This window comes from Mesorhizobium sp. WSM4823, from assembly GCF_055811195.1.
In genome coordinates, this window is sequence record NZ_JBVVQL010000010.1 from 1 (window position 1) to 57,199 (window position 57,199).

At 63.0% G+C, this 57,199-nt stretch carries 53 protein-coding genes, 1 tRNA gene and 2 pseudogenes (1 of these 56 cut by a window edge); 29 read left to right on the top strand and 27 right to left on the bottom strand.

The window, feature by feature from the left end:
• Window positions 1–119: 119 nt before the first annotated feature.
• Window positions 120–196 (top strand) — tRNA-Met (locus AC0L26_RS22310).
• A 150-nt stretch (window positions 197–346) separates the two neighbouring features.
• On the opposite strand, the gene ftsZ is transcribed toward AC0L26_RS22310, so the two are convergent.
• The 3 genes from ftsZ to AC0L26_RS22325 all read right to left on the bottom strand — a co-directional run bounded on the left by ftsZ (window position 347) and on the right by AC0L26_RS22325 (window position 3,131).
• A complete protein-coding gene (gene ftsZ, locus AC0L26_RS22315; protein ID WP_352939532.1) occupies window positions 347–1,354 on the bottom strand; it encodes a cell division protein FtsZ in 1,008 nt (335 codons plus the stop codon).
• Between the two features lie 244 nt (window positions 1,355–1,598).
• Window positions 1,599–2,384, bottom strand: a complete 786-nt coding sequence (locus AC0L26_RS22320) for an SDR family NAD(P)-dependent oxidoreductase (RefSeq protein ID WP_473634532.1) — start codon at window positions 2,382–2,384, stop codon at window positions 1,599–1,601.
• A gap of 12 nt (window positions 2,385–2,396) precedes the next feature.
• Complete coding sequence (locus AC0L26_RS22325) at window positions 2,397–3,131, bottom strand: FadR/GntR family transcriptional regulator (RefSeq protein WP_473634533.1); 735 nt, start codon at window positions 3,129–3,131, stop codon at window positions 2,397–2,399.
• Between the two features lie 190 nt (window positions 3,132–3,321).
• On the opposite strand from AC0L26_RS22325, the gene uxuA reads away from it, so the two are divergent.
• From uxuA to AC0L26_RS22385, 12 genes are all read left to right on the top strand, one after another.
• Entirely contained in the window at window positions 3,322–4,506 is a 1,185-nt protein-coding gene (uxuA, locus tag AC0L26_RS22330) for a mannonate dehydratase (protein WP_473634534.1), read from the top strand.
• A 117-nt stretch (window positions 4,507–4,623) separates the two neighbouring features.
• Window positions 4,624–5,772, top strand: coding sequence for an extracellular solute-binding protein (locus AC0L26_RS22335; RefSeq protein WP_473634535.1), 1,149 nt, complete (start codon window positions 4,624–4,626; stop codon window positions 5,770–5,772).
• Window positions 5,773–6,624, top strand: a complete 852-nt coding sequence (locus AC0L26_RS22340) for an IclR family transcriptional regulator (RefSeq protein WP_473634536.1) — start codon at window positions 5,773–5,775, stop codon at window positions 6,622–6,624. It abuts the gene before it with no gap.
• Window positions 6,625–6,648: 24 nt separating this feature from the next.
• A complete protein-coding gene (locus AC0L26_RS22345; protein WP_473634537.1) occupies window positions 6,649–7,680 on the top strand; it encodes a sugar ABC transporter substrate-binding protein in 1,032 nt (343 codons plus the stop codon).
• Window positions 7,681–7,774: 94 nt separating this feature from the next.
• The gene (locus AC0L26_RS22350) at window positions 7,775–8,758 is read left to right on the top strand and encodes an ABC transporter permease (protein ID WP_473634538.1); all 984 of its coding nucleotides are present in this window, start codon (window positions 7,775–7,777) and stop codon (window positions 8,756–8,758) included.
• Complete coding sequence (locus tag AC0L26_RS22355) at window positions 8,748–10,280, top strand: sugar ABC transporter ATP-binding protein (protein ID WP_473634539.1); 1,533 nt, start codon at window positions 8,748–8,750, stop codon at window positions 10,278–10,280. The genes AC0L26_RS22350 and AC0L26_RS22355 overlap by 11 nt, the downstream gene beginning before the upstream one ends.
• Before the next feature lie 63 nt (window positions 10,281–10,343).
• The gene (locus tag AC0L26_RS22360; protein WP_473634540.1) at window positions 10,344–11,339 is read left to right on the top strand and encodes an ABC transporter permease; all 996 of its coding nucleotides are present in this window, start codon (window positions 10,344–10,346) and stop codon (window positions 11,337–11,339) included.
• A 1-nt stretch (window position 11,340) separates the two neighbouring features.
• The gene (locus AC0L26_RS22365) at window positions 11,341–12,126 is read left to right on the top strand and encodes an SDR family NAD(P)-dependent oxidoreductase (RefSeq protein WP_473634541.1); all 786 of its coding nucleotides are present in this window, start codon (window positions 11,341–11,343) and stop codon (window positions 12,124–12,126) included.
• A gap of 21 nt (window positions 12,127–12,147) precedes the next feature.
• Window positions 12,148–13,353: a CaiB/BaiF CoA transferase family protein gene (locus AC0L26_RS22370; protein ID WP_473634542.1), complete on the top strand. Its 1,206-nt coding sequence runs from the start codon at window positions 12,148–12,150 to the stop codon at window positions 13,351–13,353.
• A 26-nt stretch (window positions 13,354–13,379) separates the two neighbouring features.
• Complete coding sequence (locus AC0L26_RS22375) at window positions 13,380–14,141, top strand: enoyl-CoA hydratase/isomerase family protein (RefSeq protein ID WP_473634543.1); 762 nt, start codon at window positions 13,380–13,382, stop codon at window positions 14,139–14,141.
• Window positions 14,138–15,904 carry a CoA-transferase gene (locus AC0L26_RS22380; protein WP_473634544.1) on the top strand — a complete coding sequence of 589 codons (1,767 nt, stop codon included), beginning with the start codon at window positions 14,138–14,140 and terminating at the stop codon, window positions 15,902–15,904. Before AC0L26_RS22375 ends, AC0L26_RS22380 begins: the two co-directional genes overlap by 4 nt.
• 1 nt (window position 15,905) lies before the next feature.
• Complete coding sequence (locus AC0L26_RS22385) at window positions 15,906–16,742, top strand: SMP-30/gluconolactonase/LRE family protein (RefSeq protein WP_473634545.1); 837 nt, start codon at window positions 15,906–15,908, stop codon at window positions 16,740–16,742.
• A 90-nt stretch (window positions 16,743–16,832) separates the two neighbouring features.
• Here AC0L26_RS22385 and AC0L26_RS22390 read toward each other — a convergent pair whose 3' ends face one another.
• The 6 genes from AC0L26_RS22390 to AC0L26_RS22415 form a co-directional block, all read right to left on the bottom strand.
• Entirely contained in the window at window positions 16,833–17,726 is an 894-nt protein-coding gene (locus tag AC0L26_RS22390; RefSeq protein WP_473634546.1) for a sugar phosphate isomerase/epimerase family protein, read from the bottom strand.
• A 105-nt stretch (window positions 17,727–17,831) separates the two neighbouring features.
• On the bottom strand, window positions 17,832–18,770 hold the full coding sequence (locus AC0L26_RS22395; protein ID WP_473634547.1) for an ABC transporter substrate-binding protein: 939 nt from the start codon (window positions 18,768–18,770) through the stop codon (window positions 17,832–17,834).
• 78 nt (window positions 18,771–18,848) lie between these two features.
• Complete coding sequence (locus AC0L26_RS22400; RefSeq protein ID WP_473634695.1) at window positions 18,849–19,847, bottom strand: ABC transporter permease subunit; 999 nt, start codon at window positions 19,845–19,847, stop codon at window positions 18,849–18,851.
• Between the two features lie 20 nt (window positions 19,848–19,867).
• Entirely contained in the window at window positions 19,868–21,412 is a 1,545-nt protein-coding gene (locus AC0L26_RS22405; protein WP_473634548.1) for a sugar ABC transporter ATP-binding protein, read from the bottom strand.
• Complete coding sequence (locus AC0L26_RS22410) at window positions 21,409–22,788, bottom strand: FGGY-family carbohydrate kinase (RefSeq protein ID WP_473634549.1); 1,380 nt, start codon at window positions 22,786–22,788, stop codon at window positions 21,409–21,411. Before AC0L26_RS22410 ends, AC0L26_RS22405 begins: the two co-directional genes overlap by 4 nt.
• Window positions 22,785–23,567: a DeoR/GlpR family DNA-binding transcription regulator gene (locus AC0L26_RS22415; protein ID WP_473634550.1), complete on the bottom strand. Its 783-nt coding sequence runs from the start codon at window positions 23,565–23,567 to the stop codon at window positions 22,785–22,787. The genes AC0L26_RS22410 and AC0L26_RS22415 overlap by 4 nt, the downstream gene beginning before the upstream one ends.
• A gap of 180 nt (window positions 23,568–23,747) precedes the next feature.
• On the opposite strand from AC0L26_RS22415, the gene AC0L26_RS22420 reads away from it, so the two are divergent.
• The 4 genes from AC0L26_RS22420 (at window position 23,748) to ggt (ending at window position 28,616) form a co-directional block, all read left to right on the top strand.
• Window positions 23,748–24,791: a class II aldolase/adducin family protein gene (locus AC0L26_RS22420; RefSeq protein WP_473634551.1), complete on the top strand. Its 1,044-nt coding sequence runs from the start codon at window positions 23,748–23,750 to the stop codon at window positions 24,789–24,791.
• Window position 24,792: 1 nt separating this feature from the next.
• Entirely contained in the window at window positions 24,793–26,079 is a 1,287-nt protein-coding gene (locus AC0L26_RS22425; protein ID WP_473634552.1) for an FGGY-family carbohydrate kinase, read from the top strand.
• Complete coding sequence (locus AC0L26_RS22430) at window positions 26,076–26,930, top strand: TIGR01459 family HAD-type hydrolase (RefSeq protein ID WP_473634554.1); 855 nt, start codon at window positions 26,076–26,078, stop codon at window positions 26,928–26,930. Before AC0L26_RS22425 ends, AC0L26_RS22430 begins: the two co-directional genes overlap by 4 nt.
• Window positions 26,931–27,029: 99 nt before the next feature.
• Complete coding sequence (gene ggt, locus AC0L26_RS22435) at window positions 27,030–28,616, top strand: gamma-glutamyltransferase (RefSeq protein WP_473634555.1); 1,587 nt, start codon at window positions 27,030–27,032, stop codon at window positions 28,614–28,616.
• Here the strand turns inward: ggt and AC0L26_RS22440 are convergent.
• From AC0L26_RS22440 to AC0L26_RS22465, 6 genes and pseudogenes are all read right to left on the bottom strand, one after another.
• Complete coding sequence (locus tag AC0L26_RS22440; RefSeq protein WP_473634556.1) at window positions 28,610–29,413, bottom strand: ABC transporter ATP-binding protein; 804 nt, start codon at window positions 29,411–29,413, stop codon at window positions 28,610–28,612. The two genes, ggt and AC0L26_RS22440, sit on opposite strands and share 7 nt — an antisense overlap.
• Window positions 29,410–29,970 (bottom strand): annotated as a pseudogene (locus AC0L26_RS22445) (ATP-binding cassette domain-containing protein); the annotation flags it as partial. The pseudogene AC0L26_RS22445 and the gene AC0L26_RS22440, both read right to left, overlap by 4 nt.
• 315 nt (window positions 29,971–30,285) lie before the next feature.
• Window positions 30,286–30,429: pseudogene (locus AC0L26_RS22450) on the bottom strand (ATP-binding cassette domain-containing protein); the annotation flags it as partial.
• Complete coding sequence (locus AC0L26_RS22455) at window positions 30,426–31,256, bottom strand: ABC transporter permease (protein WP_473634557.1); 831 nt, start codon at window positions 31,254–31,256, stop codon at window positions 30,426–30,428. The pseudogene AC0L26_RS22450 and the gene AC0L26_RS22455, both read right to left, overlap by 4 nt.
• The gene (locus tag AC0L26_RS22460) at window positions 31,253–32,239 is read right to left on the bottom strand and encodes an ABC transporter permease (RefSeq protein ID WP_473634558.1); all 987 of its coding nucleotides are present in this window, start codon (window positions 32,237–32,239) and stop codon (window positions 31,253–31,255) included. The genes AC0L26_RS22455 and AC0L26_RS22460 overlap by 4 nt, the downstream gene beginning before the upstream one ends.
• Window positions 32,240–32,521: 282 nt before the next feature.
• Window positions 32,522–34,132: an ABC transporter substrate-binding protein gene (locus tag AC0L26_RS22465; protein ID WP_473634559.1), complete on the bottom strand. Its 1,611-nt coding sequence runs from the start codon at window positions 34,130–34,132 to the stop codon at window positions 32,522–32,524.
• A gap of 377 nt (window positions 34,133–34,509) precedes the next feature.
• Here AC0L26_RS22465 and AC0L26_RS22470 point away from each other — a divergent pair, with 377 nt between their 5' ends.
• A complete protein-coding gene (locus AC0L26_RS22470; RefSeq protein WP_473634560.1) occupies window positions 34,510–35,700 on the top strand; it encodes a M24 family metallopeptidase in 1,191 nt (396 codons plus the stop codon).
• Between the two features lie 352 nt (window positions 35,701–36,052).
• Here the strand turns inward: AC0L26_RS22470 and AC0L26_RS22475 are convergent, their stop codons facing one another.
• The 5 genes from AC0L26_RS22475 to AC0L26_RS22495 form a co-directional block, all read right to left on the bottom strand.
• Window positions 36,053–36,298: a hypothetical protein gene (locus tag AC0L26_RS22475; protein WP_473634561.1), complete on the bottom strand. Its 246-nt coding sequence runs from the start codon at window positions 36,296–36,298 to the stop codon at window positions 36,053–36,055.
• Window positions 36,299–36,384: 86 nt separating this feature from the next.
• Window positions 36,385–37,281 carry a Crp/Fnr family transcriptional regulator gene (locus AC0L26_RS22480; RefSeq protein ID WP_473634562.1) on the bottom strand — a complete coding sequence of 299 codons (897 nt, stop codon included), beginning with the start codon at window positions 37,279–37,281 and terminating at the stop codon, window positions 36,385–36,387.
• Entirely contained in the window at window positions 37,278–37,700 is a 423-nt protein-coding gene (locus AC0L26_RS22485) for a cupin domain-containing protein (protein WP_352935663.1), read from the bottom strand. Before AC0L26_RS22485 ends, AC0L26_RS22480 begins: the two co-directional genes overlap by 4 nt.
• A 4-nt stretch (window positions 37,701–37,704) precedes the next feature.
• Entirely contained in the window at window positions 37,705–38,568 is an 864-nt protein-coding gene (locus AC0L26_RS22490) for a phosphoenolpyruvate hydrolase family protein (RefSeq protein WP_473634563.1), read from the bottom strand.
• An 11-nt stretch (window positions 38,569–38,579) separates the two neighbouring features.
• On the bottom strand, window positions 38,580–39,776 hold the full coding sequence (locus AC0L26_RS22495; RefSeq protein ID WP_473634564.1) for a Tm-1-like ATP-binding domain-containing protein: 1,197 nt from the start codon (window positions 39,774–39,776) through the stop codon (window positions 38,580–38,582).
• Window positions 39,777–39,890: 114 nt separating this feature from the next.
• Here AC0L26_RS22495 and AC0L26_RS22500 point away from each other — a divergent pair, with 114 nt between their 5' ends.
• The 7 genes from AC0L26_RS22500 to AC0L26_RS22530 all read left to right on the top strand — a co-directional run bounded on the left by AC0L26_RS22500 (window position 39,891) and on the right by AC0L26_RS22530 (window position 46,570).
• A complete protein-coding gene (locus AC0L26_RS22500; protein WP_473634565.1) occupies window positions 39,891–40,574 on the top strand; it encodes a TetR/AcrR family transcriptional regulator in 684 nt (227 codons plus the stop codon).
• Between the two features lie 348 nt (window positions 40,575–40,922).
• Window positions 40,923–42,239, top strand: coding sequence for an ABC transporter substrate-binding protein (locus AC0L26_RS22505; protein ID WP_352935651.1), 1,317 nt, complete (start codon window positions 40,923–40,925; stop codon window positions 42,237–42,239).
• A gap of 73 nt (window positions 42,240–42,312) precedes the next feature.
• Window positions 42,313–43,218: a carbohydrate ABC transporter permease gene (locus AC0L26_RS22510; RefSeq protein WP_029348308.1), complete on the top strand. Its 906-nt coding sequence runs from the start codon at window positions 42,313–42,315 to the stop codon at window positions 43,216–43,218.
• 1 nt (window position 43,219) lies between these two features.
• Entirely contained in the window at window positions 43,220–44,179 is a 960-nt protein-coding gene (locus AC0L26_RS22515) for a carbohydrate ABC transporter permease (protein ID WP_352935648.1), read from the top strand.
• The gene (locus tag AC0L26_RS22520; RefSeq protein ID WP_354494008.1) at window positions 44,176–44,385 is read left to right on the top strand and encodes a hypothetical protein; all 210 of its coding nucleotides are present in this window, start codon (window positions 44,176–44,178) and stop codon (window positions 44,383–44,385) included. The genes AC0L26_RS22515 and AC0L26_RS22520 overlap by 4 nt, the downstream gene beginning before the upstream one ends.
• Window positions 44,382–45,485, top strand: coding sequence for an ABC transporter ATP-binding protein (locus AC0L26_RS22525; RefSeq protein ID WP_473634566.1), 1,104 nt, complete (start codon window positions 44,382–44,384; stop codon window positions 45,483–45,485). Before AC0L26_RS22520 ends, AC0L26_RS22525 begins: the two co-directional genes overlap by 4 nt.
• On the top strand, window positions 45,485–46,570 hold the full coding sequence (locus AC0L26_RS22530) for an ABC transporter ATP-binding protein (RefSeq protein ID WP_473634567.1): 1,086 nt from the start codon (window positions 45,485–45,487) through the stop codon (window positions 46,568–46,570). The genes AC0L26_RS22525 and AC0L26_RS22530 overlap by 1 nt, the downstream gene beginning before the upstream one ends.
• Before the next feature lie 211 nt (window positions 46,571–46,781).
• Here AC0L26_RS22530 and AC0L26_RS22535 read toward each other — a convergent pair whose 3' ends face one another.
• On the bottom strand, window positions 46,782–47,753 hold the full coding sequence (locus tag AC0L26_RS22535) for an AraC family transcriptional regulator (protein WP_354494011.1): 972 nt from the start codon (window positions 47,751–47,753) through the stop codon (window positions 46,782–46,784).
• Window positions 47,754–47,844: 91 nt separating this feature from the next.
• Here AC0L26_RS22535 and AC0L26_RS22540 point away from each other — a divergent pair, with 91 nt between their 5' ends.
• Window positions 47,845–49,059 (top strand): MFS transporter, encoded by a 1,215-nt coding sequence (locus AC0L26_RS22540; RefSeq protein ID WP_473634568.1) that lies wholly within the window; start codon window positions 47,845–47,847, stop codon window positions 49,057–49,059.
• Between the two features lie 44 nt (window positions 49,060–49,103).
• On the opposite strand, the gene AC0L26_RS22545 is transcribed toward AC0L26_RS22540, so the two are convergent.
• The gene (locus AC0L26_RS22545) at window positions 49,104–49,673 is read right to left on the bottom strand and encodes a TetR/AcrR family transcriptional regulator (RefSeq protein ID WP_473634569.1); all 570 of its coding nucleotides are present in this window, start codon (window positions 49,671–49,673) and stop codon (window positions 49,104–49,106) included.
• Window positions 49,674–49,767: 94 nt separating this feature from the next.
• On the opposite strand from AC0L26_RS22545, the gene AC0L26_RS22550 reads away from it, so the two are divergent.
• Window positions 49,768–50,556, top strand: a complete 789-nt coding sequence (locus tag AC0L26_RS22550) for an SDR family oxidoreductase (protein ID WP_473634570.1) — start codon at window positions 49,768–49,770, stop codon at window positions 50,554–50,556.
• 36 nt (window positions 50,557–50,592) lie between these two features.
• Here the strand turns inward: AC0L26_RS22550 and AC0L26_RS22555 are convergent, their stop codons facing one another.
• Entirely contained in the window at window positions 50,593–50,940 is a 348-nt protein-coding gene (locus tag AC0L26_RS22555) for a GFA family protein (protein WP_473634571.1), read from the bottom strand.
• Between the two features lie 119 nt (window positions 50,941–51,059).
• Between AC0L26_RS22555 and AC0L26_RS22560 the strand changes: the two genes are divergently transcribed.
• A complete protein-coding gene (locus AC0L26_RS22560) occupies window positions 51,060–52,355 on the top strand; it encodes an amidase (protein ID WP_473634573.1) in 1,296 nt (431 codons plus the stop codon).
• Between the two features lie 7 nt (window positions 52,356–52,362).
• Here the strand turns inward: AC0L26_RS22560 and AC0L26_RS22565 are convergent, their stop codons facing one another.
• From AC0L26_RS22565 to AC0L26_RS22580, 4 genes are read right to left on the bottom strand one after another with little or no spacing between them, the layout of a single operon-like run.
• Window positions 52,363–53,343 (bottom strand): hydroxyacid dehydrogenase, encoded by a 981-nt coding sequence (locus AC0L26_RS22565; protein WP_473634574.1) that lies wholly within the window; start codon window positions 53,341–53,343, stop codon window positions 52,363–52,365.
• 1 nt (window position 53,344) lies between these two features.
• A complete protein-coding gene (locus tag AC0L26_RS22570) occupies window positions 53,345–54,061 on the bottom strand; it encodes a FadR/GntR family transcriptional regulator (protein WP_352935616.1) in 717 nt (238 codons plus the stop codon).
• A 2-nt stretch (window positions 54,062–54,063) separates the two neighbouring features.
• The gene (locus tag AC0L26_RS22575) at window positions 54,064–55,233 is read right to left on the bottom strand and encodes a mandelate racemase/muconate lactonizing enzyme family protein (protein ID WP_473634575.1); all 1,170 of its coding nucleotides are present in this window, start codon (window positions 55,231–55,233) and stop codon (window positions 54,064–54,066) included.
• 58 nt (window positions 55,234–55,291) lie between these two features.
• Window positions 55,292–56,179 (bottom strand): sugar phosphate isomerase/epimerase family protein, encoded by an 888-nt coding sequence (locus tag AC0L26_RS22580; protein WP_473634576.1) that lies wholly within the window; start codon window positions 56,177–56,179, stop codon window positions 55,292–55,294.
• 394 nt (window positions 56,180–56,573) lie between these two features.
• Here AC0L26_RS22580 and AC0L26_RS22585 point away from each other — a divergent pair, with 394 nt between their 5' ends.
• Window positions 56,574–57,199 carry the 5' portion of a sugar phosphate isomerase/epimerase family protein gene (locus AC0L26_RS22585; protein ID WP_473634577.1) on the top strand. The gene runs 430 nt beyond the window's last position, so the window shows 626 of its 1,056 coding nt (coding positions 1–626); it begins with the start codon at window positions 56,574–56,576; its stop codon lies beyond the right edge, outside the window.

Sequence of the window (57,199 nt, forward strand, 5' to 3'; positions counted from 1 at the left end):
ATCCAAATCTTCTCTCTACAAACAGGCCCGCCAATCGGGAGAACGGGCCGCGTAAGCGGCCCTTTCAATTGGCGGAAGGCATCAAGAAGGACATTTTGCCTCCGGCAAAAGTCCGGTGACGCGGGGTGGAGCAGCCCGGTAGCTCGTCAGGCTCATAACCTGAAGGTCACAGGTTCAAATCCTGTCCCCGCAACCAAACACAAAAACGGCCCGCTTCAAGCGGGCCGTTTTGCGTTTGAAACCGGGCGGTGGGAGCGGACAGAGAAGTCAAAATCCTGTCCCGGCAACCAGCTTCGACAAACCCAGCATCCACAAGACGGTTGCTGGGGTTTTGCTTTGGTGCCGATCAATTCACACGGTTTTCTGACACCGCCGTCAGCGGTATCTCAAGCCCTCGCCGCAATCCCGTCGCAACCACCGACACCCTGAATTTTCCGGCGAGTGCCTTGTCGAAAATGGCGCCGACGATGATATCGGCGTCGGCGTCGACCTCCTCGCGTATGCGGGTGGCGGCTTCATCGACCTCGAACAGCGTCATGTCGGTGCCGCCCGATATCGAGACAAGGACGCCCTTGGCGCCCATCATGGACGCTTCGTCGAGAAGCGGGTTTGCGATCGCCGCTTCGGCCGCCTTCCTGGCGCGGTCCTCCCCGGTGGCTTCGCCGGTTCCCATCATCGCGCGGCCCATATCGCGCATCACCGACTTCACATCGGCAAAGTCGAGATTGATCAGCCCTTCCTTGACGATGAGGTCGGTGATGCAGCCAACGCCGGCGTAGAGGACGCGATCCGCCATGGCGAACGCGTCCGCGAACGTCGTCTTGGCATCGGCGATCCTGAAGAGGTTCTGGTTCGGGATGACGATGACCGTATCGGCGCTTTCGCGAAGCCGCTCGATGCCCTCATCGGCCGCACGCATTCGACGGGTCCCTTCGAACACGAACGGCTTGGTGACGACGGCCACCGTCAGTATTCCCGCATTGCGCGCGGCCTGCGCTATGACCGGCGCCGCACCGGTTCCAGTCCCGCCTCCCATCCCTGCGGTCACGAAACACATATGCGTTCCCGCAAGATGGTCCATGATTTCATCAATCGATTCCACAGCTGCGGCATGGCCAACCTCGGGCAGCGATCCTGCACCCAGGCCTTCGGTAACGTGAGCTCCTAGTTGGATCAGCCGCGTTGCCTTCGACATGGTGAGCGCCTGGGCATCGGTATTGGCAACGATAAATTCAGTGCCCTGCAAGCCTTCGGCGATCATGTTGTTGATGGCATTGCCGCCACCGCCGCCTACACCGACGACGGATATTTTGGGCCTCATTTCCGAGATTTCCGGCCTCGTTGCGGTGTTCATTTGCCGTCTCTCCCGTTGAATGCGCAAGCGCAGCGGTCGGTGGAAGGCTTGTTCCCGGCGCACTGCAGACTTTGGACAGTGAGCGAATCAGGACAGCCCAGCGTGCCTAAGGGAATCAGACGGTTGACTCGGCTGCAAGTGCACTATGCAAACTCGCGCATGTTACGCGCTACTGGTTCGCCTTTGGGGCTTCGAAAATCGTCAGACGTCAGCGTCTCAAGGCAGGCCGATGGCGATTCCTGTTCTACTTCACGCCGATGCCGGCAGTCAGGCCGCCATCGATCCGGTAGTCCGCACCAGTGCAGAATCCGGCTTTCGACGAACATAGAAAGGCGATGAGTTCCGCCACTTCCTCCGGCTCGCCGATGCGTCCGATGGGGTGGGCTTCGCCGAAGCGCTTATAGCCCGCCTCGACATCGGCGTCGGTGCCATTCTCGCCGCGCGCCGCCTTTTCCAGAATAGGGGAGCGGATCGAGCCCGGGCTGACGGAATTGACGCGAATGCCGGAGCGCGCGTAGTCGAGCGCCAGAGAGCGCGTCAGCGTGTGGATGGCGCCCTTGGTCGTGGCATAGGCGGCGACGTTCTGCTGACAGGCAAAGCCCTGCACCGAAGCCACGTTGACGATGGCACCGCCGCCTCTCTTCATCATCTCGGGAATGCCGAAATGCGCGGTCAGATAGATCGAGCCGACATTGACGGACATCGCCTTGTTCCAGGTGTCGAAGTCGGTGCTGACAACGGTTCCGTACGGATGGACCGCTGCGGAATTGACGATGATATCGAGGCCGCCGAACCGCTCGACGCCGGCGGTGACCGCGTCGCGAACCTGATCCGGCACGGACACGTCGACGGCCATGACCAGCGCCCCGGCGCCGGATCTGTCCAGTTCCGCCGTCATCGCCGCGTTGGCCGCACGGTCGATGCCGCAGGCGATGATCGCAGCACCCCCTACCGCAAGACGTCGGGCGGTTGCCAGGCCGATCCCGGTCGTCCCCGTCACCAGAGCGATCTTGCCGTCGAAATCCTTCATTGTGGAAATTCCTTATTGGCCGTCGGAAACCTGCTCTTCCGGCAGGAATCGCAGGGCGAAATCGAGATGGCGGCTCATCAAATAGGCATAGGCCACCCTGTCGCGCGAGCGCAGCGCCGCGACGATCTCGCCATGGGCGCGTCTTGTGTCGGCCAGCATCGGGCGCATTTCCTTTCCTATCCTCATGATCCGCAGGATCACGGGAGAAAGGAAGGAATACATGTCCGCCAGCATGCGATTATCCGACAACCCGATCAGCGCCATGTGGAAATCGAAATCGTTCGCGGCCGCCTCCTCGATCGAGCGGCTCGCAACGATCTGGCCGTTGATCTCGTCAAGTGCTTCGATCTGTTCGTTCGAGGCATGCAGGACGATATGGTCGCCGATGCCGACCTCGATGATGCGCCTGAACCCCTGTATGTCGGCGAAGGATGAGCGTGAGATATCCATATGCGCCGCGAAAAAATTCTGGATAGCCATGCTCTGCCCGTTGGCCAGGACGGCGCCGACGCGAGGTTTTGGTTCGATAAGCCCGTAGGTGCGGATTGTGCGCAATGCCTCGCGTACGGTATTGCGGCTGGCGCCGGTAAGCTCGCTGAGCTCACGCTCGGTCGGCAGCACGTCGCCGACATTCAGCTGCCGCACGCGGATGAGATCAAGAATCCGCCCGGCCGTCGTGTCGACCGCGGACCCGCCGTTGCTGCGCCGCGCCGCGGCGTTCTCGCGCGCGGCTTGAGAATTTTCCAAGGTCGAGCCTTCCTTAATTGTTGGACCAACATAACGCAGCCGTTAGGGAAAACAATCGGCTTTGGCCCGACCTTCGGGCGCTTTCGATCAAACTTGGGGACGGCTATCTCGGAAATAAGCTCAAACTTGAGTTTGACACTTGTTGTGGTCCAACAATAAGTTGCCGTGCTCTCACAAAAGGAAAAATGCAATGGAACAGTGCTGGCGCTGGTATGGACCGGACGATCCGGTGACGCTCGAACATGTCAAGCAGGCCGGAGCCACGGGCGTCGTATCCGCCCTGCATAATATCTATGACGGCCGCGCTTGGCCACTCGAGAGCATTCTGGAGCGCAAGCGGACCATCGAGGCGGCAGGGCTGAGCTGGTCGGTCGTCGAGAGCATTCCCGTTCACAACTCGATCAAGATCGGCTCGGCTGAAAGGCTCCGCTATGTCGGCTTGTACAAGGACACGATCCGTGCGCTCGCCAAGGCCGGCATTGCGACGATCTGCTACAATTTCATGCCCGTGGTCGACTGGACCCGCACGGATCTTGCCTATCGGCTTCCAACAACGGGTTATGCGCTGCGTTTCGATGCGATCGATTTCGCGGCCTACGACCTATTTGTGCTGAAGCGCAGGAATGCCGAGGCCGGTTACAGTGCCACCCGTATCGCCGAGGCGGAATCGCGACTGAAGGAACTGAGCGACGAGCAGATCGACAGGATCGAGCGCAATCTCATTGCCGGCCTGCCGGCGACCGAGCGGAGCTATAATCGCGAGAGTTTTCGCGAGGCATTGGCGGAATATGATGCGATCGGGCCGAAGGAGTTGCGCGACAATCTTGCCTGGTTCTTGCGCGAGATCGTTCCGGTCGCCGAAGAAGTCGGTGCGCGCATGTGCATCCATCCCGACGATCCGCCCTTCTCGCTCTATGGCTTGCCGCGGATCGTCTCGACCGCCGAGGACGCGCGTTTCATCCTCGACGCCGTCGACAGCCCGGCCAACGGCCTGACATTCTGCACCGGCTCCTACGGCACGCGCGCAGACAACGACATCGTCGGCATGATCAAGGAATTTGCCGACCGGATCCATTTCGTCCATCTGCGCAATGTAACCATCGAGGATGACGGCTCGTTCTATGAAGCCGAGCATCTGGAGGGCGGCACCGACATGGCGCATGTCATCCTCGCTTTGATGCAGGAAGAAACACGCCGCCGAAAGGAAGGCCGCGCCGACTGGCGGATTCCGATGCGTCCCGATCACGGCCATCTGCTCGCCGACGATATCGGCAAGACCAGGATCAACCCCGGCTACTCGTTGATCGGCCGCCTGAAAGGCCTTGCCGAGTTGCGCGGCATCATGCGCGCCGTGGAGCGTTTTGGACTTGCTTGACGTCGTCGGAAAGGAACGGGCACAGTTTGCATATATAAAAACGACTTGTTCAGGTGAAAATACCTGCTACTAATCGACGGACCGGGCGCACGCTCGGTTCAGGGAGGAATTTCAGGGATGACAAGACTGCGCGGTCTTGCGTGGGATCATCGACGCTGCTGGGGTCCGCTAGACGCCAGCGCCGAGACGTATTGCGCAACCAATCCCGGCCTGGAGATCGAATGGGACCGCCGCAGCCTCTACGAGTTCGGCGAGGGCGCGCTCGGTCCAGTGCTCGGCACCTACGATCTGGTCGTGTTCGATCATCCGTTTATCGGCGACATCGCCGACGGCGAGCTGATGGTGCCGTTCGACGGCTATCTGCCGGCGGAGCAGCGCCGCTTTTCCGAGCACGACTCGGTCGGCGCGTCTTGGCGGTCCTATGCAAGGAGCGGCCGCCAGTGGGCGCTGCCGATCGATGCCGCCTGCCAGGTCGCATCCTATCGCCCGGATCTGCTGGAGCGCTACGCTGCGGTGCCCACCACTCATGAAGAGGTGCTGGAGCTTGGCCGGCGCGCGCGCAAGGACGGCAAGTGGCTTGGCCTGCCGTTCGTGCCGACGGACGCCATGTGCCTGCTCTTGACGCTCGGCCATCCGCAGGAAAACGGCGAGGAGTTCATTGCAAGGGACAAGGTCGAGCAGGCTGTCGGGCAGCTGCGCCAGCTTGCCGAGCTGTCGCATCCGAATTCGTCGAAATGGAACCCGATCCGCTGCTATGACCACATGATCGCGCATGACGATGTCGTCTATGTGCCGTTCGCCTTCGGCTATGTGAACTATGCCTCGAAGGCCGACAGGCCGTATCTGCGTTTCGCCGATGTGCCGACCCCGCGATCCGCCGGCGCCTTGCTCGGTGGCGCCGGCATCGGGGTCAGCGCCCAATCGAAACACAGGCAGGCCGCCATCGACTACGCGCTTTTCCTATGCTCGCCCGGTTACCAGCGTGGCGACTACGTGAAGTCAGGCGGACAGCCGGGGTCGCTGGCGGCGTGGAAGGACGCCGAAGTCAACGATCTTTCCGGCAATTTCTTCAGCTCGACGCTTGCGACGATCGAGGCGTCATACCTGCGCCCGACGCATCCGGGCTTCATCACCTTTTTCCGCGAATGCGCGCCATATGCGGCCGCTGCCATCGCCGGCGACATGCCCGCGACCGAACTCGCGGACCGGCTGAACCGCCTTTACCGCGAAACCAGGCAAGGCCAACCGGAACGGAGCGTCGCATAAATGGCCGCCGACATAGCCCAGATCGTCGATGAAGGCGAAAGCGGCCGCAACGGCTATCGTGTGCCGGCAGTGGAAAAGGCGCTCGACGTCTTGGAGTTCATGGCTTCCAGCGCCGAGCCGCTGACCCAGACCGAGATCGCCGCCGGCCTGGGACGCTCCATTCACGAAATCTACCGCATCCTGCTTCTGCTGGAGAAGCGCGGCTACATCTTCAGGACGCAATCCGACCGCTTCCGTCTTTCGCTAAAACTGTTCGAGTTGGCGCATATGCATCCGCCGGTAAACCGGTTGGTCGAATGCGCGCTGCCGGTAATGCGCGAGCTCTCAGCCAACACCGATCAAAGCTGCCATCTGGTCGTCCGCGAAGGCGAGAGCGCGCTGGTGGTGCTGCAGATCGATTCGCCTTTGCCGATGCGCTACTCGGTCGCGCTCGGCTCGCATTTCCCGATCCTCGAAACGAGTTCCGGCGCGGTGCTGCTCGCACATTCGAACCAGGCAGAGCGCGACCGCATCGTCGAGCGGATCGTGGCCGCCGGCGAAGGACAGGGCACGCGGGCCGAAATCGAAGCGCGGCTGAACGAGGTCGCCAGGCTCGGCTACGAGATGCGCGCCTCGCTGGCCGTTGCGGCCTGCACCAACATCTCGATGCCGGTGCGCGATCACACCGGTGCGGTCATTGCCGCGCTCACCGTCCCTTTCCTGCCGCAGAAGGCCGCACGGTTCGATCGCGAAACCGTCTTCGAACGGGCAAAAGCGGCCGCCGAGACAATATCGGCGGCGCTAGGCGCGGGTGAAATCATCGCTTCGTCACGTACCGACCCGGAACGGCGGGACTATCCGTTCAGCAACTAACAAGATGATATCTGGGAGAAGAAGATGAACTGGTCCAAATCAATCCTGTTTGCCTCGGCGGCCGCTCTGGCCCTGAGCGCCGCAGCCGCGCAGGCCGAAAATATGCCGAAGCGCATCGGCTACGTCACCAACTACGCCACCCATGAGTGGTATCAGAATGTCATCAAGGGCATGCAGGCCCGGGCCAAGGAACTCGGCATCGAGCTCGAGGTGCAGGACGCCAATCTCGATATCGCCAAGCAGGTTTCTGCCGCGGAAGACTTCATGGCCAAGGGCGTCGACGTGCTGATTGTCACGCCTGTCAACGAAGAGGGCGTCGTGCCGCTGCTGCGCCAGGCGAAATCCAACGACGTCCCCGTCGTCCTGGAGGGCAACCCGGTCAAGGGCATGACGACCATGGTCGCGATCTGTGACTATGATACCGGCTACACGGCCGGCGTCGAAGCCGGCAAATACGCCAAGGAAAAGCTTAGCGGCAAGGCTCAGGTGATGAATGTCGGCCTGCCGCTCCTGTCCGCCACCGTCCTGCGTTCGCAAGGCTTCATGGACGGCCTGAAGACCATCATCCCCGACGCTGTCATGGTTCACGATCTCGACGGCGGCGGCAATCCCGACCGCGCGCTCGAAGTGTCTTCGGCGGCATTGGCCAAGAACGCCGACATCAACATCATCTACGGTATCAACGATTCCTCGTCGCTGGGCGGCCTGCAGGCCTGGAAAGCGGCCGGCAAGTCGCAGGATAATTTGTTGACGGTCGGTACCGGCGGCGAAGGCCTTGCCTTCATCAATGCAATACAGAACGAACCGTCCTACCGCATCGAAGCCGCGATGTTCCCGGAAAAGGAAGGCTACACCGCTATCGATGCCGCGGTGAAGCTGTTCAACGGCGAAGAGGTGCCCGAGCACATCGTCAGCCCGACCGCGCCGATGAACGGCGACGACTGGAAGAAGTTCTACGATTACGACGGCACTATCCGGACGATCAAATGGGACGCCGTCAACGCGCTCCAGCCGCCGGAAAAGTGCATGAAAACCTCCGCCGACCTGAAGAAATAGGGATTCCGGATCGCCCTTCCCGCTCGGCGGGAAGGGCGGCCGATCGGATGTCGACGGCAAAACAGGTCAACCGCCCGCCGGAAATGAAATGGAAATGAGCGAGCTTACGCAATCTCCCGCGCCAAGGCGTTTCATCGGCGGCCAGCTGCTGGGCAGCAGCCAGCTCGTGCTGGGGATCATCCTGGCCGTGCTCTGCATCGCCATCTCGATCGCGGCGCCACAGTTCTATTCAGAGGCCAATGTCATCGCCATCCTGCGCCAATGCGCGCTAGTGCTGATCGTCGCCTCGGGCATGACCATGCTGATCATCACCGCTGAGGTCGATCTGTCGGTCGGAGCGTCTCTCGCTTTTACCGGCTGTATCGGCATGGCCGTGCTCAACTCGACGCACAGCCTCGCGCTCGGCATGCTGGCGGCGCTCGCCTTTGCCGGCGGGGTCGGCCTGTTCAACGGTCTGGTCGTCACCAGGCTGAAGGTGAACTCGCTGATCGCCACCATCGGCACGATGATGATGCTGCAGGGCGGCGTCTACCTGTTCACCCGCGAGGCCGTGCAGAACCACCACCGGCTGATCAGCTTCACCGATCTGGGTGCCGGCTATATCGGCGCCATCCCGCTGCCCGTTGTCATCGCGGTGGTCATCTTCGCCATCGCAGCCGTGACGCTGCGCTTCACCACGCTTGGCCGTTACCTCTATGCGGTCGGTGCCAATGAGCGAGCGGTTCGTCTTTCGGGTGTGCGTTCGGAACGCCTGAAACTGTTCGCCTTCGTTGTCACCGGCCTATGCGTCGGGGTCGCCGGCATGATCCTGGCGTCGCTGATGAATGCGGGCCAGCCGACCGCCGGACGCGGCTTCGAGCTGACGGTGATCGCCGCCGTCATCCTCGGCGGCACCAGCCTGCTCGGCGGGCGCGGCTCGCTGTTCGGCACGCTGCTTGGCGTGCTGGTGCTAAAAGTGATCGACAACGGCATCATCATCTTGGGCTGGAACCAGGACCTGCAGATGGTGGTGCCCGGCATCGTCATCATTCTGGCAACCTATCTCGACATCATCCGGAACAGAGCCAATGTCGGTTGATTTTCTTCACCCCGGCGAAGGCGCGGCCGTCGACACAGGCGTGCCGGCGCTCGAGATGCGCGGCATCGACAAGCGCTTTCCGGGCGTGGTGGCGCTGGACAATGTCGATCTCACCCTAGAGCCGGGCAAGATCCACGCCTTGATGGGCGAGAACGGCGCCGGCAAGTCGACGCTGATCAAGATCATGGCCGGGGTCTACGGCAAGGATGCCGGCACCATCCGCATGCACGGTCGCGAGCTCGACATCAAGTCGCCGCGCGACAGCCTGAAAGAAGGCATCAAGGTCGTGTTCCAGGAGATCGCGCTGATCTCCGAATTCACCGTCGCCGAGAACATCTTCCTCGAGGGCTATCCGACCGGCAAAGGCGGATCGATCGACTGGAGGAAGATCCGCGCGGATTCGGCCGCGCTGTTCAATCGCATCGGCTTCGACGTCGATCCGGCGGCGCGAACGGGATCGCTGCCGGTCAGCCAGCAGCAGATGGTCGAGATCGCTCGCGCGCTCGCCCACGAAGCCCGCGTCGTGGTCATGGACGAGCCGACATCCTCGCTGACGCCAAACGAGATTTCGCTGCTGTTCACCGTCATCCGCCGGCTGGCCGCGCTCGGCATCGCGGTGCTCTATGTCAGCCATAAGCTCGATGAGGTTTTCGAGATCGCCGACACGGTCAGTGTTCTGCGCGACGGCCGGCATGTCTCGACCCGACCGATCGGCGATCACACCAATGATACGCTGATCCAGGACATGATCGGCCGTCGCATCGAAAGCCTGTTTCCGCGCAAGCGCGGCGCGCCGGGCAGCAAGGTCGCCTTATCCGTGCAAGGGCTCAGCACGGCGAAGAAGCTGAAGGACGTATCGTTCGAAGCGCATGCCGGCGAAGTCCTCGGCTTCTTCGGCTTGATGGGGGCCGGCCGAACCGAACTTGCCAAGGCGGTTGTCGGCTTCGATCCGATCACCTCCGGCACGATTTCCGTCGACGGTCACCGCCTGATGCCGCACGACACGCATACGGGTGTCCGGCTCGGCATCGGCCTGCTTACCGAAGACCGCAAGAGCGAAGGGCTGATGGGCGAATTGCCGGTTTACCAGAATGCCAGCCTCGCCTCGCTCGGCGCCTTCGCCCGTATGGGCTTTATCGACAAGGCCGGGGAACGCAAGGCGGTGCAGGACTATGTCGACCGCTTCCGCATCAAGACGCCCAGCCTGTTCCAGGAGATCAAGAACCTGTCCGGCGGCAATCAGCAGAAGGTGCTGATCTCGCGCTGGCTGATGCGGGGCCTCAAGGTGATCGTCGTCGACGAGCCGACCCGCGGCATCGATGTCGGCGCCAAGTCGGAGATCTTCGCGCTCATCGACCGGCTCGCCGGCGAGGGCCTTGCGGTCGTCATGATGACATCGGAAATGCCCGAGCTGCTGGGCCTTTCCGACCGTATCGCGGTGATGTGCGAAGGCCGGCTCACCGCGATCATGTCGCGCGACGACGCCACGCAGGAGAAAATCCTCAATGCAGCGATCGGATAAGATGATGACGCTTTGCGGCAGCACTCCCTGTCATTCGGCCGACGCCTTCGAAGGGAGCAAGCGATGAGCCTGGCAAGCACAGGGACGATGAGAGCCGGGCCGTCCATGCTGGCGCGGCTCTTCGCGCGGCAGGAATTGGCGCTGCTCCTCTGCCTTATCCTGGTGATCGCGTTCTTTTCCTTTACCGCCGAGAATTTCTTCTCCGTGCGCAACATGACCAACGTGCTTGGGCAGGCTTCACTCGCGCTGACCGCCGGCATCGGCTGCGCTATCGTCTTCATGTCCGGCGAGGTCGACATTTCGATCGGATCGCTGCTGGCGACCATAGCGCTGCCGCTGATCATCATCATGAACGACACCAACTCGCTGCTGCTCGGCGTGAGTGGCGCCCTGCTGTTCGGGCTGATCATCGGCATGGTGAATGGCTATCTCACCGCCTATGCCGGGATCAACTCGCTAATCGTGACGCTCGGCACGATGTTCATCATGCGCGGCGGCGTCTATCTCTATACCGGCCAGCGGGCGATCCCCGACGATGCCGCTCTGGACAGTTTCATTGCGCTGTCGGATGGCCGCCTGTTCAATGTCGTTCCCTATTCGGCGGTGATTGCGCTCGTCCTGCTTGCCGCCTTCGCCTACATGATGCGGCACCGGCCGTTCGGACGGCAGATCTATGCCGTCGGCGGCAATCCGGAAGTGGCGCGGCTTGCCGGCTATGACGTGCGCCGCGTCAAGTTCATCTGCTTCATCATCAGCGCGCTGCTGGCAACGGTTGCCGGCATTATTCTCGCGGCTCGCGTCGGCTCGGCGCAGCATACGGCCGGACTGAATTTCGAGTTCCAGGTCGTTGCCGCCACAGTGCTCGGCGGGGTCAGCCTTGCCGGCGGCATCGGCAGCCTGACCGGCATGGCGCTCGGGGTGCTGATCCTGCAGTTCCTGTCCAACGGACTGCGCGGGCTCGGCCTGCCGACCGAGTGGCAGCTCGTCATCACCGGCATGATCATCATAGCCGCGGTCGCCCTTGACGAGGCGAAGCGGCGGCGTGCGAATGGAGGCTGACATGGCTCGCTTGCAGGGAAAGACCGCCGTTGTCACCGGTGCCGCCGACGGCATCGGCCATGCGATTTCGGAGGCGATGGCGAGAGAGGGGGCGCATGTCTTCCTGAGCGATATCGCCGACGAACAGGGCGAAAGCTTCGCTGCGGATTTGCGCACCGCCGGCCACCGTGCCGACTACCTGCATTGCGACGTGTCGAAGGAGGCCGACATCGCCAACCTCATCGACACGGCCGTCAAGAAGGCCGGACGTCTCGACGTGCTGGTCAACAACGCCGCCATCGCCATCGGCGGCATGCCGGTGCACGAGATGACCGACGAGCAATGGCATCGGCTGATCGCGGTCAACCTGACCAGCGTCTTTCGCGGCTGCAAATACGCTCTGCCGCATATGATCGCGCAGAAATCGGGCTCGATCATCAACATGGCCTCGGCGCAGGGGCATATCGGGCTCGACGGCTGGACCGCCTATGCCGGCGCCAAGGGCGCGGTGATGGCGATGACACGCCAGATGGCGGTCGAGTTCGGCCCGCTCAACATCCGCGTCAACTCGATCTCGCCGGGCACCATCAACACGCCGATGAACGACAAGCTGATCAAGGAGATCGGCGGCAATCTCGCCAAGGCCTGGGTCAAAATGCATCCGCTCGGCCGCATCGGCAAGCCCTCCGAAGTGGCCGAAGCCGCTGTCTATCTGGCTTCGGATGCCGCCGGCTTCACCACCGGAACCGACCTGCGCGTCGATGGCGGGCTCACCGCCGCGCCGCGCTACGTTCCCGATCTGCTTTGACAACACGAAACGAGACATGAAATGAACAAGGCCCTCGAAGGCGTCCGCATCCTCGATTTCAGCCATCTGCTGCAGGGGCCATTCGCCACGCAGCTGCTCGGCGATATGGGCGCCGATGTCATCAAGATCGAGCGTGCCGGCGCCGGCGACATGTTCCGCAGCATGACCTTCTTTGCCAAATGGGTCGGCGGCTCCGAGAGCCCGAACTTCCTCGCCTGGAACCGCAACAAGCGCTCGATCGCGCTCAATCTGAAGAGCCGCAAGGTGCACGCCATCGTCATGGACATGGCCAAGACGGCCGACGTCGTCGTGCAGAATTTTCGTCCCGGCGTACTGGCCAAGCTTGGTTATGGCTACGAGGACTTCAAGGCAGTCAATCCCGGCATCATCTATTGTTCGGGCTCCGGCTATGGCGAGGAAGGCCCTTATGTCGAGCGCCCGGGCCAGGACATGCTGATCCAGGGGCTGTCCGGGCTGATCTCCAACACCGGCCGCGGCGACCAGGCTCCTGTTCCGGCCGGCGCCGGCCTCGCCGACCAGATCGGCGCGATGAACATGGTCTACGGCATATTGTCGGCGCTCTACTATCGCGAGAAAACCGGCAAGGGCCAGAAGATCGAGGTCAATCTGCTGGCCGGCCTGCTGGCGCATCTCAACCAGGAATATGTCGCCGTGCTCAATCTCGGTGAGGATTTCGTGCGCCCGAATTCCGGTATCGGCCATCCCGGAATGCAGGCGCCGTTCGGCATCTATGAAACCAAGGACGGCGGCTATGTGTCGATAGCCATGAGCCCGTTCAAGACGCTTTACGAGGTGCTGGAGGCGCCGCAGCTTGCCGTCTACGACGATCTGAAGACGCTGTTCGACAAGCGCGACGAGGTGTTCGAGAAGGTCAATGCCGAGACCAGGAAGTTTGCGACGCAAGACCTGCTGGCGCGGCTGCTTGCAGTCGATATCTGGTGCGCCGAGGTGAAGGATATCCGCCGCGCTGCCGAGGACCCGCAGGTCAAGCACATGGGCATGATCACCAGCTACGATCATCCGCGCGGCGGCAAGGTGAGGGTGGTCGCGCCGGCCGTCAAGATGAGCGAGACGCCCGCAAGCATCGAACGGCCCGCCCCGCTGGTCGGCCAGCATGGCCGCGAGATTCTGGCCGAGTTCGGCCTCTCCAAAGACGAGATTGCAGCACTTGAGGCGTCCGGCGACATGACCGTGGACGCGGCCTGACGATGAGCGTTTACCGGACACTCACCTTGGACATATCCGGGCGCGTCGCGGTCGTCACCTTTCGGCGCGCCGACCAGCTCAATGCCATGAACCGGCTGATGCAAGGCGAGATCACCGATGTTTTCGAGGCGCTGTCCGGGGATGACGGCGTCGGTGCAATTGTGGTGACCGGCGAGGGGCGCGGCTTCATGGCCGGCGCCGACATCAAGGAATATGCCGGCCAGACGGCTGCCGAATTCGACGCCTTCCAGGCTGCAGGCACCCGCATGTATGCGGCGATCGAGAACAACCGCAAGCCGGTGATCGCTGCGGTGAACGGCTTTGCGCTGGGTGGCGGCATGGAACTGGTGCTGTGCTGCGACATCGTCATCGCCAACCAGTTCGCGAAACTCGGCCTGCCGGAGATCAAGCTCGGGCTGACCCCCGGCGGCGGCGGCACGCAACGCGGCGTCCAAAAACTCGGCCACAACCGTGCCAATCTCCTGCTGATGACCGGCGCCATCGTGCCGGCTTCCGAATTCATCGGCGCCGGACTGGTCAACGAGGTCGTCGACGTGGAAAGGCTGATGCCGCGGGCGCTGGAACTCGCCGAGATGATCGCCGCCGAACCGGCTGCCGCCATCGAAGGACTGAAAGCGCTGACGGCGCATGCCGTATCGGGTGACCTTGCCCAAGGCCTTGCCATGGAACGCGATATTCTGGGCGGGCTTTATCGCAGCGAGATCGGCCAGCAGCGAGTGAAGGCGTTCGCCGAGAAAAGCGCCGCGCGGGCGAAGGCTGCGCAATGACCTCCTTGGTCAAGCCGAACCGGCCGCGCTTCACCGATGTCGAAGGGCTGGCCGCTTTGGTTGGAAGTGGCGACGTCTTCGGCGTCGGCGGCCATCATTTCGCCCGGCTGCCGATCGCTTTGCTGCGTACACTAGCAGGGTCCGGCATAAAGGATTTGCGCTACGTCTGCTGGGCCGGTGGGCTGCCGCTCGAACTGCTTCTCGAAGCGGATGCGGTAGCGGAAATCGACCTCTGCTTTTCCAGCCTGGACATTTTCGGCCTTCCGCCGCGTTTCCGCGCGGTTGCCGAGACAAATGCCGTTCCCGTCCGCGATTGGACGGCGCTGGCGATGATTCAGGCCTTGCGGGCGGCGCAGCAGAACCTGCCGTCGATGCCGTTCCAGCTCCCGTTGGGCTCGGACATGCTGGCGCGTGTGCCCGGCGCGATCTCCGCGCCCGATCCCGTTGCCGGGACCGAGACCGGGTTCATCCCGCCGCTGCGGCTCGATACGTTCGTCGTCCACGCCCAGCGCGCCGACGAGAGCGGCAATGTCCAGATCATTGGGCCGCGGGCGCTGGATTTCGCCATGGCCGGCGCGGCGCGCCAGGTGCTGGTCACGGTCGAGGAAATTGTCCCGGTCGGGGCGTTGCGCCATGAGGGCCGCCAAAGCATTCTCACCCGCAATCAGGTGTCGGCCATAGCGCTGGCGCCGGGCGGCGCCTATCCGGCCTCCTGCCTGCCATTCTATGTGACGGATTATCAAAAATTGTCGGAGGCGTTCGCGACCAAGGAAACGCCCTTGGCGGACAGCTTGCGCCTGCCGTCCGAGGGCATGCCCGAGCTGCTGCAAGAAGCCGCGAAAGTTCGCGTTGAAACGGCCCTCGCCATGCCGGCGATCGCGCATGGCGAAAAGAAAGCGTCCGTCGACGAGATCATCGCCGCCCGTATCGCCGCTGAGCTCGACAACGACAGCTTTGCCAGTGCCGGTGCGGTGTCGCCGCTGGCCAACGTCGCCTACCGGCTGGCCAAGGCGACGCACGCGCCTGACATGATTATCGCCACGATGAGCTGTGGGCACCTCGACATCGCGCCGAGCCCGATGATCCTGTCGCTGATCGAAAACTTGGATTGCGAGACGGCGGTGGCGCATGCCGGTGGCGACGACACCTACTCGACCTATTACCAGGCTGGTGCGGTGACCCATGAGATCGTCGGCGCCGCACAGGTCGATCGACGCGGCCGCGTCAACACCATCGCACTACGCAAGCGCGACGGCGGCCTTATCCGGCTGCCCGGGCAGGGCGGCATGGCCGATGTCGCCAACATGCATCGCGACTATCTGCTCTACGTTCCCCGCCATTCCGTGCAGTCGCTGGTCGCGACGGTCGAGATCGCCAGTTCGGCGCGCGGCTTGCTCACCCAGAATGAACGCGAGCCGATGGGCTATCGGACCGGCGAGGCGCTGGTGTTCACCGATCTTTGTGTGTTCCGGCTCGACCGCTCGAGCCGGGAGTTGGTTGTCATCGAAACCATGCCTGAGATCACACAGCAGCAGATCCGCGATGCCACCGGCTTTGCAGTGACTTTCGATGCCGACTGTCGGGAAATTCCGCTCCCCTCGAGCGACACGCTTGATGTCCTGCGAAACGGAATCGATCCCCTCGGTCTGCGCCGCCTGGAATTCGTCAGCGCCAAGGAGCGTGGCGCACTGATCGCCGAGATCCTCGCCGCCGACCGCATCATGGTCGAGCGTTGCATTGCCGCACAGATAGCAGGAGGCTGAGGTGGCAAAGCCGTTGCTTGAAATGGCCGCCGCCCGGGTTTTCTTCGACGGTATCTTCACCAGTCCGCGCGTGGCCCATCCGGAGGGGGTGGCCATCCACCGCGACGGTTCGATCTGGTGCGGCACCGAAACCGGCGATCTCTTGCGGCTTTCCGCCGATGGTGGCTCGGTCGAACGCATGGGTGGCACGGAAGGTTTTCTGCTCGGCATCGCTTTCGACAGCGCAGGAAACTGTTTTGCCTGCGATCTGAAGTATTCGGCGATCTTTCGCTGGAGTGCCGGGACGGCTCTTATGGAGCGCTTCGCCTCGGCCGGCATCCGCGTGCCGAACTATCCGGTCATCGACGAGACACGAGACTGGCTCTACGTGTCGGACAGCGTTGGCGAAGACAACCGCTCCGGCATCTTCCGCTACGATTTAAAGACCGGTGAAGGCGGCCTGTGGTGCCGCGAGGCCATAGCCTTTGCCAACGGCATGGCGATGGCACCGGACGGCAGCGGGCTTTATGTGGTGGAAAGCAATGCCGCGTGCATCAGCTATGTGCCGATCCTGCCGGACGGCGCGGCTGGGGCTAGGCATGTCGTCGTCGAAGGCGTGGCCAATGTCCCGGACGGATTGGCTTTTGCGCCGGACGGCTCATTATTCATTTCATGCTACGAGCCAAGCCGGATCTATCGCTGGCGCCAGGACAGAGGTCTCGAAGTGCTGATCGAGGACCCGGCCGCGACCACACTGGCGCATCCCACCAACATCGCCTTCAAGGGCGACAAACTCTACACGGCCAATTTGGGTCGCTGGCATATTACCGAGATCGACTTGGCCACAGTTCCAAACTAAATCTTGTTTGAGCATCGGATTTTCCCAAAACCGGTACCCACTTTTGGGTCCGATGCTCGAGCCACACCTGATGGATGATGCCGGGTGGCGCTAAGGTCGATGGCTCGAGGCAACAAGCTCGGCCTTGCGCCGCGCCGTTTCCAGCCCGATGGCGATGAAGCGGCGGGCATGCCGGGCCAGCTCCATATTGTCAGTCCATAGATTGCGCCAGATGGCGGTTTTCTTCGACAGGTTCTCGTCGACGATCTCCGACGAGAAGGATTCGAAGCTGAGGTCGTCGCTATAGCCGACCGCGGTCAGCGCATTGAAGATCGCGGCAAAGTCGATGTTGCCGGTGCCGAGGAAGCCGCGATGGCTCTCGCCGATATGGACATAGCCGATCTTTTTCGCAGCGTGGCGGATGGCCAGCCCGACATCGGCCTCCTCGATGTTCATGTGGAACGTGTCGAGATGCAGGAAGATGTTATCTGAGCCGGTGTCCTCGATGAAGGCTAACCCTTGCGCGGCGGTGTTGAGCAGATTGCTTTCGAAGCGGTTGACGATCTCGAGGTTGAGCGTGACGCCGGCTGCCTTGGCGGTCTCCGCGACCTTGGCCAGCGTTCCGGCGCTGCGATTCCATTGGTCGCGCGTCGGCGCCTCAGTTTGCAATCCGTGGCCGGTCGAGAGGATGCCGGCGACCTTCTGGCCGCCGAGGTCCCGGGTCAGCGAAATGGTGTCATTGAGGATTTCGACGCCGCGCGCGGCAATTGTCTTGTCGGGGCTCGAAATGTCGCCGTCGGTCGGCAGTCCGATGCTGATCGCCACGCCGAGATCGAGGTCGGCGATGCGCTTGGCCAGCCCGCCAATGTCGACATTGGCAGGGTCGAGATAGGAGAATTCGATCAGGTCGAAGCCGGCCTCTTTGGTGTTGGCCAGCGTCCGTTCGAGGTCGCCTTGCGCCGAGCTTGCCGACCAGACGAAAGAATGGATTCCAATGCGCGACATGATCGTCTCCACCTGTAGCAGTGAGAGCATCGGACGCGACCGGTTCCGATGCTCAAACGAAAATAGGTGCGGCCGGTCATCCCGGCCGCACCGGCCTTGGGAGGCTTAGCGGGCTGCGGTCCAGCCCTTGTAGTCCTTCAGGTTCTCGGCGGTGATCAGCTTTGGGTCGAGCAGCACCGTCGCCTCGGCCGGCTTTTTGCCGGCGAGAACTTCAGCCGCCATCTGCAGCGACTGGCCTGCCATCACATAGGGGTCCTGCGAGGCCGAAGCCTTGATCATCGACGTGCCGGAAGAGAGTTCCTTCTCGATATCGGGCGCGCCGTCGACCGCGGTGAAGATGAACTCCGAGCGGTTGAGCTGCTTGGCCGCAAGCTGGGCGCCGATTGCCGTCGGATCGTTGATGGCGAACACTGCGTCGATCTTGTCGAAACGGGTCAGCAGTGACTGGAACACCTTCAGGCCGCCGTCGCGCGAGCCCTCGGCATTCTGGTCGTCGGAGAGGATCTTGATATCCGGGTGCTTCGCAAGCACGTCCTTGCAACCCTTCACCCGCTCCAGGATCGACGACGATGCCGGGCCGTTCAGGATGACATAGTCGCCCTTGCCGCCGGTATGATCGATCAGATACTGGCAGGCCGCTTCGCCGGCTTTGACGTTGTTGGTCATCACGGTGACGTCGGCGCCCGGCGCCGAAACGTCGAACGCGGCGACCACGATGCCCGCGGCCTGTGCCTTCTTGACCGCCGGTGCGATCGCCTTGGCATCGACGGCGTTGAGCATGATCACGTCGACGCCGGCAGCGATGAACGAGTCGACCTGCGAGACCTGCTTGTTGAGGTCGTAGTCGGCCGACACCGACGTCACCTCGACATTCGGGTTGATCTTCTTGGCCGCGTCTTCGATGCCCTTGATGGTGGCGACGAAGAACGGGTTGCCGAGCAGGCCGACCGAGATGCCGACCTTGTTCAGGTCCTTGGCCGAAGCCGGTGCTATGGCGACGGCCGCAAGGGCGACGCCGCAGAGCAGTTTACCGATGGTCTTCATTCTTTTCCTCCTGATGCCCCGCGCCTCTCACGGTGCGTTACATGAAACCGGGTCGTTGACGCCGGCGACTAAGGTCAATCACGTTCTTGCTCCTGCCTGGAGCCTGTAGCGGTCGAGGGCGACCGCCACGATGATGACCAATCCCTTGATGATGTACTGCCAGATGTCCGAAACACCGGCCAATATGAGCCCGTTGGAGAGCACCGCGATGATCAGGCCGCCGATCAGCGTGCCCCAGATCGAGCCGACGCCGCCGACGAAGCTGGTGCCGCCGAGAATGACCGCGGCGATGGCGTCGAGTTCGTAGGACTGCCCAAGCTGCAGCCCATTGGCCGCGTAGAGCCGGGCCGCCGACATGGCGCCCCCAAGGCCGGCCAGAAGGCCGGAAACGCCATAGACGAAGAGCAGCACCAGCGGCACCTTGATGCCAGTGAGACGGGCGGCCTCGGCATTGCCGCCGACCGCATAGATCCAGGTGCCGAGCACGGTGCGTTTGAGCACCAGCCACGACAGCACCACGACCGACAGAGCGATGATGACCAGCCAGGGGATGCCGAACAGCGAACCGTTGCCGATGAAGTCGAACGGCAGGTCCGAGTTGAACACAGTGGTATCCTGGCCGAGCAGGCGGGCGACGCCGCGCACGGCTGTCAGCGAACCCAGCGTGACGATAAAGGGCGGCAGCTTGATATAGGCGACGAGCAGCCCGTTGATGACGCCGAAGCCGAGGCCGACCAGAATGGCCGCCGGCACGCCGAGCATGCCCCACTCCGGCACCAGCGACACCATCACCGCCACCATCGCCGAGGCGGCAAGGATGGAGCCGACGGATAGGTCGATGCCGCCGGTCAGGATGACGAAGGTCATGCCGGCCGCAAGCACGATGTTGATCGACGACTGCTGGGTGACGATCAAAAGGTTGGTCTCGGTGAGGAAGCGCGGGTTCATGAGCTGGAAGCCGGCCGCCAAAAGGATCAGCACCGGCAGCATGCCCAGCGCGGCGAAGGCGGTGCGCAGCCGCCGGTTCTTGCCGACAGCCTGGTCGCCCGCGCTTATCTCGGTTGCCTTGTCGGTCATCCCCTGGCCGCTCTTGTCGGTCATCCCTTGGCCGCTCCCGTTGCAAGTTCCATGATTGCTTCCTGACTGAGCGGCTGGCCTTCGGATGCCGTCACCTCGCCTGATATGGTGCCGTCGCGCATCACCAGCACGCGGTCGGCGACGCCGATCACCTCCGGCAGTTCGCTGGAGATCATCAGGATGGCGATGCCCTTCTTGGCGAGATCGTCGATCAGACGATAGATTTCCGACTTCGCTCCGACGTCGACGCCGCGGGTCGGCTCGTCGAGGATGAGAACCCGAGGCTCGGTCTCAAGCAGGCGGGCGAGCAGCACCTTCTGCTGGTTGCCGCCGGACAGCGAGCCGGCATTGGCCTGCACCGACCTGGTGCGGATGGACAGGTCGGAAACGGCCTTGGCGGCGCGCCTTTCGGCGGTCGCGAAGTCGCGCAAGCCTCCAACCTGCGCGTCCCTTGCGAGCACGCCCATGCTGATATTGTCGGAGATCGACATGTCGAGGAACAGGCCGAGTTCCTTACGGTCCTCGGTGAGGTAGGCGATGCCGGCATCCAGCGCCTCGCGCGGCGAGCCGATAGCTATCGGCTTGCCGTCGAGTTCCAGCGTGCCCGATGTGTGCCTGTCGGCGCCGAAGATCAACCGTGCGAGCTCGGTGCGGCCCGAGCCGACCAGGCCCGCCAGCGCCAGCACTTCGCCCTTGTGCAGGTCGAAGGAACAGTCCTTCAAAAGATGGCCGTCCGACATGCCCTTTACCGATAGCGCGATTGCGCGCTTTGCGTCCGGCGGGCGGTGATCCTTCTTGTAGAAGGCGGACAGGTCACGGCCGACCATCATCGAGACGAGGCGCGAGGCATTCAGATCGGCGCGTTCGAGGGTGCCGACATAGCCGCTGTCGCGCAGCACGCTGACGCGGTCGGCAAGCTGGTAGACCTCTTCCATGCGGTGACTGATGTAGATGATGGCGATGCCTTGCGACTTCAGCGTCGCAATAACTTCGAACAGCCTGTCGGTCTCGCGCGAGGTCAGCGATGTGGTCGGCTCGTCCATGACGATGATGCGCGCGCTGGTCGACAGCGCGCGGGCGATTTCGACCATCTGGCGTTCGCCAAGCGACAGGCTGGAGACGGAGGCGCGCGCCGAGAAGGAGACACCGAGCCGCGCGATGATTTCCTTGGCGCGCCGGTTGCACTGGTCGCGGTCAACGATGCCGAACCGTCTCGGCTCGTTGCCGAGGAAGATGTTCTGCGCCACCGTCAGGTTGGGCGCCAGCGACAGCTCCTGATAGATGACGGCAATGCCGTTGGCGCGTGCCTTGATCGGATCGCCGGTCGCAACCGGTGTGCCGTCGATCAGGATATCGCCACCTGGATCCGGCCGATAGGCGCCGGACAGCACCTTCATCAGCGTCGACTTGCCGGCGCCGTTTTCGCCCATCAGCGCGTGCAGTTCACCGGCGTGAACGGTCAGCGACACATCCTGCAAGGCGCGGATCGGGCCGAACGTCTTCGAAATGTGCCGCATCTCCAGCACCGGCTGGCGCGCCGTTTCGATTTGGGCAGCGGCGGTCATCGTGTACCTCGCGCTGCAGTTTCAACGATGCCTCGATCGGCGGAGAGGCCGCGCCAGTTGTCGCGGTATCCAGCAAGACCAGCGAAGCCGGAGGCGCACACCGGCTCCGGCGCCTCGGCGGCAAATTCGCGTCCGACGCTCTCGAAGGCGAGAGCCGCCGCTCCGGTGGCGCTGCCTTCCAGCGTGGCGCCCTGCATGAAGGCCTGGCCGGGACGCAGCTGCGCCAGCAGGGCGGCGAGCAGGCCGCCACTGTTCAGCCCGCCATCGACGATGACGGTATTGTTCGAATGGATCAGGTCGAGACACAGATCGACCATCAGCGCGACATAGAGCAACGCCACGGCCGCGCGCTCCTCCGCGGTGGGTGCGCGTCCGACCAGTTCGCCGGGATGGCCAGGCATCGGCCCGCCTGGCGCGAAGCTGGGGAGCGCCATGATGCCGGCGTCGATTACCTGCTGTAGCGTGGAGCGGGCGATCGTGCCTTGCCAGCCGGCGCTGATGACAGCGAATTCACGGCCACCCATGAAGCGGATGGTCGGCACCGGGCCACCATCGACATCGACATTGACCAGCATATCGCGGTCGCGATCGAGCGCGTCGAGCGGACAGTCCGGATTGAGCACGATGACCCAGGTGCCGGTCGAGACGACGGTGACCGGGCCAAGCTCCTGCCGACGATAGGCATGGAGCGCCGCATTCGAGTCGTGAACGCCGTTATGGATGGCGATCGACCGGGCTGCCTCGCCGAAGCGCTGCTCGCCGATGACCTCGCCGGCACGCTCGAAGGCGGGCATCTGGCTACGCCAGCCCTCGGCGTCGACCAGCGAGGAGAAATCGCGTTTGCGCGGCGCCCACAGATGCGAATGGCAGCCGAGATAGGACATCTCCGAGACCGCCCGGCCGCCAAAGCGCCAGCTCCAGTATTGCGGATAGCCGAGGATCGATTTCGCGGCAGCGAATGCCCCGGGTTGCACCGCCTTCAGCCAAAGCATGTGGCGACCATAGTTGAAGCCGAGCGGCAGATGCGGCGAGAAGGTCTCGGCAAAATCGGGAATGCGGCGATCGATCTGCGCGGCAATCTCGGCCGGCGGCTCCTGCTCGTAGTCGAGGATGGGATGCGTCAGCGCCGCATCGTCGACCAAGGCAAAGGTGCAGCCATGGCCCGAAACCATCAATCCTTCCACACCATGATTGTCGACCGCTTCGCCGACGGCGCGAGCCGCCCAATCGTGAAGCGCCGCCTCGTCGAGCACGCTGAAGCCGCCTTTGCGTATCCAGTTCGGCTGGGTCCGGCGCTCGTCGAGGATCTGCCCGTCCTGACCGAAGACGAACAGCTTCGAATTGGTCTTGCCGAAGTCGAGGACGGCCACCTTCACTGGAGGGCTCCCGAGGCAGAGGCGATCCGCACGGTGACGCCGGCGTCTTCCAGCATGCGTGCGTCGGCATCGGAGAGGGCATCGTCGGTTACCAGCGTACCGATGCGGGACAAGGGCAGGGCGACGTTGCGCGCGTGGATCGACAGTTTGCGGCTGTCGGCCAGCACCACGATCTGGTCGGCGCACAGGCTGAGTTCGACAATTGAGCGGACCAGCAGCGGGTGCGATTCCAGCAGGCCCTCCTGGCCGATGCCTTGCGCACCAAGAAAGAACTTCGAGGCATAGAACGGCACGGCCTGGGTGAGCGAATGGATGATGCCAGGCTCACGGTGCAGTTCACCGCCGGCAATGGTCAGGCTGCAATGGCCATGGTCGCTCAAATAGGCGACGAGCGGCATCGAGTTGGTATAGAGCCGTATGTTGCGGTCGGCGAGCTTGACGCCGAGATGGAAACAGGTCGAACCGCCATGCACGATGACGGCGTCGCCGTCGCGCACCATGGTCGCGGCGAGAGCGGCGATCTGCCGCTTGGCTTCGACTGCGAGATCGCGGTTCTCGTCATAGGGCCTGGCATAGGCGACACCAGCTTGCGAGGCGCCATCGAGCGCCGAGATGCCGCCATAGACTTTCCGCGCTTCGCCGGCCTCATCGATCTTGTCGATGTCGCGCCGCACCGTCGCAGCCGACACGCCGAGCCGCTCCTGCAGCTCGCGCACCGAGGCGAAGGGGCGATCCCGCAACAACTCGACGATCTGACGCTGGCGGCCGGAGTCGCTCAACGGATACCTCCCGAAAATGCCATTTTGTCACGGCAATTGGTGCAACTTACTCAACACGCATCGGATTGCAAGCTCGATTTGACGAGGTAAGATCACTATTGACGTAACTTACTCGCATCTGCGATACCAGCGTCAACATCCAAAGCCGTGGCCACGCGGCCGGTTTGTGGAGGACTTTCGATGGCAAACTATGCGGATGCGCAGGAATTGGCTGCTTTGCGGTCGCTTTCGGCCGATATCGGGCGCGACCCGCATTTGACCCAGGCCGCCGGCGGCAACACTTCGCTGAAGGCCGGCGACACGCTCTGGATCAAGGCTTCCGGCACCTGGTTGAAGAATGCGCTCGCCGAGGACATCATGGTGCCCGTGGCGATCCCGCCGCTGCTTAAGGCTGTCGAACAGCGCGACCCGGCCGCCGATCAGCCACAAGGTTTCGCCATCGAGGCGCTCAATGCACGCAAGCTGCGTCCCTCGATCGAGACCACGGTTCACGCGCTGATGCCGCAGCGCGTCGTTCTGCATGTCCACTGCGTCGATACCATTTCGCTTGCCGTGCAGGCCGACTGCGAGGCTCAAATCGCCAAGCGCCTCGATGGGCTCGAATGGGCGTATGTTCCCTATCGCCGACCGGGCCTGCCGCTTGCCCAGGGCATTGCCGAGCGCCTTCGGCCAGGCGTCGATGTGCTGATCCTTGGCAATCACGGGCTGGTCGCCGCTGCCGAGACCGTAGCTGGCGCCGAGGCGCTGCTGCGTCGGGTCACAGGACTTCTGGCGCGGCCACCGCGCGAGGTGGCGGAGCCCAACGTAGCGGCATTGACGGCGCTTATCGGACGCACCGGTTACAGGTTGCCGGCGGATGTGGAAGCACATGCCGCGGCGATCGATCCGGAAAGCTGCCGCATGGCGTCGGGAGGCAGCCTCTATCCCGATCACGTCATCTTTCTCGGCAAGGGTTCGGTGGTGGCGAGGCCTGGCGAGGACGTTCTGCGCGTCACCGAGCGGTGCGGTACGGCACCGGTCGCAATCCTGTTTCCCGGGGCTGGCGTGCTGATGCGCGGCGACGCCAGTGCCGGCGCCGACGCCATGCAACGCTGCCTTGCCGACGTGACGGCGCGGGTCGACGTCGCGGCGACGCTGAACTATCTGACAGCCGCCGAGAACGACGAGCTGATCAACTGGGACGCCGAGCAGTATCGCCAGAAACTCAATGCAGCTGGCGGCTGACATGGCGCGTTCAATCGACCCGCTTTCGATCGGTATCGACATCGGCACTTCAGGTGCGCGCGCCGTCGCCATGCGGCCGGACTTTTCGATTGCCGCGCGTTCCGCCGTTCCACTCGACAGATTTGGCCAGAACGCCCGCGATCCCTCGGTGTGGTGGTCAGCGGTCGGCGCGGCGCTGACGGAATTGCTTGCAGGCATCGATCGCGCGGCGATCCGCTCGATTGCCGTCGACGGCACTTCGGGCACGCTGCTGCCGGTCGATGGCGCCGGGCGGCCGCTGGCCGAACCGTTGATGTACAACGACAAGGTCGACGACGCCGGCATGCTGGCTTTGATCGCGCGCGAGGCGCCGGCAGCGAGCGCAGCACTTGGGGCGACGTCCGGTCTCGCCAAGGCACTGCGGTTCCAGCGCCTGCCCGGCATTACCGCCATGCTGCATCAGGCCGACTGGATTGCGGGACAGTTCTCCGGCCGCTTCGACGTCAGCGACGAGAACAATGCCCTGAAAACCGGCTACGACGTCGAGGGCCGCCGGTGGCCGGACTGGATCGCGGCGACCGGCATGCGCATGGAATTCCTGCCTCGCGTCGTCAAGCCGGGCGATGTCACGGGAACGCTCACCGCGAGCGCCGCGGATATGTTCGGCCTGGCGCGCGACGTGGCCGTGGTCGCCGGGACGACGGATGGCTGCGCATCGTTCCTGGCGACGGGTGCTGCGGCGGTTGGCGACGGCGTCACCGCGCTGGGGTCCTCGCTGACCATCAAGATACTCTCCGACCGGCCGATCTCGGCGCCGCAGTTCGGCATCTACAGCCATCGGCTGGGAGATGCCTATCTGGCGGGTGGCGCGTCGAATTCGGGCGGCAAGGTGCTGGCGCAGCATTTTCCTCTCGCGCGCATCATCGAGCTGAGTGCAGCGATCGACCCCATGACGGAGACCGGCTTCGACTATTATCCGCTTCCCACGGTCGGCGAACGCTTTCCGATCGCCGATCCTGCTCTGCCGCCACGCCTGACGCCGCGGCCGGCGGACGACGCCGACTATCTGAAAGCGATGTTGGAAGGCATTGCCGGGATCGAGGCGCTCGGCTATCGCCGGCTTGCCGAACTCGGCGCGCCGCGATTGACCTCGGTCAGAAGCGTCGGCGGCGGTGCGGCAAATCCCGCCTGGACCGCGATCCGGCAGCGCAAGCTGGGGGTCGGTTTTCTGCCGGCGCTTTCTGACGAGGCGGCTGCCGGCACGGCGCGGCTGGCGTTGATGGGCGCAATCGAGGCGGGGCTTTTGTGATCACGAAAACAGTTGAACATCTCGACGGCATCGCGGCGCTGGTCGAACGCTATCAGGTGTTCCTGCTCGACCAGTTCGGCGTGTTGCACGACGGCACCAACCCTTATCCGGGCGCCGTGGAGGCATTGTCGGCGCTGAAGCGCGCAGGCCGGACGATTGTGCTGGTCTCGAACTCGGGCAGGCGGGCGCGGCCCAACGAGGCCCGCTTGCTGAAGCTTGGCTTCGAACCAGGAAGCTGGGATCAATTTGTCTCTTCCGGCGAGATCGCGTGGCGGTCGTTTCAGGAAATGGCGAGATCCGGTAGGCTGCGCCCAAACACCAAGTGCCTGCTGATCAGCCGCGAAGGCGACCGGTCGGCGATTGAAGGTCTGCCTTTTACGTTGACCAGCGACGGCGACGATGCCGAGCTGGTGCTGATCGCCGCCAGCGAGGGCGATCGCTACGACATCGACCACTATCGCAGACTTTTTGCACCGGCAGCAGCGCGGCAGGTGCCATGCTTCTGCACCAATCCCGACAAGATCATGCTGACGGCAGTCGGGCCTCGCTTTGGCGCCGGCCAGCTTGCGGATCTCTACGAGAGCCTCGGTGGCAGCGTTACCCGCATTGGCAAGCCCTATGCGCCGATCTTCGATGCCGCGCTGGCACTGGCGGGCAATCCGGACCGCAGCAGCGTGGTCTGTGTCGGCGACAGCGTCGAACACGATATCGCCGGTGGAATTAGTGTCGGCGTGGCGACTGCGCTGGTCTTGTCAGGAATATTGGCAGACACCCGTGATCTGGCCGGCCTTTTCGATGGACTGAACGCATATCCGGATTACACCACAGATTTTTTCAAGTTTGCCGACTGAGGCCGGTAATTTCCCCGGGCGATCACTGCCTCCTGGTCGTGCTACTTTCGAGGGCACAACTCTTGGCGCCATCGCTAGTTCGGAGGTTATTGATCCTGCATGCGTGATTTTCAGTTCCCCGGACGGTCGCCGGTTCGTGCGACGGAAGCGATGGCCGCGACATCGCACCCGCTGGCCACACTGGCGGCGGTCGAGATGCTGCGGTCCGGCGGCAACGCGATGGACGCAGCCGTTTGCGCGGCCGCGGTGCAGGCGGTCGTCGAGCCGCAATCGACCGGCATCGGCGGCGACTGTTTCGTCCTCTACTGTCCTAATGGCCAAGGCGAGGTTCTGGCCTTCAACGGCTCGGGCCGCGCACCTGCCGCAGCAGAGGCGCAATGGTACCTGGACAGGGGGCATGACGCGCTGCCTGAGTCCGGTCCGCACGCGGTCACCGTGCCAGGCGCTATCGACGCCTGGTGCCGGCTGCTCGAGGATCACGGCAGAAAGGGCATCGACGCCGCACTCGCACCGGCCATTCGCTACGCCGAGCAGGGCTATGTCGTCCAAGACCGCGTCGCCTTCGACTGGGCTGAAAGTGCTGCTTTGCTGGCCGCCGACGAGCATGCGGCGCGGATCTTCCTGCCGGATGGAAGGGCGCCGCTGGCCGGCGAGCTGCACCGGCAGCCGCAACTGGCCGACACCTTGCGCATCGTCTCGAACCGTGGCCGTGCCGGCTTTTATGAAGGCGAGGTTGCCGACGATATGGTGTCGCGTTTGCGCGCGCTTGGCGGGGTGCATGCGCTCGAGGATTTTGCGGCCACGAAGGGCGACTATGTCAGGCCTGTCGGCACGTCCTATCGGGGTTACGACATCCATCAGATGCCGCCGAACAACCAGGGCCTGACGGCACTGATCATGCTGAATGTGCTGTCGGGCTTTTCGCTCGGCTCGCTGGAACCGAACGGCGCCGAGCGCCTTCACCTCGAGATCGAGGCGGGGCGGCTTGCCTATCAGGACCGCGACAATTTCATCGGCGACCAGAATCACGTCCGTGTTCCCGTGGAGCAGTTGTTGTCCAGCTCCCATGCGGACCGGCTGCGTGCCGCCATCGACCCGGCGCGCGCGATGACGCATCTGCCGCGCCTTGAGCTCCAGCCGAGCGATACCGTCTACATCTCCGTGGTCGACCGCGACCGCAATGCGGTCAGCTTCATCAACTCGACCTTTCATTCGTTCGGCAGCGGGGTGGTCGGCCCCAGGACCGGCGTCGTATTGCAGAATCGCGGCAGCAGCTTCTGCCTAGCGGCGGACCACCCAAATCGCATCGCACCGGGGAAACGCCCGATGCACACAATCATGCCGGGGATGGTGACAGCCAAGGGCCGGGCAGTCATGCCGTTCGGCGTGATGGGCGGCGGTTACCAGCCGTTCGGCCATGTCCACCTGCTCACCAACATGATCGATTTCGGCATGGATCCGCAGGAGGCGCTGGATGCGCCACGAGTGTTTTACAGGCAGGACACAGTAGAGGCGGAGCGCGGCGTTCCGGCCGATGCGATCGCCGGCCTGCGCGAGCGGGGCCACCAAGTGTCCATCCCGACCGAGCCGCATGGCGGCGGTCAGCTGGTGCTGATCGACTGGGACAAAGGCACGCTTACCGGCGCATCCGATCCACGCAAGGATGGTTGCGCGCTGGGTTATTGACGATCTGCTGCGCCCTGCGTGCTGATCCTGTTCAGTTTTGGCGCTGCCGCCACCAGCGCCTTGCCGATCGCTGACTGCGGGGCACCGATGACCGCACGGGCGTCGCCGCTCTCGGTGACGTGGCCGGCATCGAGGATGACGACACGATGAGCGATGGCGCCGATGACGCCGAGATCATGCGAAATGAACAGATACGCGATCCGTTCCTCGCGCTGCAGATCGAGCAGCAATTGCAGGATCTGTCGGCGCACCGATACGTCGAGCGCCGACACCGCCTCATCGAGCACGATCAGCGACGGCTTTGTGGCGATGGCACGGGCAATCGCGACGCGCTGGCGCTGGCCACCCGAGATCTCGTGGATGGCGCGGCTGGCGAGATCAGCGCCTAGGCCGACGCGGTCCAGCAAAGCAGCGATGCGGTGCGGACGCTCGGTGCGGGATGCTATGCCATGGATGCGCAGAGGGTCGTCGAGCACGCGCGCTACGGTGGCGCGCGGGTTGAAGGCGGCGAGCGGGTCCTGAAACACCATTTGCAAACGCGCGCGCCGCGCGCGCAAGGCAGCGCCGTTCAGGGACAGGAAATCGCCGCCTTCGAACTCGATACGGCCGGCATCCGGTTCGATCAGCCGCAGCAGCAGCCGCGCGATCGTCGACTTGCCGCTGCCGGAAGGCCCCGCCAGCGCCAGCGTCTCGCCGGGCTCGATATAGAAGAAGACATCATCGACGGCGGCGATGATCTTGCCGCCGCGACGATATCGTTTGGTCAGGCCCGAAACGGCCAGCAATGGACTGCTCACCCCGACGCTCCTGCCCGTTGCAGCAGCGGTTCGGCGTCGAGGCCGAGATGGGCGTCGAGCAGCGCTCTCGTGTAGGCGTGGCGCGGGCTGGCGACGATCTGCGCCGTCGCACCGAGCTCGATCAGCTCGCCGTGCCGGAACACGGCTATGCGCTGGGCCAGCTCGGCTGCCAGGGCGATGTCGTGGCTGACGAACAGCAGCGTCATGCCGTCCTCGGCCACCAGCTGCCGGATCAGCGCCACGATCTCGGCCTGCACGATGGTGTCGAGCGCGCTGGTCGCCTCATCGGCGATCAGCAGTTTCGGACCGGCCGCGATCGCTGCGGCGATTGCCACGCGCTGCTTCTGGCCGCCGGAAAGCTGATGCGGATAGGCGCGCAAAGCGGCGTCCGGGTCGGGCAGCCGGACGCGTTCAAGCAGGGTTTTTGCCCTGGCATAGGATTGCGACCAAGTAAGGCCGAGATGCGCGTGCGCGACCTCCGCGATTTGCTCGCCGACTGCCATCACCGGATCGAGGCTGGCCGATGGGTCCTGGAAGATGAAGCCGATGTCCCGGCCACCGAGGGGACTGTGGTCCGGTTTGGCGGCGGATTTTTGAGCTTTGCGTTCCATGAGGCCCCCCTCTGTCCTGCCGGATATCTCCCCCTCAAGGGGGGAGATTAGCAGTTTCGCTGTTGGGTCCCTTCCTGCAACCTTGGAGATCGGCGAAGGCGGAGATGAGAGCGCAATCTCCCCCCTTGAGGGGGAGATGTCCGGCAGGACAGAGGGGGGTGCCTTGGCGCCCCAGGATGACGGCGATCGCAAAAACCAGTCAATACGGCCGCCAATCCTGGCGGAAGCCGGCAGCAGGCCGGCGACGGCAAGCGCCAGCGTGCTCTTGCCCGAACCGCTCTCGCCGATAATGGCGAAGCGCTCGCCGGCGGCGACATTGAGGCTGACATGTTTTAACGCCGCCACCTCATGGCCGTCGCGGCGATAGGTCACCGTCAGATCGCGGATCGAAAGCAGCGGCGTCACGACAGGCTCCTTCTCACCGCTGTCGTCTCGACGACGCCTTCGCCGGCGAGATAGACGCCGAGCACGGTCAGCACGAGCGCTACGCCCGGTATGATCGACAGGAAGGGTGCGGTGCGCAAAACGGCGCGACCTTCGGCGATCATACCGCCCCAGGTCACGCGATTTGGGTCGCCGAGGCCGAGAAACGACAATGCCGCCTCGGTGAGGATTGCCGCGGCGACGATCACTGACGACAATGCCAGCACCGGCGGCAACGCGTTGGGCAGCACTTCGCGAAAGGCGATTTCCAGTGGGTGCATGCCGATGACGCGGGCGCCGGCAACAAAATCGCGCTCTCGGATCGACAGCACTTCGGCGCGGGCAATACGCGCCGGCCCGGTCCAGGCGCCGAGCGCGATCGCGGCGATGACGACGCCGAGCGACGGCCCGACGACACTGACGAAGGCCAGCGCCAGCAGGAAGCTCGGTACGGTCTGGAAGGCGTCGGTGATGCGCATCAGCACTTCGTCGACGAGGCCGCCGGCAAAGCCGGCCAGCGTGCCGACTATCGCGCCGACGGCAAGGGCTGCGGCTGCCGCCGCCAGCCCAACCGCCAAAGAGGTACGGGCGCCGTGGAAAAGTTCGGCCAGCACGTCACGGCCGAGCCGGTCGGTGCCGAGCGGCAGCGACCAGTCCTGAAAAGGCGGCAGCAATGCCGGCCCGGCAATCGCCTGCGGATCGCCGGGAAAGAATAGCGACGCCGACAGCGCCACGGCGAACAGCGCCGCCAGGACGATCGCGCCGGCGATCGCTTCCGGCGTGCGAAAAAAGCGGCGAAGCGGGCTCACGCGCTCGCCTCGCTGGCGCCGACGCGCGGATCGAGGAAGGCGTAAGCGACATCGACGATAAGGTTGATGACGATGACCAGAACGGCGCTGACAAGAATGATGCCGAGCAGCAGCGGCGTATCACGCGCCGCCACCGCTTCCTGTGCCAGCCGGCCAAGGCCGGGCACCGAAAAGACGCTTTCGATGACGACGCTGCCGCCGAGCATCTGCGCCGATTGCAGTCCGAGCATGGTGACCAGAGGCAACAGCGCGTTGCGGGCGACGTGAGCGAGCACGATGCGGCGGCGGGACAGGCCCTTGGCGCGAGCGGCGAGGACAAAATCCTGCCGCCAGACCTCGGCCATGCCGGCGCGCATCATGCGCAGGTAGAGCGCCAGATAGATGAAGCCGAGTGCGGACACCGGCAGGACGAGATGACGGGCGATATCGCCCGCGCGGTCGAGGCCGGTCTTGGCCGACGCGAGGCTCTCGATGCCGCCGATCGGAAACCAGCGCAGGTCGACGGCAAAGACGATGATCAGCACCAGCCCGAGCCAGAAGCCCGGTACGGCATAAAGCGCCAGCGAGCCGATCGACAGGAAGCGGTCGCGAAAGCCACCGGGCCTCGCCCCGGCATAGATGCCGAGCGCAGAGCCGAGGCCGAAGGAGAGCGCGGTGGCACTGCTCATCAAAAGCAGCGTGTTGGGCAGGCGTTCGAGGATCACCTCGCGGATCGGTCGCGAAAAGGTCACCGACTGGCCAAGGTCGAGATGCAGCAGCGCCCAGAGGTAGTTCGCCAGCCGCGTCAGCGCCGACTGGTCGAGGCCCCAACGATGGCGCAGCAATTCGATCATGCCGGCATCGCCGCCGGTCGAGGCGATATAGGCGTCGACCGCATCGCCGGGCGCGGATTCCAGCAAAAGGAAAGTGCCGATGACGACAATCAGCAGCACGAAGATGCTGCCGACGAGGCGACGGCGGAGGAGGGTGAGGGCGCGGCTCATGGCGGTGCCGGCTGCTTGGTGCTGAGCCGATCAAGAGAAATGCCGCGCCTAGGCACCCCCCTCTGTCCTGCCGGACATCTCCCCCGCAAGGGGGGAGATCGGATGTCATCAGCGATTTCGCCAATTTTCAACGCAGCAGGCAAATGAGCCGACGTTACGGCCAGCCAATCTCCCCCCTTGCGGGGGAGATGTCCGGCAGGACAGAGGGGGGTGGGAAGGAACTCGGCGTTTGGCCAAGTTTCCACACAGATTTCGCCGCGAATTTTCATCCGCTAGAGTGTGTCACGATTCCAAATAGGTGTCCGCCCAGTTTGACACCGCCCAGCGCGGGTTGTTGGCGACATTCCCCACCGTGTCTCTGATAACGCTGATGAAGCTCCATTCGGCGACGTTGATCAGCGGCAGGTCGGCTGCGACCTTTTTCTGAAACTCCTTGTAGAGTTCGGTGCGGGCCGATGTGTCGAGCGTCTCGGATGCCTTGGCGATGAGGGCGTCGAGTTCGTCGTTCTTGTAGCCGCCCTGGTTGGAGAAAGGCACGCCATCCGGAATGCCGCTCTGCACCAGGATGGTGGTCGAGATCGCCGGATCGCCGCGGAACACCGGTGGCCCGACCGCAAGATCGAAGGCGTGGTCGGTGTAGACGGCCTTGATGTGGGCGGCGGAGTCGTTGTTGACCAGCTGGGCGTCGATGCCGATGGCGGCGAGCGCCTGGCGCAGATAGTCGCCGAACTGCTTGGTCTCGTTGAAATAGGGCGCCGGCAGCAGTTTCAGTGAAAAGCGTTTGCCGTCGTCACCCCTGATATAGCCGGCTTCATCGAGCAGGGCGTTGGCCTTGGCCACGTCGAAGGCATAGGTCGGCACGTCGGCCGTATAGAATTGCGGATCGTTCTTCGGCACCGGGCCGGTGGCTGTGACGGCGTAGCCGAGGAACACTGTCTTGACGACGAAATCCTTGTCGATGGCGTGGGCGATCGCCTGGCGCACCTTCAGGTCGGCCAGTTCCTTGCGGCGATGGTTGATCTCGACGACGAGCTGATAGGTCAGCCCCTCATAGCCCTTGGTGATCACCTTGAGGCCCGGCACTTTGGAGATGCGGTCGAGATCGGCCAAAGGCACGGCGGAAAAGGCGGCGAGTTGTATCTCTTCCGCCTCAAGCGCGCTTGCCGCCGAGGTGCGGTCGGGCAGCACCTGATAGATGATCTCGTCGAGGTAAGGCTGGTCCTCGCCCCAGTAGTCGGTATTCTTCTCCAGCCGGTAGTATTCGCCAGGTTTATGTTCGGCGAATTTGAAGGGGCCGGTGCCGACAGGCGCATTGTTGGCCGGGTTTTCTTCGACCTTACCTGCTTCGTAGATGTGCTTGGGCACGACGCTGCTCAGCGCCGGCAAGGCGTTGCGGATCAGCTGGAATGGTGTCGGCTTGGCGAATTTGAACACGGCGGTCAGTTCGTCGGGCGTATCGACCGCCTCCAGATCCTTGAACACGGTGCGGCCGAGATTCTGCAGCGGCTTCCATATCTGTAGCGCCGAAAACGCGACGTCGGCGGAGGTGAAAGGTTTGCCGTCATGCCATTTGACACCTTCGCGCAATTTGAATGTCACCGACAGGCCGTCGGCGGCGCCCTCCCAGTCTGTCGCCAGGCGTGGGTCGAGCCCGTCCTTGCCGTCGAAGGACGCCTCGACGAGCGTTTCCACGATCTTGCTCGAAATGAAGAACACGCCGTTGGACGCGACGATCGCCGGGTTGAGGTTGCGCGGCTCGGAATCGGCGGCGACGACCAGCCGCCCGCCTTTCCTGGGCGTCTGCGCCAGACCGATGGTCGGCAGCGCCGTCGAAGCCAGAAGCAATGCCGAACCGGCAAGCACGGTGCGTCTGGAAATCGTGAACTCTGACATGATCAAACTCCGTCCCTCTCAGCCACCCGGCCGGGTAGGCCACCCTCGGACGCCAGGCGGCATCCTTGCAAGGGTGATTATGAGCCTCGCCAAGGGTTTCGCCAGAGACGGATTAGGCGCATCCTCATGTGGCTTTGAAAATTTCGTCCGCTGGACCAGTTAGAGGGAAGCGGTTCATTCGAGCTGATCTGGTAGGACCAGATTAGGTTAAGCCCTCGCGATATACGACGACGAAGTATGCCCGAATGGCCGCTCCACCTGTTTCTGGCTGGACCAGGCTGGACAAAATAGTGCAGATTTGACCCACAGCCAGAGTATCATGACCAAAACAGCCGACGATCCGACAGGTCGGCCACGGAATTCAGGGAGAGAGAAAGATGAACGTCGTCCCGAGCAAGAATGCCGTCAGCACCATCCCGTTCGACCATGCCAGGGTCGATCGACTGATGGAGGAGGCTGGCATCGATGTGCTGCTCGCTACCTCCAAGCACAACACGCAATATCTGCTTGGCGGCTACAAGTTCATCTTCTTCGCCGCCATGGATGCGATCGGCCACAGCCGCTATCTGCCTGTTGTTGTCTACGAAAAGGGCGGGCCTGAGCATGCCGCCTATATCGGCAACCGCATGGAGGGCGGCGAGCACCAGAACAACCCGTTCTGGACGCCGACCTTGCACGCCGCCTGCTGGGGCACGCTCGACGCCGCCAACCTTGCGGTCGAGCACCTGACGAAAATCGGCAAGGGCAACGCCCGCATCGGCATCGAGCCGGCTTTCCTGCCGTCGGACGCCTACACGCTGATCCGCAAGGCATTGCCCGACGCCAAGCTGATCGATGCGACTGATATGCTGGAGCGCGTGCGTGCAATCAAAACCGAAGCGGAGCTGGAGAAGCTGCGCGTCGCGTCCGAACTGATCACCGATTCGATGCTGGCAACCATTGCCTGGGCACGCGAAGGCACGACCAAGACCGAGATCATCGAGCAGCTGCGGCGCGAGGAGACCAATCGCGGCGCGCATTTCGAATATTGCCTGCTGACGCTGGGCTCCAGCCACAATCGCGCCGGCTCGCCACAGGCGTGGAAGAAGGGCGAGGTGATGTCGATCGACTCGGGCGGCAATTATCGTGGCTACATCGGCGATCTCTGTCGCATGGGCATTCTGGGCGAGCCGGACGCCGAACTGGAGGACCTGTTAGCGGAGGTCGAGACGGTGCAGCAGGCCGCTTTTTCCAAGGTCAGGGCGGGCACTCTTGGTGGCGATATGATCTCCTATGCCGAGGGCGTGCTGAAGAAATCCAAGGTCGCGCCGTACACCGATTTCTTCGCCCACGGCATGGGACTGATCACCCACGAAGCGCCGTTCCTGATGACCAACCATCCAGTGACCTATGAAGGCACCTATTCCGAAAAGCCGCTGGAGAAAAATATGGTGCTCTCGGTCGAGACGACGATGCTTCACCCGACGCGCGGCTTCATCAAGCTGGAGGACACGGTGGCCGTCACAGACACCGGCTACGTCATGTTCGGCGATCGGGGCAGGGGCTGGAACAGAGGTGGGGTGGCTTAGCACGCGCTTTGCGATCAAAACCCGATGACTCTGAACGACCAAGGTCGACCCAAGCAGAACTTGCCAACGTTGTTCCTGGAAGCACGGCGCGAAATCGTCGGTGCCTCGACAGTTCTCTCAGTGCTCTGCCGCGTCGAAATCAATCGCAAATCCAGCGTCGATCGCCCTTCGTGCAATGAGATCGCCAAGTTCCCAATCCGTGAGTTCGCAAAGCGGAAACATTCTCCTCACGGAGTGGTTAACCTCGGATATCGAAATGCTCGGCCTGCGGATGTTGTCGATCAGGTATCGGACGATCGCCTGGCGAACGTCCGATGAGGTGGGCGTCTGCAAGAGCGCGGGCATTTCCGGCCTACGAATGGAGCTGCGGTTCTACGCCAACGGCCGTTGTTACGTCGAAAGCGACGGACACGCCGTGAGCGATGCATGCCTCCGCCAGCATCTCCTCCAACTCGTGGTCGGTGGCGTTGCAAGCCGGCATGAGTGTTCGGATGGCGCGGATTGCCTGTGCGATCGAAAGGAAGCGGGCCTTGCCTCTGGAAAGGACATAGGCCTCGGCCGCCCTTTCAACCGTGACGGTGTGAAAAGTATTGGTCATCAAGATTTCCTCCCTGAAACCCGTTGCCAATATGATTTACGGCCAACTCGCGGCGGTCTTCAAGATTATGTCTGAAAGCGGACAAATCAGGCGGTGGCCAGGCCGAAATAGCGCTGCTCCTCCTCGCCGTAAGCGCCATGGGTCAGCTTGATCATTCCGGCGCGGTCGACGATGGTGATCTCGCCGCGCCTGGCGTGAACTAACCCCCGATATTCAAGCATTTGGAGGGCAGTGGTAACCCCTGGGCGCCGAGAGCCAAGCATGGTCGCCAGAAATTCATGTGTCAGGTAGATCTTATTGCCTTCAGCGCGGTCATGGACCATCAGCAACCAGCGGGCCAGTCGTTCCTCGATTTTCGAATGACCGTTGACCAGTGCCGTCCGGGACGACTGGACAAGGAAGGCGTGGGCATAGCGCAGCAGTGACTCGCGAAGGGTGGAGCTTTCGGCAACCGCAGAGCGAAGATTTTCAACCGGCAGGCTCCAGCCATTGCCGGCGACCTGGATATAGGTTTCATTGCGAGACCTGTCTTGGCCGAGAATGACCGCAACCCCGGTCATGCCGTCATTGCCGATGATGCCGACTTCGCTTTGTCGCCCTCCGGTCATGGTGGCGACCACCGAAGCGATACCCACCTCTGGAAAATACACATGCTCGATCGGCTGATAGGGGATTTCCAGCCGAGCTTTGATGCCCAATTCGACGTGACGCATTGCCGGCTGCAAAAGCGCGTAATCCTCTGAGGAGAGGGCTTTCAATATCTGGTTGCGAAAAAGGGATTGGGGCATGGCTCTCTCCCTGGCGGGCAAGAGCACGTACCCTCTTACTGTCGGCTGCATCCGAAGCAAATTGGCGGCCGATGTGACAGCATAGGCTGTTAAGGCGTGATTGGCAAAGCTTCGCCGGCGCTGAAGCTGGGTGCGACGGTTTGCCGGCAAACGGGGAGAGGTATTCGAACCGCCACCGGCGAACGGTGCTATCAATGGCTCCCGCCCGGCGGCAGCAGCCGGAAATCCGGAAGGTCGCGCAGCGCCAGCTCCGGCCCGGCTGGTGAGTAAACGACGAAGAGCTGCATCGGCGCGTCGCCGGTGTTCAGCGTCGAATGGAAGCGGCTTTCCGGCACATAGATGGTGCAGCCGGGGCCGACCTTCGCAACGACCGGATTGCCGTTCTCGTCCTCGACCATCTGCTCGCCATTGCCTGATATGACGAAGATGATCTCCTCCGCGCCCGGATGGTTGTGGCGCGTGTGGCCCTTGCCGGAGGGCAGGTCGACGACGCCGCCGGAGAAGCGTGTCGCGCCGTTCACCTCGGGCGCAACTGTCAGCGAGAGCTTGCCCCAGTCGAAGCCGAAGGCGCTGACGTCCTTCGGATAGACAAACACCTTGCTTTTGTCAGTCATCGTCTCATCCCTTCTTTTTCTTCGCAGTCGTTTTGGCACCAAGCGTGACGGCCTTGAAATCCGCGGTTTGCCTGGCGATCGCCGCTTCCGCCGGGAGCCGCTCCATCGAGCTGGCACCGTAGAAACCATGCAGGCCCTTGCAGCGTTCGAGGATGTAGTGGGCGTCGTCCGGCATCGAGATCGGCCCACCATGGCAAAGCAGGATCACGTCTTTGCGCACGACGCGCGCTGCTTCAGCGATGGCGTCGATCTCCTTGACGCAGTCGTCCAGTGACTTGGCCGACGTCGCGCCGATCGAGCCGCCTGTGGTCACGCCCATATGGGCGACGACGATGTCGGCGCCAGCCTTGGTCATGGCGCGTGCCTCGTCGGGATTGAACACATAGGGGGTGGTCAGGAGGTCGAGCTCGTGTGCGGCGGAGATCATGTCGACTTCGAGCCCGAAGCCCATGCCGGTTTCTTCAAAACTCTGCCGCATCTGGCCGTCGAACAGGCCGATCGTCGGAAAGTTCTGCACGCCGGAAAAACCCATCGTTTTCAATTCGGCCAGCAGCAGCGGCATGATGACGAAGGGATCGGTGCCGTTGACGCCGGCCAGCACCGGCGTGTTCTTCACCACCGGCAGCACCTCGTAGGCCATTTCCTTGACGATCTCGTTGGCGTTGCCATAGGCGAGCAGGCCGGCGGCCGAGCCGCGCCCGGCCATGCGATAGCGGCCGGAATTATAGATGATGATCAGGTCGATGCCGCCGGCCTCTTCGGCCTTGGCAGACAGGCCGGTGCCGGCGCCGCCGCCGACAATCGGCACGCCGCCGGCAATCATCTTGCGGAACTTTTCCAGGATCTTCTTGCGCGGTATGGCGGCCATGTCTTCTTCTCTCACTGTATGGGGATGTCGAGAAAGGCCGCTGTCGCAGCCTCGGCGAATTCCGGATCGTTGATATGCAGCGGCAGGCGCGTCACGCGTCGCTTGTCATCAGGCAGGATCGTGCGCTCGATGGCCTCGAAGAGTGCTGCATCGGCTTCAGGGTCGAAGAAGGCGCCGCCTTCGATATCGAGTGCCGAGACGCCCTTTTCGGGAATGAGGAACCGGACCGGGCCGTCGCAGAGGCTCAGTTTGGTGCCGATCCATTCGCCGATCCTGCGGCTTTCGTCAGGTGTCGTGCGCATCAGGGTCACGTTCGGATTGTGCTCGTAAAACAGCCGCCCGCTATAGCGTTCCGGAATGGTCGGCGGCGCCCAGAAATTCACCATATCGAGGGCCCCGACCGAGCCAACATAAGGTAGCCCAGTGCGGGCGATCGCGCCGAAGCGGTCTTCGGTTGCCGGCAGCACGCCACCGAACAAGAGGTCGCAAACCTCGGTCGTGGTGATGTCGATGACACCGGAAAGCAAGCCGCTGTCGGCCAGTTTTTCCATGGTGCGGCCGCCGGTTCCGGTGGCGTGGAAAACCAGGCAGTCATAGGTCGAGCGAAGCTGCTCGGCGATGGAAGTCACGCATGGTGTGGTGACGCCGAACATGGTGAGGCCGATCGACGGTTTGCCGTCGGGGGGCGGCGCCGGCTTTGCCGCCATGCCTGATATCGCCTTGGCGGCATTGTGCAGCACGACACGCGAAAGCCGGTTCAGGCCGGCCATGTCTGTCACCGACGGCATCATGACGATGTCGGAGACATCGACATAAGGCGCGGTGTCGCCCGAGGCGAGCGTCGAGACCATGATTTTCGGCAGGCCGAGCGGCAGAGCGCGCATGCCTGATGTGATGATCGACGTGCCGCCGCCACCGCCGATGCCGATCACACCTGATATATCGGTACGCGATTGGACGAACCGGGTGAAGGCGATGGCCATTGCAGCGACCGCGGTGCCGCGGTCGTCGATGCCCAACACGGCACTGCTGCCGCCGGGATGGTGACCCGCGACCTCGTCGGCCGGGACATCGACCGGCACCGTCGCGCTGCGTGTCCCGACGTCGACGGTGGCGACAGCAGCACCGGTGGCAGCGACCGCATCGGCCAGAAAAGCCAGCTCCTCACCTTTGGTGTCGGCGGTGCCCACCACATAGACGCGCTTCATTGCGTTTCCCCAATCCCTGGGCGCGCTCGGCGTTGTCGCCTGCCGCTCTTTTGCCCGGCCGTTCGGCTATGCGAAGGCCATTGCAATTTTTTGAGACGCGCGTATCGTATTGACATGAATGTCTCACGTCAACAAGCGGCAGTGCCCGACGACGCCGACTCTCGATCGGCGCGCGGACCGCGGGCACGCACAAGGCGGTTGATGCTGGAGACGGCGACAAGGCTGATGCAGGCAGGCGCCACGCCCTCGGTCAGCGAGGTCGCCGAAGCCGCGGAAGTCTCGCGCGCCACCGCCTATCGGTATTTTCCCAGCCAGGCGGCGCTGGTGCAGGCGGTGGTCAACGAAGGGCTCGGGCCGATCCTCACCTGGAAATCATCCTCGACCGATCCCGAGCGCCGGGTGGTCGAACTGTTCGATACCGCCATGCCTCGCATCGAAGCCTTCGAGGCGACCTTCAAGGCGGCGCTGAAGTTGTCGCTCGACCAGTGGGCGCGCCGGCAGGCGGGCACGCTGGGCGGCGAGCCGGCCTTTACGCGCGGCCATCGCGTCGATCTGCTCAAGGACGCGATCGCGCCACTCAAGGACCGGCTGCCGCCACGCGAATTCAAGCGCCTGGCGCAGGCTCTGTCGCTGATCTTCGGTGTCGAAGTGCTTATCGTGCTGAAGGATATATGGGGGCTGGACAGCCGCAGGATGATGTCGGTCGCGCAATGGGCAGCCGGGGCCCTGGTGCGAGCTGCAGTGGTGGAATCGATGACCGAAGGAGACAGAAGCGCGCCGGCGACAGCCACGGAATAGTGGCGATCTGGTTCGACCAGATGGGGATGCCGATTACTGACAATAGCCGTTGTGCCGTAGCCCGAACAAGGCTCTTGCGTATCAAGGAGTAGGAAAATTTAAGAAAAACAGGCAGATGTCGCTGGAATTCGCTTGTTTGAGTGTCTGTCATCGTCCAAGAAAGAGCTTGACGTGCGTCCGGAATTGGTAATACCAGATCAAGGTAACAAAGCGGATTGAATGTGAGGGCCATTTCGGCTGAGCGAGGAGGCTCAAAGCCGGATGGTGCATCACGGGAGGAACTACCAGGGTCGGCCTCGCCGCCGGCTCGCATGATACGGTAGAATGCGCACAAGGGAGGAAATCATTATGCGCAAGACAATGACCAGCATGCTTGCTGGTATCGGCTTAGTGCTCGCCTGCGGAACGTCCGTCTACGCGCAGGATAAGGAACTCACCATATTCTGGGCTGAATGGGATCCGGCGAACTATTTGCAGGAACTCGTCAATCTTTACGAAGCCGAGAGCGGCGTGAAGGTCACGGTCGAAACCACGCCTTGGTCCGACTTCCAGACCAAGGCATTCACCGAGTTCAACGCCAAGGGCAGCGCCTACGACATGGTCGTCGGCGACTCGCAGTGGATCGGCGCGGCCTCCGAGGCGGGCCACTATGTCGACCTCACCGACTTTTTCAACAAGCACAATCTGAAGGAGGTGATGGCGCCAGCGACGGTCAAGTACTACGCCGAATATCCGTCCAACTCCGGCAAGTACTGGTCGATCCCGGCCGAGGGCGACGCGGTCGGCTGGTCCTACCGCAAGGACTGGTTCGAAGACCCGAAGGAGATGGAAGCCTTCAAGGCCAAGTATGGCTACGATCTCGGCGTGCCGAAGGACTGGAAGCAGTTGCGCGACATCGCCGAATTCTTCCACCGTCCCGACGAGAAGCGCTACGGCGTCGCCATCTACACCGATAACTCGTATGACGCGCTGGTGATGGGCGTCGAGAACGCCATCTTCTCCTACGGCGGCGAACTTGGCGATTATGCCAGTTACAAGGTCGACGGGATCATCAACTCCGAACAGAACGTCAAGGCGCTCGAGGCCTACAAGGAGCTCTATTCCTTCACTCCTCCTGGTTGGGCCAAGAGCTTCTTCATCGAGGACAACCAGGCGATCACCGAGAACCTGGCGGCGATGAGCATGAACTACTTCGCCTTCTTCCCGGCGCTCATCAACGAAGCCTCGAACCCGAATGCCAAGGCCACCGGCTTCTTCGCCAACCCTCCAGGACCGAACGGCGACCAGTTCGCGGCGCTCGGCGGCCAGGGCATCTCCGTCATCTCCTATTCCGAGAACCAGGAAGAGGCGATGAAGTTCCTGGAATGGTTCATCAAGGAAGATACGCAGAAGAAATGGGCGGAACTTGGCGGTTACACGGCAAGTGCCAAGGTGCTCGAATCGCCTGAATTCCAGAACGCAACGCCTTACAACAAGGCCTTCTACGAAACCATGTTCAAGGTGAAGGACTTCTGGGCGACGCCGGAATATGCCGAGCTGCTCATCCAGATGAACCAACGCGTCTATCCGTACATCACCGGCAATCAGGGCACGGCCAAGGAAGTGCTCGATTCGCTCGCCGCGGACTGGAACGCGACATTCAAGAAATACAACCGCGTGAAGTAAACGGCATTAACGCTCGGAGGGGGCGGGAGCTCGCCCCTTCCGTTTTCTTTTCCGGACAAGGAAGGAACGGGCCTTGGCCACTGCAGTCATGACCACTCTGGATCCAAATTCGCGCTCCGCCGCCCGCGGCATGAGCGATCTCACGATCCGCAATCTCTTCATCATTCCGACGATCGTTTTCCTGATCGTCTTCAACATCTTTCCGCTGATCTACTCGCTCGGCTATTCGTTCACCGATTTTCGCGCGTCGAGTCCGGCGGCGGCCAATTTCGTCGGACTGCAGAATTACCGCGAGCTGCTCAACGACCCGTTCATCTGGTCGAATTTCGCCATCACCGCCAAATACGTCATCGTCTCCGTAGTCGGCCAGGTCATCGTCGGCTTTGGGGTGGCGTTGCTGCTCAACCGCGATATCCCGTTGAAGGGCCTGCTGACGACCCTCCTGCTGTTGCCGATGATGCTGTCGATGGCCGTCGTCGGCCTGTTCTGGAAGCTGCTCTACGACCCGTCCTTCGGCATCATCAACTACACGCTCGGCCTCGGCTCCTTCGAGTGGCTGTCCAACCCCGATATGGCGCTCTACGCGGTTGCCATCACCGACATCTGGATGTGGTCGCCCTTCGTGATGCTGCTGTCGCTTGCCGGCCTGTCGGCAGTGCCGAAGCACCTCTACGAGGCGGCCGCGATCGACCGCGCCGGATCGTTCTACACCTTCTTTCGCATCACGCTGCCCTTGGTCGCGCCGATTCTGATGATCGCGATCATCTTTCGCACCATGGAAGCGTTCAAGACCTTCGATCTCGCCTACATCCTGACCAGCCAGCCAACCACCGAGGTGATCTCGATCCGGCTCTACAAGATGGCGTTCCAGGAATGGCAGACCGGGCGCTCCTGCGCGCTAGCCTACATCGTGCTGATCATGATCCTGGCGATCACCAACATCTACGTCAAATACCTGAACAAGGTGAAGGAGCGCTAGAATGGCCGCTGTCACCACCTCTACCGAGCGTTCGCTCAACAAGCTCGCCATCGTCGGTGTGCTGATCATCACAATGATCTTCCTGGCGCCGATCTACTGGATAGCCTCGACAGCGTTCAAGCCGCGCAACCTTGCCACCACCATTCCGCCGACGGTGGTGTTCCAGCCTGAGATATCGCCCTTCGTGAAGCTCTTCACCAAGCGGTCGCAGTTGCGCACCGCGCCGACGCCGGAACAATACGCCGCCGCCCCGTGGTGGGAGCGGCTGGTGTTTGACGGCGGCGAGAAGGTGGTGCGCTCGGGCAGGGGCGAGGTGCAGTGGTCCGGCTATCCGAGCCGCTTCATGAACTCGCTGATCGTCGCCATCACCTCGACCGTCCTGGCAGTCGGCATGGGCACCTTCACGGCTTACGGATTCTCGCGCTTCAAGATCAAGGGGGAGCAGGACCTGCTCTTCTTCATCCTGTCGACGCGCATGCTGCCGCCGGTGGTGGTGGCGATCCCGATGTTCCTGATGTACCGGGTCGTCGGCCTCAACGACACGCATTGGGGCCTGATCATCCTCTACACCGCCTTCAACCTCAGCTTCTCCGTATGGCTGATGAAGGGGTTTATGGACGAGATTCCGAGGGAGTACGAGGAGGCAGCGCTCGTCGACGGCTACACGCGCATGGAGGCTTTCTTCAAGATCGTGCTGCCGGAAGCGGCCACCGGCATCGCCGCCACCGCCGTGTTCTGCTTCATCACGGCGTGGAACGAATATGCCTTCGCGCTGATCATGACCAACCGACGCGCCCAGACGGCACCGCCCTTCATCCCCAGCCAGGTCGGTTCCGGCCTGCCGGACTGGACGGTGATTGCCGCCGGAACCTTCCTGTTCCTGCTGCCGGTCGCGATCTTCACCTTCCTGCTCCGCAACCACCTCTTGCGCGGCATGTCCTTTGGAGCGATCCGCAAATGATCCGCCATGCTACAATCCAGCGCACGGCCGAGATCGTGATGGTGTTCGGCATCATCGCGCTCTGCCAGCCGTGGAATTTCTTCCTGCACCGCTACGGGCTGACGATCATCATCGTCGGACTGCTGACCTTCATGATCACCGGTTGGGTCGGTCCAAGGCAGAAACCGCAGGCGACCGGCGCGCTGGAAAAAGAAGGCCACGCATGACCCAGATCGAGCTTCGTGGCGTCCAGAAATTCTTTGGCGCCGTTCAGGTCATCAAGGACCTTAATCTCAAGATCGCCGACAATGAGTTCATCGTGCTGCTCGGCCAGTCGGGCTGCGGCAAGACGACGACACTGCGCGCTATTGCCGGGCTGGAGACGATCGACGGCGGCGATATCCTCATCGACGGCAAGCCGGTCCAGCATCTCAAGGCCGCCGACCGCGACATCGCCATGGTCTTCCAGTCGTTCTCGCTCTATCCGCATATGAGCGTCTACGAGAACATCGCCTTTCCGCTCAGGGCCACGCGCCAGAGCAAGGCCGAGATCGACAGCGAGGTGCGCTCGGTCGCCAAGACGCTGCAGATCACCGATCTCCTCGCCAAGAAACCCTCGGCGCTCTCGGGCGGCGACATGCAGCGCGTGGCCATCGGCCGGGCGCTGGTGCGGCGGCCGAAGGCAATGCTGATGGACGAGCCGATCGGCGCGCTCGATGCCAAGCTGCGCGAGGAGATGCGGGCCGAGATCAAGCGGCTGCACATCAAGCAGGGCTCCACCACGATCTATGTCACGCATGACCAGATCGAGGCGATGAGCCTCGCCGACCGCATCGTCATCATGCATGAAGGCGTGCTGCAGCAGGTCGGTTCGCCGGACGAGGTCTATTCGCGGCCGGCCAATCTGTTCGTCGCGCAGTTCGTCGGCAGCCCGGTGATGAATGTCGCCGATGCCTCGGTGGCGGAAAAAGCCGCGTCGGCCTCGGTGACGGTCGGCGGAGCGGCCACCGGCTTCGAATTCCCGCGCGCGCTGCTGGCGAAGCTCAACGGCCATGCCAGCGCCAAGCTTGCGCTCGGCATCCGGCCGGAAGGCGTCATCGTTCGCCGCGAAGCTGCCGACGGGTTCTTGCCGGTCGAGGCGGAGATCGTCGAGCCGCTCGGCTCTTTCGACATCGTCGACCTCAAGGTCGGCTCCAAGATGCTGCGCGCGCGCACCAAGAGCGGTTTTGTCACTGGACCGGGCGAGAGGGTCTTCGTCAGGATCGATCCGGCCCAGGCGCATTTCTTCGATACGGCGAGCGGCAAGTCGCTGGAGGTGAGACTCTGATGGCCCATATCCAGCTAAAAAACATCTCGAAGACATTCGGCAATCACACTGCATTGACCGGGCTCAATCTCGACATTGCCGATGGCGAGTTCTTCGTGCTGCTCGGCGAGACCGGGGCCGGTAAAACGACGACGCTGCGCATGGTCGCCGGCCTGGAGAAGCCGACCGAAGGCCAGGTCTTCATCGATGGCGTCGACGTCGCGAACTGGGGTGCGGCCGAGCGGGATGTGGCGCTGGTGCTGCAGCAATATTCGCTTTATCCGCGCTACACGGTGCGCCAGAACCTCGAATTTCCGCTGAAGCCGAAAATCCGCCGGCTGCCCGACGCCGAGATCAAGGACCGCGTCGACCGTGCCGCCAGGACGCTGCGAATAGAGCATCTGCTCGACCGCAAGACCGACCGGCTTTCGGGCGGCGAGATGCAGCGTGTCTCCATCGGCCGCGCCATCGTGCGCAAGCCGCGCGTGTTCCTGATGGACGAGCCGCTGTCGGCGCTCGACGCCAAATTGCGCGAGGCGCTGCGCACCGAGCTGAAGAACCTGCAGATGCAGCTCGGCGCGACCTTCCTGTTCGTGACGCACGACCAGATCGAGGCGATGTCGATGGGCGACAAGGTCGGCGTGCTCAACCATGGCCGCATCGTCCAGACCGGCACGCCGTATGAGATCTACAACAATCCGCGCGACACCTATGTGGCGAGCTTCGTCGGCTCGCCGCCGATGAACCTTATCGACGGCAAGCTCGTCGACGGCCGCGCGGTGATGGCACCGTTGAATTTCGAGCTGCCCTTTGCGGGGAGGGCGAAAACGAGCGGTGCCACCGACGGTCGCCCGCTCGTCTTCGGTATTCGTCCCGAGGATGTCTACCTCGAGAGCGGGGCGCCGGTGGAAGCGCGCGTCCACGATGTCGAGAACCATGGCGTCGAAAAGATCCTTACGCTGCGGGTCGGCGATGCCATGCTGCGGGCCACGGTGCCGGCCAGAACCGATGTCGAGATCGAGCAACCGGTGCGCTTTGCCTGGGATCCGGACAAGGTGGTGCTGTTCGACAAGGGTAGCGGAATAAGCCTCCGCCACGCGGGGTAAAGCAATTCCAGGAAAAGTGTGAAACGGTTTTCCCGGGAAAAGCGCATAGCGCTTTCCCTAGGGAATTGCACAGAAACAAAGAGATAGAGCGTTTCGGCGTTTCCGTGAAACGGTGAAACGCTCTAGATGTGGAGCCTCAACAGGTTGTCCCCGGTTAGAGCGCGTCTGTTGGGCAGGAGGATGCTCGGCGGCTTAAAGCCCCTGGCCAGATTTAGCCGGCTTGACGGGTCTCAGCCTGTTCCTCGGCCCGGAAATGGCTGGGAGCCGTTCCGATGACGCGCTTGAACGCGCGACTGAAGGCCGCGTCGGATTCATAGCCCAGGCGAGCGGCGACGACGGAGATCTTCAACCGGTCGCGGACCAGCCATTGCCGTGCCTGGTGCATCCTCACCTGGGTGACGTATCTCGCCGGCGTTTCGCCGACGATCGTCGCGAAGCGCTCCGCGAAACCCGATCGCGAGGCGCCCATCATCCTGGCGAGCGTTTCCACGGTCCAGTCGCGGTCCGGTTCGAGGTGGATTGCGGCCAGCACGCGACCGATCTCGCGGTCTCTCACCGCCGCAATCCATCCGGACGAGTCGCCGCAGCCGCGCTCGACCCATGACCGGATGACGGTGGCGGCGAGCACATCGGCAAGCCGTGCGAGAATGCCGCCTGAGCCGACACGCTCCAGCGTCACTTCGCGGGCCATGGACTCCAGCAGATGCGGGATGCCGGGTTCATAGGCTTCCAACTCGTGCGCGCGCATCACGTCCGGCATCATGCCGAGCAATGGATGCAAACCGTCGAGATTGAAATACATGCTGCCGAAAAACAGCAGGGTCCCCGGCCGGCAACCTTCGTTGGACAGGCAGTAAACGCCCTTGCAGACCTCGGCGACCTGGTAGCCCTGGATCGGCGAAGCCTCAATGCCCGGCTCGCTTGCCAGGACGTGTGCTGCACCGCGTGGCAGCAACACCGCGTCGCCCGCCTTGAGCTCTACCCATTCGCCGGACGGTTGCAGCAGCCAGCATCCCTTGCGGCCGATGAAATGAAACCGTGCCGCCGTCTGGGCCGGAAATTGAAGCCCCCAAGGCTCCTGCATTTCACAGCGGCCATATTCGACGCCGTCGAGCCGCAGCCCGCGCAATATGTCCGTCAGCGGATCGCCGGTGATCGGAACTTTGGACGAATAGTCAAGCATAATGGTGTTTCTAGCATGGAAACTCCAGGCGGTCACTCCCTATGTTGCACTGCAGCCAAATGTTGCGCTGCAACCAGCTCGGAGATTCACCATGACCGAACCCGTGACAGGCGTCATGGACGCCGCTGTTCTCGACTCTTCCGAATCCGAAGAACGATCCGAGCCGGCGTGGGGCGCGGTGGTATCGCTGGCGCTTGGCGTTTTCGGCCTGGTAACGGCCGAATTCCTGCCCGCCAGCCTGCTGACGCGGCTGGCGCAGGATCTCGGCATCACCGAAGGCGCCGCCGGGCAAGCTGTCACTGCGACAGCGGTCGTCGGGGCGATCGCGGCGCCGACCATGGCCATCGTCACCAAGCGGCTGGATCGCAGGCTGGTCATGTGGGGCCTGACCGTTCTTCTGATCGTCTCGAACCTGCTCGCGGCGTTCGCGTCGTCGCTTCCTGTGCTTCTGGCTGCCCGGGTCGTTCTTGGCATCGCCCTCGGCGGCTTCTGGTCGATGTCGGCGGCCATGGCGATGCGGCTCGTGCCGATGCGGCTGATGCCGCGCGCCATGTCGATTATCCTAACCGGCGTTTCGGTCGCCACCGTTACCGCAGCCCCGGTTGGCGCTTATGTCGGCGACGTCTGGGGATGGCGCACCGCTTTCATGATCGCGGCGGTCGTCGGCGCCCTGGCGCTGCTGGTGCAGATCGCCACCCTTCCGAAGCTGCCGCCGATGGGTGTGGCAAGCTTTCGAACCTTGCTGGACGTGATGAAGCGCCCGACGATCAGGGCGGCACTTCTGGTGGTCCTGCTGGTCGCCTCGGGACACTTTGCCGGCTTCACCTATGTCCGCCCGTTTCTTGAGAAGGTGCCTGCGCTGGACATCGAGACGATCTCTCTGGTGCTGCTCGCCTTCGGAATCGGTGGGTTCTTCGGCAATTTTGCCGGTGGCTTCATGGCCGAGCGCAGCCTTAAGACCGCCGTCGGCCTGGCACCTCTGCTGATTGCTGTGGCCGCCGCCTTGCTGCTTACTCTCGGAGCCTCGCCAGTCATCGCGGCGATAGCGGTTGCCGCCTGGGGCTTTGCCTTCGGTGCGGTGCCGGTCGGGCTGCAAACCTGGCTGGTGCGAGCCGCTCCCGACCAGGCCGAGAGCGCCGGTGGGCTGATGGTCGCCGCGTTCCAGGTGGCCATTGCGCTGGGCGCCGTTTTCGGCGGCGTGCTGGTCGACAATGCCGGCGTTGCCAGCGCTTTCGCCTATTGCGGGATCGCGACGTTGCTGGCGGCCTTGGCGGCGTTCCTGCTCGGCCCGAAGCACGCAGCCTAGCCCGTCCGCCCTCGCGGTTCATCTTTGACCGGCCCGGAGATCGGTTACGCTCTTCGGGCCGTTATCGCCGTTACGAAACGGGTCAGGCTGTTTTCGACATAAGCGGTCACTTCGAGCTTGGGGTCGAAGCTCCACCACAGCAGCGAGCCCTGCCAGTGCGAAGCCATGAGCAGGCCGATGCCTTCAGGCGGATCGGCTGCTGAGGCAAAACAGGCGTCGAGCACGTCACACAGAGAAGCTTTCCACGACGCGCCGCGTCCGCGAAGCAGCGGATCGCGCAGATCCTCGCGCAGCACCAGAAGGCCTTCGGCATAGGTTTCGATGCCGCCATAGTCCTGCGATAGCGCCACCAGCAGCCCGATCGCTCCACCAGGGGTTCTTGGGATCGTCTTCGACAGCCTCGCCGTCTTGTCATCGAGCCGGTCCCATGCTTGCAACAGAGCTCTCTGTTTCAGAGCGGCCTTGCTTTTGAAACGCTGCACCAGCGTCGAGCCGGAGAGTCCGCAAGCCACGGACAGCCGCTCGAAGGTGAGCGCTTTCGGGCCATGCGCGTGGATCAGCCGGTTCGCCGCTTCGAGCACGTCTTCGTCGGACTGAGTTTTTGGCCGGGGCATCTTGACATCCATTTATAACCGAATGATCATTTATATATTGTGACACTGGCAAAGACCAGCACCTCCTGGTCGAATCGAGTTTCGGGAGAGCCTAATGACGCTTCGTGGAAAAGTCGCTCTGGTCGCGGGCGCCACGCGTGGTGCCGGCCGAGGCATTGCAGTCGAACTGGGCGCCGCCGGCGCGACTGTTTACGTTACCGGCAGGTCGACGCGCGAGCATCCGTCCGAATATGCACGTCCTGAGACCATCGAGGAAACGGCGGAACTGGTTTCGGCGCTTGGCGGCGAGGGCATTGCCGTGCAGGTCGATCATCTGATTTCGGAAGACGTGCGCAAATTGGTCGACCGAATCCGCGCGGAGCAGGGCCGTCTCGATATACTGGTCAACGATATCTGGGGCGGCGAAAAGCTGTTCGAATGGAACAAGCCGGTCTGGCAGCACAATCTCGAGAACGGCCTGCGCATGCTCAGGCTGGCAATCGACACGCACCTGATCACAGCTCACCACGCGCTGCCGCTGCTGATCGAGCGTTCGGGTGGGCTTGCGGCGCATGGTGCTACGTCGGTTTCGCTCACGCCCGGCTGGTTGCGTTCGGAAATGATGCTTGAGGCGTTCGGCGTCAAGGAGGACAACTGGCGCGATGCGACAGCGAAGGTGCCGCATTTTGCCGTCTCGGAGACGCCGCGCTTTGTCGGCCGCGCGGTTGCGGCGCTTGCGGCGGACCCGGATCGTTCGCGCTGGAACGGACAGTCGCTGTCGAGTGGCGGGCTGGCGCAGGTCTACGGTTTTACCGATCTCGACGGCTCGCGGCCCGACGCCTGGCGCTACGTCCCCCAGGTTCAGGACGCCGGCAAACCAGCCGATGTGACCGGGTACCGTTAGACGGCATGAGCGCTGGGAGCCGGCAATGGTTTCGGTTCAGGCCGCGCGGCCGTCGAAGTCGAAAATCGACACAGCGTCCAGATCGAGGTCGCCTACGCAATGGATGTTGACGTAGGCGCTTCGTTCGTCCCCTTCGCTGACATCCTCGGCGAAGGGATGGACGCCGCAGGCCCGGCAGAACCGGTGGGCGATGACTTGGTTGCCGAAAGTGTACCTGCCAAGATCGTCGCCCCAGGCAAGCACCCGCAACGTCTCATGCGGCACGGCCCATAGCAGCGCGCCCTTGCGTGAGCAGATCGAGCAATTACATCGCACGGCTCCGGTCAGATCGCCTTCGACCTCGAAGGCGATCTTGCCGCAGTGGCAGCTGCCTTTGTAGAGCATCAGGTCTCCTCCTTCCATTCAACGGGGTGCAAATCTGTCCCTGCCAGGTTATGCCTCTGCAGTCCATGCACCAGTCGTTGCCTGTAAGACGTTGCAGGCGTCCGGAGTCCGACACCGAAATGCAATCAGTCCGCGATCGTCTTGAAGCCGTCCTTTCGCGTCTCGCCGTCCGCGCGGATAATGAAAGCGTGTTCGTAAAACTCTATCCGGAAGCCGCTCGGGCAGCAGCCGATGCCGCCGATGCCAGGCGCAAGGCCGGCGTGACGCTCGGACCGCTAGACGGAGCGATTGTCTCGGTCAAGGACTTGTTCGACGTCGCCGGCGAGCCGACCACGGCCGGATCGCTGTTGCTCGGCACCGCGGCGCCGGTGCTGCGGGATGCCGTCATCGTGCGGCGGCTGCGACAGGCCGGCGCCGTCATCTTCGGCAAAACCAATATGACCGAATTCGCTTTCACCGCGATCGGCGTCAATCCGCATTACGGCACGCCCGGCAATGCGACCGACGCCAGCCGGATTGCGGGCGGCTCATCCTCCGGCGCCGGTGTTTCGGTCGGCGAAGGTACGAGCGAGATCTCGATCGGTTCCGACACCGGCGGTTCGGTGCGCATTCCGGCATCGCTGAACGGTGTCGTCGGTTTCAAGCCGACGGCGCGGCGCGTGCCGCGTGATGGCGTTTTCCCGCTGTCGGTCACGCTGGACTCCATTGGCCCGCTTGCCCGCACTGTGGCCGAATGTGTCGCAACCGATGCGGTGATGGCCGGCGAAGAGCCTCTGGTTCTCATTCCGCTTCCGCTTGCCGGACTGCGCATCGGCGTTCCACGCGGCGTGCTGTTCGACGATACGGAGGCAGAGGTCGCTGCGGCGTTCGACCGATGTGTTGGCAAGGTAGAGCTTGCGGGTGCACGCCTCGCCGACCTGTCCATCGATGACCTCCTTGCCGATTTGCGAGGGGTAACCGGGCGGGCCTCGATCGCTGCGATGGAGGGCGCCGAGGTCCATGCAGATTGGCTGGCGACTGGCGCGACAACGCCGGTCGATCCGCGGGTGAGCGAGCCGTTGTCGCGCGCTGCCGCCGTTCCGGCCACGGCCTATATAAGGGCAATCCGCCGCCGCGCGGCGCTTGTCGCCGCCATGGACGAGCGGCTGGCCTCTATCGATGTGCTGGCCCTGCCGACCACGCCGGTCACCGCACCGACCATCGTGTCGATGACCAGCGACGATGTTCTATGTGAGCGTACGGAAGGCCTTCTGCTGCGCAACACGCAGGTTGCCAACCAGTTCGACCTCTGTGCGATCTCGCTGCCGATGCCGGGAATGATGCGCCCGGCCGGGCTGATGCTGGTGGCGCGCAACGGCCACGACCACCGTCTCCTGCGCATTGCGGCGGAAGTCGAGGCACTGCTTCGCCGTTGAGGTGCCGTCAGGCGTCGGCCGGAAACCGCCGCCTATAGTGCTCGACGACTTCGGGATTGCGCAGATTGACCGGCAATTTGTTGGCCAGCACGAGCAAGGCTTCACCCGCAGCGCCGACGCCCATGCGCATCATAGATTCTTCGGTGATCCCGGCCATGTGCGGTGTGACAATGACATTGTCGAAGCCGAAATAGGGATGATCTGAGGGCAGCGGCTGCGTCGCAAAGACATCGAGTGCAGCCCCGCCGATACGGCCCTTTTGCAGCGCTTCGATCAGCGCGTCGTCGTCGACCACCGGGCCGCGCGAAATATTGATCAGCAGCGCATGCGGCTTCATGCGCACGATACGCTCGCGATTGATCAGGCCGCGCGTCTCCGGTGTCAGCGGGCAGCACAGAACGACGATGTCGCTCTGCTCGACCAGTGCGTCGATCGACAGAAAGCCGACCTGGTCCGGCGCCGGCCTCATGCTGCGCGTCGTCGCCACCACGTTGAGATCGAAACCATGCGCCGCGATATGGCCGACTGCCCGTCCAATGGCGCCGAAGCCGACGATGCCGATCGTCTTGCCGGCGAGCTCGCTGGCGAAATTGGCGTGGTCGCGGCCGGCCAGCCAGCCTTTTGTCCGCAAATCGCGGTCCACCATGCGAAAACGCCGAAGCAGCGCCAGGGTCGCGAACATCACGTATTCGGCGACCGACCGTGCATTGACCGCCGGCACGTTCGCCACCAGCACGCCGGCTGCGGTGGCCGCTTTCATCGGGATCATGTCGAGTCCGGCGCCATGGCGGATTGCAGCCCGGAGCTTCGTTGCCCCTTCGAAAAGCTCTGGCGGCAGCGGCGCGCGAACGATGATGATGTCGGCATTCCCAGCCTCAGTCGCCAGCGTGTCCGCATCGAGGCCGGAGGCGACAGCGAGTTCGCCGGCACCAGTCAGCATGGCGGAGGCGCGCGGGTGCAGCGTGTGCGTCGACAGGATTTTAGGCATATCAGACCTGCTCGAGTGCTGGGCTGTGAGGTTCTGCGCCGCCGCCTTCGATCAGGCCTTTCCAGTAGCTTTCCGCGCCTTGCAGATGAGCGCTCATCAGCGCTTGGGCGAGATTGCCGTCGCGGCGCAGCAGCGCCCCGTAGATCTGAATGTGCTCGGCATGCGAGCGAACCCCACGTTCGGGATCGTTGAAATAGATCGGCAGGCGTTGCTCACCCATCATGTAATAGACGCTGCATATGTTGTGAAAAACGCTGTTCTTGGTTGCCCGCACGATCTCAAGGTGAAACTCGCGGTCCTCCTTGGCCAAGCCTTCGCCCGCAGCAATGCGCTCCTCCGAAGCCTTCAGGATTTCGCGCAGCCGCTCGAAATTTTCCTCGGTGGCACGCGAACAGGCAAGCTCAGCGGCCTTGATTTCGTGAATCTTGCGCAACTCGACCGTCTCGTAGATCATGATCGGGTCGAGCGGCAGGCCGGCTCGCGCAAACAGTGCCATCGCTTCGACGCTGGGCTGCTTGGTGTCGATATAGATGCCGGATTTGGCGCGGCGCTCGACGATACGCATGGCTTCGAGGATGGCCAGCGCCTCGCGGATCTGGCCACGGCTGACGGCGAAATGCTCGGCCAGCTCACGCTCCGACGGCGTTCGGCCCGTCTCCTTGTCGGAGTGGGAGAACAGATAGGCGGCGAGCTCCGCGAGAAGGTTCTTTTCTTTCATGATCAGCCGCGTAGCGCGTGCGCCTCCAGGAACCGTTCCGAAAGGGTGAATCCCAGCCCGGGCTTCTCGGGGATCGCTATCATACCGTCCTTTGCTTCGACAGTCTCTTCGATCAGATCGTGGATCATCGGGTTGGCGCCGAGCGAATATTCGACGGTAAAGCTAGCCGGCGAAGCAGCACAGACATGTAACCCGGCGAAGAAGCAAGGGGCGCCGGCCCACAGATGCGGCGCAAAGCGCAGATTGAAGGCGCTGGCGATGGTGCCGATCTTCATCGCCTCGCTGATGCCGCCGCAAAAGGCCGGGTCCGGCTGGAAGATATCGGCCGCCTTGAGCGTGGCGAGGTCGCGGAACGCATAGCGCGTCGCTTCGCTTTCGCCGGTGGCGATCGGGATGGAGCCGGATGCCCGCACTTCGGCCATGCCTGACTTGTCGTCGGCGATGACCGGCTCCTCGAACCAGGCCAGATCGAGATCGCCGGCGAGATGGATGAAGCGCTTGGCTTCCGCCACCGTATAGGTGCCATGCGCATCGACCATCAGGTCGACTTCGGGGCCGAGCGCCTGTCTTGCGGCGCGGACGCGGGCAGCGGAATTGTGCGGGGTGCCGTCCATCGCGCCGACACGCATCTTCAGCGCCTTGAAGCCGCCCTTGGCGATATAGGATTTCAACTGGTCGCCGATCGCCTCGGAGGAGGCCCAGCCACCGGAAGCATAGGCCGGCATGCGGTCGAGCTTGCGGCCGCCAAGCAGCCGCCAGACCGGAACCCCCAGCGACTTGCCCAGAATATCCCACAACGCGATGTCGACGGCACTGATCGCGGCGACGCTGATGCCGCGCCGCGCCAGCTGCGGCATGGCGTGGCCGTTTTGCGCGGCGCTGTCGTGGCGCACGCCGTTGTAGAGCATCTCCCAGATAATCCCGATGTCGGCCGGATCGCAGCCGATCAGCTGCGGACCGATTTCGTGGTTCAGCATGTGGACGAGGGCACCATAGCTGCCGGTGCTGCCGGCGGCATTCTTGCCTTCGCCCCAGCCGACCAGCCCGTCATTGGTCTCGATGCGCAGGATGGCGGCGTCGAACGTCGTTACCTGACCGAAGTCGCTGCGATGCTGCTTCGCGGCTTCGATCGGTATGCGGACCCACCAGGCTTGGACCGTCTTGATGCGCATGTTCATCCCCGGCCCTGCCGCCGGTCAGGGCGGAAAGGCTCATTCCCAAACGGATCGACTACTTGATCAGCGGCAGCAGCGTTTCAGCGTTGATGCGCATCTGATCGGTGTAGAACTTTTCCGTCAGCACGCTGGAACCATGATCCTGAATGAACTTGAGCTGCTCGGGCGAAATATCGACAGGATTGCGTTCGACCATGTCGGGATAGGGAGCGGCCGGCGTGCGATCGACAGGGGCGACGAATTCATTGGTGAGCGCGCCGTCGTAACCGACCTCCTTCAGCGTGCCGACGATCTTCGGCCAGTCGATTTGTCCGAGACCGGCGGCGAAGCGGTTATTGTCGGCGACATGGAAGTCGAACAGGCGCTTGCCGACCTGCCGGATGGCGTCATAGACGTTAAATTCTTCCATGTGGATGTGATAGGCGTCGAGGCAGACGCCGCATTCGGGGCTGACCGCATCGGCCAGCGCCAGCGCCTGCGCGCCACGATTGAACAGATAGGTCTCGAAGCGGTTGAGTGGCTCGACCGCGATCTTGACGCCGACCTTCTTGGCGTGGGTGAAGCATTCCCTGGTGGCGTCGACCACCCATTTCCATTCTTCTTCTTCGGTGCCGTCCGGCACCACCTTGCCGACGGTGGCGGGAACGAGGGTGATGATCTCGCCGTCGAGCTCGCTGACCATCGTCAGCACGTCCTTCACATACTGCACCGAGCGCTCGCGCTGGCCCTGGTCTTTGGCGGCGAGATTGCGCTCGCCCAGCATCAGCGTCACCGCCCCCCAGCAGCGAATGCCGTGCTCCTTGAGGAGCGCACGCGTCTCGTTGGTCTTGTACTGTTCGGGCTCGCCGGAAATCTCGATCGACTCATAGCCAAATTTCTTGATGCGCCTGAGCGTCGTCTCCAACGGTTCGGCCCGCATCCAGTTGTGCGTCGAAAGATGCATGGTCTGTCCTTCCCAGAATTCGCCTGTAACAATTCGCCCGCGACGCACCCCCAGATTGCGTCGCAAGATTCCTCCCAAGGCGCTCCAGCATTTGCCGTTAACTGGTTCGACCAATTGGGCCTCCAGAGAGGTCTACAGCAATTTCATATGGACGGCAAGAAGTCCTGCATGGTAACCCTGTTAGTGGATTAGTCCGTTGATTAAGCTGGTATATTTTCTCGCTATTGGGCAATCGCGGCAGCTCTGATTGCGAGCGGAGCCGCTTGACCAAATATCCACATTTGGTAATACCAGAATGGCGGCGCAAATATGCGCCTGTCGAGAAAAGACCAAAGTGGCTGGCCGTGCTTTCAATCGGCGCTATGCTTGGTCCTGACAAAAAGGGAGGATGCCGATGCCGTCGACAATGAAGGGTCCTGGGCTGTTTCTGGCGCAGTTCGCGGGCGATGCCGCACCGTTCAATTCGCTGCCGTCGATCACCAGATGGGCGGCCGGGCTGGGCTACAAGGGCGTGCAGATCCCGACCTGGGACAGCCGGCTGTTCGACCTCGAGAAGGCGGCGTCTTCCAAGGCCTATTGCGACGAAGTGAAGGGCATCTGCACGAATGCCGGCGTCGAGATCACCGAGCTGTCGACGCATCTGCAGGGACAATTGGTGGCGGTGCATCCGGCCTATGATGCGCAGTTCGACGGCTTCGCGCCGCCTGCGGTGCACAACAATCCCAAGGCAAGGCAGCAATGGGCGGTCGAACAGATGGAATTCGGTGCCAAGGCTTCGAAAAATCTCGGGCTCAAGGCGTCGGTGTCATTTTGCGGAGCGTTGGCCTTCCCCTACCTTTATCCGTGGCCGCAACGGCCGGCGGGATTGATCGAGGAAGCATTTTCCGAACTCGGCAAACGCTGGAAGCCGATCCTCGACGTCTATGAGGACAATGGCGTCGACCTCGGTTACGAGATCCATCCGGGCGAGGACGTATTCGACGGCGCGACCTTCGAGATGTTTCTCGACGCGGTGGGCGG

Coding starts and splice junctions, on each gene's coding strand:
- AC0L26_RS22485 (WP_352935663.1), bottom strand. CDS start 37,700: ATGACTGACAAAAGCAAGGTGTTTGTCTATCCGAAGGACGTCAGCGCC.
- AC0L26_RS22420 (WP_473634551.1), top strand. CDS start 23,748: ATGGCAAACTATGCGGATGCGCAGGAATTGGCTGCTTTGCGGTCGCTT.
- AC0L26_RS22355 (WP_473634539.1), top strand. CDS start 8,748: ATGTCGGTTGATTTTCTTCACCCCGGCGAAGGCGCGGCCGTCGACACA.
- AC0L26_RS22340 (WP_473634536.1), top strand. CDS start 5,773: ATGGCCGCCGACATAGCCCAGATCGTCGATGAAGGCGAAAGCGGCCGC.
- AC0L26_RS22525 (WP_473634566.1), top strand. CDS start 44,382: ATGACCCAGATCGAGCTTCGTGGCGTCCAGAAATTCTTTGGCGCCGTT.
- AC0L26_RS22500 (WP_473634565.1), top strand. CDS start 39,891: ATGAATGTCTCACGTCAACAAGCGGCAGTGCCCGACGACGCCGACTCT.
- AC0L26_RS22560 (WP_473634573.1), top strand. CDS start 51,060: ATGCAATCAGTCCGCGATCGTCTTGAAGCCGTCCTTTCGCGTCTCGCC.
- AC0L26_RS22470 (WP_473634560.1), top strand. CDS start 34,510: ATGAACGTCGTCCCGAGCAAGAATGCCGTCAGCACCATCCCGTTCGAC.
- AC0L26_RS22515 (WP_352935648.1), top strand. CDS start 43,220: ATGGCCGCTGTCACCACCTCTACCGAGCGTTCGCTCAACAAGCTCGCC.
- AC0L26_RS22545 (WP_473634569.1), bottom strand. CDS start 49,673: ATGCCCCGGCCAAAAACTCAGTCCGACGAAGACGTGCTCGAAGCGGCG.
- ggt (WP_473634555.1), top strand. CDS start 27,030: ATGCGTGATTTTCAGTTCCCCGGACGGTCGCCGGTTCGTGCGACGGAA.
- AC0L26_RS22370 (WP_473634542.1), top strand. CDS start 12,148: ATGAACAAGGCCCTCGAAGGCGTCCGCATCCTCGATTTCAGCCATCTG.
- AC0L26_RS22335 (WP_473634535.1), top strand. CDS start 4,624: ATGACAAGACTGCGCGGTCTTGCGTGGGATCATCGACGCTGCTGGGGT.
- AC0L26_RS22570 (WP_352935616.1), bottom strand. CDS start 54,061: ATGAAAGAAAAGAACCTTCTCGCGGAGCTCGCCGCCTATCTGTTCTCC.
- AC0L26_RS22490 (WP_473634563.1), bottom strand. CDS start 38,568: ATGGCCGCCATACCGCGCAAGAAGATCCTGGAAAAGTTCCGCAAGATG.
- AC0L26_RS22320 (WP_473634532.1), bottom strand. CDS start 2,384: ATGAAGGATTTCGACGGCAAGATCGCTCTGGTGACGGGGACGACCGGG.
- AC0L26_RS22405 (WP_473634548.1), bottom strand. CDS start 21,412: ATGACCGCCGCTGCCCAAATCGAAACGGCGCGCCAGCCGGTGCTGGAG.
- AC0L26_RS22520 (WP_354494008.1), top strand. CDS start 44,176: ATGATCCGCCATGCTACAATCCAGCGCACGGCCGAGATCGTGATGGTG.
- AC0L26_RS22530 (WP_473634567.1), top strand. CDS start 45,485: ATGGCCCATATCCAGCTAAAAAACATCTCGAAGACATTCGGCAATCAC.
- AC0L26_RS22505 (WP_352935651.1), top strand. CDS start 40,923: ATGCGCAAGACAATGACCAGCATGCTTGCTGGTATCGGCTTAGTGCTC.
- AC0L26_RS22360 (WP_473634540.1), top strand. CDS start 10,344: ATGAGCCTGGCAAGCACAGGGACGATGAGAGCCGGGCCGTCCATGCTG.
- AC0L26_RS22350 (WP_473634538.1), top strand. CDS start 7,775: ATGAGCGAGCTTACGCAATCTCCCGCGCCAAGGCGTTTCATCGGCGGC.
- AC0L26_RS22380 (WP_473634544.1), top strand. CDS start 14,138: ATGACCTCCTTGGTCAAGCCGAACCGGCCGCGCTTCACCGATGTCGAA.
- AC0L26_RS22575 (WP_473634575.1), bottom strand. CDS start 55,233: ATGCGCATCAAGACGGTCCAAGCCTGGTGGGTCCGCATACCGATCGAA.
- AC0L26_RS22345 (WP_473634537.1), top strand. CDS start 6,649: ATGAACTGGTCCAAATCAATCCTGTTTGCCTCGGCGGCCGCTCTGGCC.
- AC0L26_RS22395 (WP_473634547.1), bottom strand. CDS start 18,770: ATGAAGACCATCGGTAAACTGCTCTGCGGCGTCGCCCTTGCGGCCGTC.
- AC0L26_RS22365 (WP_473634541.1), top strand. CDS start 11,341: ATGGCTCGCTTGCAGGGAAAGACCGCCGTTGTCACCGGTGCCGCCGAC.
- AC0L26_RS22580 (WP_473634576.1), bottom strand. CDS start 56,179: ATGCATCTTTCGACGCACAACTGGATGCGGGCCGAACCGTTGGAGACG.
- AC0L26_RS22550 (WP_473634570.1), top strand. CDS start 49,768: ATGACGCTTCGTGGAAAAGTCGCTCTGGTCGCGGGCGCCACGCGTGGT.
- AC0L26_RS22540 (WP_473634568.1), top strand. CDS start 47,845: ATGACCGAACCCGTGACAGGCGTCATGGACGCCGCTGTTCTCGACTCT.
- AC0L26_RS22535 (WP_354494011.1), bottom strand. CDS start 47,753: ATGCTTGACTATTCGTCCAAAGTTCCGATCACCGGCGATCCGCTGACG.
- AC0L26_RS22475 (WP_473634561.1), bottom strand. CDS start 36,298: ATGACCAATACTTTTCACACCGTCACGGTTGAAAGGGCGGCCGAGGCC.
- AC0L26_RS22400 (WP_473634695.1), bottom strand. CDS start 19,847: ATGACCGACAAGGCAACCGAGATAAGCGCGGGCGACCAGGCTGTCGGC.
- AC0L26_RS22390 (WP_473634546.1), bottom strand. CDS start 17,726: ATGTCGCGCATTGGAATCCATTCTTTCGTCTGGTCGGCAAGCTCGGCG.
- AC0L26_RS22565 (WP_473634574.1), bottom strand. CDS start 53,343: ATGCCTAAAATCCTGTCGACGCACACGCTGCACCCGCGCGCCTCCGCC.
- uxuA (WP_473634534.1), top strand. CDS start 3,322: ATGGAACAGTGCTGGCGCTGGTATGGACCGGACGATCCGGTGACGCTC.
- AC0L26_RS22425 (WP_473634552.1), top strand. CDS start 24,793: ATGGCGCGTTCAATCGACCCGCTTTCGATCGGTATCGACATCGGCACT.
- AC0L26_RS22465 (WP_473634559.1), bottom strand. CDS start 34,132: ATGTCAGAGTTCACGATTTCCAGACGCACCGTGCTTGCCGGTTCGGCA.
- AC0L26_RS22495 (WP_473634564.1), bottom strand. CDS start 39,776: ATGAAGCGCGTCTATGTGGTGGGCACCGCCGACACCAAAGGTGAGGAG.
- AC0L26_RS22460 (WP_473634558.1), bottom strand. CDS start 32,239: ATGAGCCGCGCCCTCACCCTCCTCCGCCGTCGCCTCGTCGGCAGCATC.
- AC0L26_RS22555 (WP_473634571.1), bottom strand. CDS start 50,940: ATGCTCTACAAAGGCAGCTGCCACTGCGGCAAGATCGCCTTCGAGGTC.
- ftsZ (WP_352939532.1), bottom strand. CDS start 1,354: ATGAACACCGCAACGAGGCCGGAAATCTCGGAAATGAGGCCCAAAATA.